51 protein-coding genes and 2 pseudogenes (1 of these 53 cut by a window edge) are annotated in these 57,291 nt (G+C 64.7%); 30 read left to right on the plus strand and 23 right to left on the minus strand.

All coding sequences use genetic code 11. The annotated features are described in order from the left end of the window. Positions 1-31 precede the first annotated feature (31 nt). Complete coding sequence (gene lepB / locus V5279_RS27605) at positions 32-796, plus strand: signal peptidase I (RefSeq protein WP_338689912.1); 765 nt, start codon at positions 32-34, stop codon at positions 794-796. Between the two features lie 109 nt (positions 797-905). Here the strand turns inward: lepB and V5279_RS27610 are convergent, their stop codons facing one another. Further along, positions 906-1,226 carry an ArsR/SmtB family transcription factor gene (locus V5279_RS27610; protein ID WP_029084008.1) on the minus strand — a complete coding sequence of 107 codons (321 nt, stop codon included), beginning with the start codon at positions 1,224-1,226 and terminating at the stop codon, positions 906-908. Between the two features lie 97 nt (positions 1,227-1,323). Here V5279_RS27610 and V5279_RS27615 point away from each other — a divergent pair, with 97 nt between their 5' ends. Next, positions 1,324-2,076, plus strand: a complete 753-nt coding sequence (locus V5279_RS27615; protein ID WP_165124228.1) for an SDR family NAD(P)-dependent oxidoreductase — start codon at positions 1,324-1,326, stop codon at positions 2,074-2,076. Positions 2,077-2,581: 505 nt separating this feature from the next. Further along, the gene (locus tag V5279_RS27620) at positions 2,582-3,544 is read left to right on the plus strand and encodes an IS110 family transposase (RefSeq protein WP_338689915.1); all 963 of its coding nucleotides are present in this window, start codon (positions 2,582-2,584) and stop codon (positions 3,542-3,544) included. A 244-nt stretch (positions 3,545-3,788) separates the two neighbouring features. Here V5279_RS27620 and V5279_RS27625 read toward each other — a convergent pair whose 3' ends face one another. From V5279_RS27625 to V5279_RS27640, 4 genes are all read right to left on the minus strand, one after another. Then, complete coding sequence (locus V5279_RS27625; RefSeq protein WP_166297401.1) at positions 3,789-4,373, minus strand: DUF2199 domain-containing protein; 585 nt, start codon at positions 4,371-4,373, stop codon at positions 3,789-3,791. 89 nt (positions 4,374-4,462) lie between these two features. After that, a complete protein-coding gene (locus tag V5279_RS27630; protein ID WP_414645625.1) occupies positions 4,463-5,377 on the minus strand; it encodes a DMT family transporter in 915 nt (304 codons plus the stop codon). 326 nt (positions 5,378-5,703) lie between these two features. Next, entirely contained in the window at positions 5,704-6,762 is a 1,059-nt protein-coding gene (locus tag V5279_RS27635; protein WP_338689919.1) for a phosphotransferase family protein, read from the minus strand. A 132-nt stretch (positions 6,763-6,894) separates the two neighbouring features. Further along, complete coding sequence (locus V5279_RS27640) at positions 6,895-8,127, minus strand: acyl-CoA dehydrogenase family protein (RefSeq protein WP_166206005.1); 1,233 nt, start codon at positions 8,125-8,127, stop codon at positions 6,895-6,897. A gap of 301 nt (positions 8,128-8,428) precedes the next feature. Here V5279_RS27640 and V5279_RS27645 point away from each other — a divergent pair, with 301 nt between their 5' ends. Continuing rightward, the gene (locus tag V5279_RS27645; protein ID WP_338689924.1) at positions 8,429-9,118 is read left to right on the plus strand and encodes a TetR/AcrR family transcriptional regulator; all 690 of its coding nucleotides are present in this window, start codon (positions 8,429-8,431) and stop codon (positions 9,116-9,118) included. 21 nt (positions 9,119-9,139) lie between these two features. Here the strand turns inward: V5279_RS27645 and V5279_RS27650 are convergent, their stop codons facing one another. The 3 genes and pseudogenes from V5279_RS27650 to V5279_RS27660 all read right to left on the minus strand — a co-directional run bounded on the left by V5279_RS27650 (position 9,140) and on the right by V5279_RS27660 (position 11,858). Next, entirely contained in the window at positions 9,140-9,535 is a 396-nt protein-coding gene (locus tag V5279_RS27650) for a RidA family protein (RefSeq protein ID WP_338689926.1), read from the minus strand. 99 nt (positions 9,536-9,634) lie between these two features. Next, a pseudogene (locus V5279_RS27655) lies at positions 9,635-10,352 on the minus strand (3-keto-5-aminohexanoate cleavage protein). A 279-nt stretch (positions 10,353-10,631) separates the two neighbouring features. Further along, positions 10,632-11,858 (minus strand): CaiB/BaiF CoA-transferase family protein, encoded by a 1,227-nt coding sequence (locus V5279_RS27660; RefSeq protein ID WP_338689928.1) that lies wholly within the window; start codon positions 11,856-11,858, stop codon positions 10,632-10,634. Positions 11,859-12,136: 278 nt separating this feature from the next. Here V5279_RS27660 and V5279_RS27665 point away from each other — a divergent pair, with 278 nt between their 5' ends. Further along, complete coding sequence (locus tag V5279_RS27665) at positions 12,137-12,391, plus strand: hypothetical protein (RefSeq protein ID WP_338689930.1); 255 nt, start codon at positions 12,137-12,139, stop codon at positions 12,389-12,391. A gap of 886 nt (positions 12,392-13,277) precedes the next feature. Here the strand turns inward: V5279_RS27665 and V5279_RS27670 are convergent. The 3 genes from V5279_RS27670 to nirB are packed head-to-tail and all read right to left on the minus strand — an operon-like array spanning position 13,278 to position 18,737. After that, positions 13,278-15,941: a molybdopterin-dependent oxidoreductase gene (locus V5279_RS27670; RefSeq protein ID WP_338689932.1), complete on the minus strand. Its 2,664-nt coding sequence runs from the start codon at positions 15,939-15,941 to the stop codon at positions 13,278-13,280. A gap of 10 nt (positions 15,942-15,951) precedes the next feature. Next, the gene (gene nirD / locus V5279_RS27675) at positions 15,952-16,281 is read right to left on the minus strand and encodes a nitrite reductase small subunit NirD (RefSeq protein ID WP_175619308.1); all 330 of its coding nucleotides are present in this window, start codon (positions 16,279-16,281) and stop codon (positions 15,952-15,954) included. Continuing rightward, entirely contained in the window at positions 16,278-18,737 is a 2,460-nt protein-coding gene (gene nirB, locus V5279_RS27680) for a nitrite reductase large subunit NirB (protein WP_338689936.1), read from the minus strand. The genes nirD and nirB overlap by 4 nt, the downstream gene beginning before the upstream one ends. A gap of 638 nt (positions 18,738-19,375) precedes the next feature. Between nirB and V5279_RS27685 the strand changes: the two genes are divergently transcribed. Then, positions 19,376-20,635: a nitrate/nitrite transporter gene (locus V5279_RS27685; protein WP_338689938.1), complete on the plus strand. Its 1,260-nt coding sequence runs from the start codon at positions 19,376-19,378 to the stop codon at positions 20,633-20,635. Between the two features lie 62 nt (positions 20,636-20,697). Beyond that, positions 20,698-22,371 carry a bifunctional protein-serine/threonine kinase/phosphatase gene (locus V5279_RS27690; protein WP_338689940.1) on the plus strand — a complete coding sequence of 558 codons (1,674 nt, stop codon included), beginning with the start codon at positions 20,698-20,700 and terminating at the stop codon, positions 22,369-22,371. A gap of 20 nt (positions 22,372-22,391) precedes the next feature. Here V5279_RS27690 and V5279_RS27695 read toward each other — a convergent pair whose 3' ends face one another. Next, complete coding sequence (locus tag V5279_RS27695) at positions 22,392-24,176, minus strand: acyl-CoA dehydrogenase family protein (protein ID WP_338689942.1); 1,785 nt, start codon at positions 24,174-24,176, stop codon at positions 22,392-22,394. Positions 24,177-24,477: 301 nt separating this feature from the next. On the opposite strand from V5279_RS27695, the gene V5279_RS27700 reads away from it, so the two are divergent. Continuing rightward, positions 24,478-25,416 carry an IclR family transcriptional regulator gene (locus tag V5279_RS27700; protein ID WP_338689944.1) on the plus strand — a complete coding sequence of 313 codons (939 nt, stop codon included), beginning with the start codon at positions 24,478-24,480 and terminating at the stop codon, positions 25,414-25,416. A gap of 46 nt (positions 25,417-25,462) precedes the next feature. On the opposite strand, the gene V5279_RS27705 is transcribed toward V5279_RS27700, so the two are convergent. The 4 genes from V5279_RS27705 to V5279_RS27720 all read right to left on the minus strand — a co-directional run bounded on the left by V5279_RS27705 (position 25,463) and on the right by V5279_RS27720 (position 28,883). Further along, positions 25,463-26,092: a hypothetical protein gene (locus V5279_RS27705; RefSeq protein ID WP_338689946.1), complete on the minus strand. Its 630-nt coding sequence runs from the start codon at positions 26,090-26,092 to the stop codon at positions 25,463-25,465. Then, complete coding sequence (locus V5279_RS27710; protein WP_414645958.1) at positions 26,089-26,583, minus strand: c-type cytochrome; 495 nt, start codon at positions 26,581-26,583, stop codon at positions 26,089-26,091. Before V5279_RS27710 ends, V5279_RS27705 begins: the two co-directional genes overlap by 4 nt. Before the next feature lie 116 nt (positions 26,584-26,699). Continuing rightward, positions 26,700-28,472: a PQQ-dependent dehydrogenase, methanol/ethanol family gene (locus tag V5279_RS27715; protein WP_338689950.1), complete on the minus strand. Its 1,773-nt coding sequence runs from the start codon at positions 28,470-28,472 to the stop codon at positions 26,700-26,702. A 120-nt stretch (positions 28,473-28,592) separates the two neighbouring features. Then, positions 28,593-28,883: a copper chaperone PCu(A)C gene (locus V5279_RS27720; RefSeq protein ID WP_338701407.1), complete on the minus strand. Its 291-nt coding sequence runs from the start codon at positions 28,881-28,883 to the stop codon at positions 28,593-28,595. A gap of 322 nt (positions 28,884-29,205) precedes the next feature. Between V5279_RS27720 and V5279_RS27725 the strand changes: the two genes are divergently transcribed. Next, positions 29,206-30,201 carry a phosphotransferase gene (locus V5279_RS27725; RefSeq protein ID WP_338689952.1) on the plus strand — a complete coding sequence of 332 codons (996 nt, stop codon included), beginning with the start codon at positions 29,206-29,208 and terminating at the stop codon, positions 30,199-30,201. 16 nt (positions 30,202-30,217) lie between these two features. Here the strand turns inward: V5279_RS27725 and V5279_RS27730 are convergent, their stop codons facing one another. Next, a complete protein-coding gene (locus tag V5279_RS27730) occupies positions 30,218-30,925 on the minus strand; it encodes an NUDIX hydrolase (protein WP_338689954.1) in 708 nt (235 codons plus the stop codon). Positions 30,926-31,108: 183 nt separating this feature from the next. Between V5279_RS27730 and V5279_RS27735 the strand changes: the two are divergent. Together V5279_RS27735 and V5279_RS27740 are read left to right on the plus strand one after the other, a co-directional pair. Further along, positions 31,109-32,154, plus strand: a pseudogene (locus V5279_RS27735) (SPFH domain-containing protein). Continuing rightward, the gene (locus V5279_RS27740) at positions 32,138-33,073 is read left to right on the plus strand and encodes a sugar kinase (protein WP_338689956.1); all 936 of its coding nucleotides are present in this window, start codon (positions 32,138-32,140) and stop codon (positions 33,071-33,073) included. The pseudogene V5279_RS27735 and the gene V5279_RS27740 overlap by 17 nt, the downstream one beginning before the upstream one ends. Before the next feature lie 25 nt (positions 33,074-33,098). Here the strand turns inward: V5279_RS27740 and V5279_RS27745 are convergent, their stop codons facing one another. From V5279_RS27745 to V5279_RS27755, 3 genes are all read right to left on the minus strand, one after another. Continuing rightward, on the minus strand, positions 33,099-33,281 hold the full coding sequence (locus V5279_RS27745; RefSeq protein WP_035976650.1) for a hypothetical protein: 183 nt from the start codon (positions 33,279-33,281) through the stop codon (positions 33,099-33,101). A gap of 84 nt (positions 33,282-33,365) precedes the next feature. After that, a complete protein-coding gene (locus tag V5279_RS27750) occupies positions 33,366-33,821 on the minus strand; it encodes a cupin domain-containing protein (protein ID WP_338689961.1) in 456 nt (151 codons plus the stop codon). A 103-nt stretch (positions 33,822-33,924) separates the two neighbouring features. Continuing rightward, positions 33,925-34,440 carry a GNAT family N-acetyltransferase gene (locus tag V5279_RS27755; protein WP_338689963.1) on the minus strand — a complete coding sequence of 172 codons (516 nt, stop codon included), beginning with the start codon at positions 34,438-34,440 and terminating at the stop codon, positions 33,925-33,927. A gap of 129 nt (positions 34,441-34,569) precedes the next feature. On the opposite strand from V5279_RS27755, the gene V5279_RS27760 reads away from it, so the two are divergent. Further along, positions 34,570-34,896: a hypothetical protein gene (locus tag V5279_RS27760; RefSeq protein WP_338689965.1), complete on the plus strand. Its 327-nt coding sequence runs from the start codon at positions 34,570-34,572 to the stop codon at positions 34,894-34,896. 78 nt (positions 34,897-34,974) lie between these two features. Here V5279_RS27760 and V5279_RS27765 read toward each other — a convergent pair whose 3' ends face one another. From V5279_RS27765 to V5279_RS27775, 3 genes are all read right to left on the minus strand, one after another. Beyond that, a complete protein-coding gene (locus V5279_RS27765; RefSeq protein ID WP_166297442.1) occupies positions 34,975-35,229 on the minus strand; it encodes a PilZ domain-containing protein in 255 nt (84 codons plus the stop codon). Between the two features lie 119 nt (positions 35,230-35,348). After that, positions 35,349-35,765 (minus strand): hypothetical protein, encoded by a 417-nt coding sequence (locus tag V5279_RS27770; protein WP_338689970.1) that lies wholly within the window; start codon positions 35,763-35,765, stop codon positions 35,349-35,351. A gap of 677 nt (positions 35,766-36,442) precedes the next feature. Further along, complete coding sequence (locus tag V5279_RS27775) at positions 36,443-37,363, minus strand: LysR substrate-binding domain-containing protein (protein WP_338689972.1); 921 nt, start codon at positions 37,361-37,363, stop codon at positions 36,443-36,445. Between the two features lie 97 nt (positions 37,364-37,460). Between V5279_RS27775 and V5279_RS27780 the strand changes: the two genes are divergently transcribed. The 18 genes from V5279_RS27780 to V5279_RS27865 all read left to right on the plus strand — a co-directional run. Further along, positions 37,461-38,234, plus strand: a complete 774-nt coding sequence (locus tag V5279_RS27780; protein ID WP_338689974.1) for an ABC transporter ATP-binding protein — start codon at positions 37,461-37,463, stop codon at positions 38,232-38,234. Continuing rightward, positions 38,231-38,953 (plus strand): ABC transporter ATP-binding protein, encoded by a 723-nt coding sequence (locus V5279_RS27785; protein ID WP_166297449.1) that lies wholly within the window; start codon positions 38,231-38,233, stop codon positions 38,951-38,953. The genes V5279_RS27780 and V5279_RS27785 overlap by 4 nt, the downstream gene beginning before the upstream one ends. Before the next feature lie 3 nt (positions 38,954-38,956). Beyond that, positions 38,957-39,871 (plus strand): branched-chain amino acid ABC transporter permease, encoded by a 915-nt coding sequence (locus V5279_RS27790; RefSeq protein ID WP_338689977.1) that lies wholly within the window; start codon positions 38,957-38,959, stop codon positions 39,869-39,871. A gap of 3 nt (positions 39,872-39,874) precedes the next feature. Then, positions 39,875-40,948 (plus strand): branched-chain amino acid ABC transporter permease, encoded by a 1,074-nt coding sequence (locus V5279_RS27795; protein ID WP_338689979.1) that lies wholly within the window; start codon positions 39,875-39,877, stop codon positions 40,946-40,948. Positions 40,949-40,977: 29 nt separating this feature from the next. Beyond that, positions 40,978-42,165, plus strand: a complete 1,188-nt coding sequence (locus V5279_RS27800; protein ID WP_338689981.1) for an ABC transporter substrate-binding protein — start codon at positions 40,978-40,980, stop codon at positions 42,163-42,165. 117 nt (positions 42,166-42,282) lie between these two features. After that, entirely contained in the window at positions 42,283-43,011 is a 729-nt protein-coding gene (locus V5279_RS27805) for a LamB/YcsF family protein (RefSeq protein ID WP_029080253.1), read from the plus strand. 44 nt (positions 43,012-43,055) lie between these two features. Then, a complete protein-coding gene (locus tag V5279_RS27810) occupies positions 43,056-43,298 on the plus strand; it encodes an acetyl-CoA carboxylase (protein ID WP_338689989.1) in 243 nt (80 codons plus the stop codon). A gap of 14 nt (positions 43,299-43,312) precedes the next feature. After that, complete coding sequence (locus tag V5279_RS27815) at positions 43,313-44,725, plus strand: acetyl-CoA carboxylase biotin carboxylase subunit (protein ID WP_338689991.1); 1,413 nt, start codon at positions 43,313-43,315, stop codon at positions 44,723-44,725. 33 nt (positions 44,726-44,758) lie between these two features. After that, positions 44,759-45,634: an allophanate hydrolase subunit 1 gene (locus tag V5279_RS27820; RefSeq protein ID WP_338689993.1), complete on the plus strand. Its 876-nt coding sequence runs from the start codon at positions 44,759-44,761 to the stop codon at positions 45,632-45,634. After that, positions 45,624-46,601, plus strand: a complete 978-nt coding sequence (locus tag V5279_RS27825; RefSeq protein WP_338689995.1) for a biotin-dependent carboxyltransferase family protein — start codon at positions 45,624-45,626, stop codon at positions 46,599-46,601. Before V5279_RS27820 ends, V5279_RS27825 begins: the two co-directional genes overlap by 11 nt. A 286-nt stretch (positions 46,602-46,887) precedes the next feature. Continuing rightward, on the plus strand, positions 46,888-47,847 hold the full coding sequence (locus V5279_RS27830) for a helix-turn-helix domain-containing protein (RefSeq protein ID WP_338689997.1): 960 nt from the start codon (positions 46,888-46,890) through the stop codon (positions 47,845-47,847). A gap of 252 nt (positions 47,848-48,099) precedes the next feature. Then, the gene (locus V5279_RS27835) at positions 48,100-50,124 is read left to right on the plus strand and encodes a hydantoinase/oxoprolinase family protein (RefSeq protein ID WP_338689999.1); all 2,025 of its coding nucleotides are present in this window, start codon (positions 48,100-48,102) and stop codon (positions 50,122-50,124) included. A gap of 4 nt (positions 50,125-50,128) precedes the next feature. Further along, the gene (locus V5279_RS27840) at positions 50,129-52,090 is read left to right on the plus strand and encodes a hydantoinase B/oxoprolinase family protein (protein WP_338690001.1); all 1,962 of its coding nucleotides are present in this window, start codon (positions 50,129-50,131) and stop codon (positions 52,088-52,090) included. Between the two features lie 79 nt (positions 52,091-52,169). Beyond that, complete coding sequence (gene torT / locus V5279_RS27845) at positions 52,170-53,276, plus strand: TMAO reductase system periplasmic protein TorT (protein ID WP_338690003.1); 1,107 nt, start codon at positions 52,170-52,172, stop codon at positions 53,274-53,276. Between the two features lie 92 nt (positions 53,277-53,368). Next, a complete protein-coding gene (locus V5279_RS27850) occupies positions 53,369-54,907 on the plus strand; it encodes a sugar ABC transporter ATP-binding protein (RefSeq protein WP_338690006.1) in 1,539 nt (512 codons plus the stop codon). Further along, positions 54,904-55,920: an ABC transporter permease gene (locus V5279_RS27855; RefSeq protein WP_338690008.1), complete on the plus strand. Its 1,017-nt coding sequence runs from the start codon at positions 54,904-54,906 to the stop codon at positions 55,918-55,920. The genes V5279_RS27850 and V5279_RS27855 overlap by 4 nt, the downstream gene beginning before the upstream one ends. Beyond that, positions 55,913-56,926, plus strand: coding sequence for an ABC transporter permease (locus V5279_RS27860; protein ID WP_338690010.1), 1,014 nt, complete (start codon positions 55,913-55,915; stop codon positions 56,924-56,926). The genes V5279_RS27855 and V5279_RS27860 overlap by 8 nt, the downstream gene beginning before the upstream one ends. Beyond that, on the plus strand, positions 56,923-57,291 hold the start of the coding sequence (locus V5279_RS27865) for an FAD binding domain-containing protein (protein WP_338690012.1). Its footprint extends 507 nt past the window's final position; 369 of the gene's 876 nt are visible here — the first part of the coding sequence; the start codon lies at positions 56,923-56,925; its stop codon lies beyond the right edge, outside the window. The genes V5279_RS27860 and V5279_RS27865 overlap by 4 nt, the downstream gene beginning before the upstream one ends.

Genomic DNA, 57,291 nt, shown 5'->3' on the forward strand with positions numbered 1-57,291 from the left:
TGTCGACACCAAATCTATCGAACCGAGGTCCATGAGCGTGTCGACCGAGAACGAACGTCAGCAGGGCGGATTGGCGGAAACCTTGCGCGTGGTCGTGCATGCGCTGATCATCGCGCTGGTCATCCGCACCTTCCTGTTCCAGTCCTTCAACATTCCCTCAGGGTCGATGGAATCGACGTTGCTGGTCGGCGACTATCTTTTCCTCTCGAAATACAGCTACGGATATACGCACTACTCCCTGCCCTTCTCGCCGCCGCTGTTCTCCGGCCGCATCTTCGGCTCGGAGCCCAAGCCCGGCGACGTCGTGGTGTTCCGCCTGCCGAGCGACGACTCGATCGATTTCATCAAACGCGTGATCGGCCTGCCGGGCGACCGGATCCAGATGATCGACGGGCTGTTGTACATCAACGGTACCGCGGTCAAGCGCGAGCGCGCCGATGACTATTTCGATCGCGACGAGGGGCCGCGCCCGGTCCGCGTCAAGCGCTGGCGCGAGACCCTGCCGAACGGGGTCAGCTACTTCACCCTCGATCGCATCGAACGTTCCGAATACGACAACACGCAGGTCTATGTCGTGCCGCCCGGGCATTTTTTCGCGATGGGCGATAACCGCGACAACTCGGCCGACAGCCGCGTGCCGCCCGCCCGCGGCGGGGTCGGCTACGTGCCGTTCGAGAACCTGATCGGCCAAGCCAGGATGATCTTCTTCTCGATCGGCGACGAGGCGCCTGCATGGCAAGTGTGGCGTTGGCCCGCTTCGCTGCGCTGGAACCGGCTGTTCATGATCATCCGATGATGTTCCGTGTGTAGTCGTGTAGCCCGCATGAGCGGAGCGACATGCGGGAACAGTTTCCCCGGCTATCGCTTCCGCCTTCGCTCTACGGCGGACAAGCCGCTCATCCGAGCTACGCGCTCTGTTCCGGATACCCCAAGATCGTCTTGAGCAATTTGGGAAAGCGCGCATTGATATCGGCTTCGCGCACCACATTGCGATGCTCGACGCCTTTTTTCGAGGTTTGAATCAAACCGGCTTCGCGCAGGACGCGGAAATGGTTCGACAGAGTCGATTTGGCCATCTCAGGACACGGCGCCGCCGCCGTACACGACATGCAACCGTCCTGCTCGAGCAGGCTTTTGACAATCCTCAGCCGCATCGGGTCCGCGAGTGCTGCCAGCACTCCGGCCAATGTGATGTCCTCACGCGACGGGTGAACGAATTGCACCATCGCGAAATATATAGCGCTGCCCTTGAACAACTTCAATAGTTCACTATTACTGAACTATTGAACCACTCGCGCATCCGCGCGGGCAATGGAGAACAAGATGAGCAAAAGACTCGAGGGCAAAGTGGCGCTGGTAACCGGCGCGTCAAAGGGCATCGGCGCCGAGATCGCGATCCGCCTCGCCGCGGAGGGTGCCGCGGTTGCCGTCAACTACAGCGCCAGCAAACCGGCGGCCGAGCGCGTGGTGGCTGCGATCACCGGCAAAGGCGGCAAAGCCGTCGCTGTGCATGGCAATCTCACCGACGCCGGCCACGTCAAGTCGGTGGTGGCCGAGACCGTCAAGGCGTTCGGTCCGATCGATATCCTGGTCAACAATGCCGGCATCTACGAGTTCGCGCCGCTGGATGGCATCACTGCCGAGCACTTCCACAAACATTTCGATCTCAATGTGCTTGGCCTGCTGCTGGTGTCTCAGGAAGCCGCGCGGCACTTCAATACGGTCGGCGGCAGCATCATCAATATCAGCTCCGGCGTATCGACGATCGCGCCGCCGAACTCCGCTGTCTATACCGCGACCAAGGCCTCGGTGGACGCGATCTCCTCGGTGCTGTCAAAGGAATTGGCGCCGCGCAAGATCCGCGTCAATACCGTCAACCCCGGCATGATCGCGACCGAGGGTGTCGTGTCCGCCGGCCTTTCCGAGGGCGACATGCGCAAATGGATCGAGTCCATCACGCCGCTGGCGCGGATCGGCAAGGTCGAGGAGATCGCAGCGGCAGTGGCTTTCTTCGCCTCGAACGATGCCTCCTACGTCACCGGCGAAACGTTGCACGTGACGGGCGGTCTTCACTGAGGCGGTTGTTTTCGCCATGCCCGGACATCGGGCGGTGAATTTGTGACAGGCCACAGGGCGGATCACGCTACGCGAATCCGCCCTGCACGCCTTTCCAATTGCGGTAACCCGCATGAGCGAAGCGACATGCGGGAGCAGGTTCCCCGGGTATCGCTATCGCTCACCCGGGCTACGGACTGGAAGGAAGCTTTGCAGAGCGGTCTCGGGTTAGATTCGTGGGATGGGTAGAGCGAAGCGAAACCCATCACCTCGTTTCCGCGGCGCCATGATGGGTATCGCTTCGCTCCACCCATCCTTGTATTAGCGCGCTGGGTTAGACTGGCCTCGTTCCGTGAGGAATGGCCCAGCTCGGGTGGCCGCCCGGGCTGGGCCGCTGATCGATCGGATCGTTACCCATCGAAGCCTTGAGGGCTGTTATTCGTAGCAAGATCGCGATCGGCACTTCATCGGGACCCGCATGGTTGAACGAACTTTAGGTTCGCATCACAAGGGAGGGTCGAGGAAGATGGCCAAGCGTACCACAATCTGTGCCGGGATCGATACCGGCAAACGGAAGCTCGACGTGGCGCTCGATGACGGCTCGGAGCAGCTGCAGGTGGAGAACACGGCGGAAGGTTACAAGACGCTGTTGGAGTGGCTTGGGCGCCATAAGGTCAGGCGAATTGGGATCGAGGCGAGCGGTGGCTATGAGCAAGCCGTCGTCGCCGAGTTACGGCGCAAGCGGTTTGTCGTCGTGGTGTTCCAGCCGGCGCAGGTGCGTGCCTATGCCAAATACCGCGGGCAACGTGCCAAGAACGATCGGATCGATGCCGCGCTGATCGCCGCCTGCGCCGCTGCGGTCAACAAGATCCACCCGGCCCCTGACGCAAGGTTATCGCCCTTGGCCGGGCAGCTGACACTGATCGATCAGATCGGAGAGGATATCACGCGGTTCAAGAACCGGCTCGAGAGCTGTCGCGATGCGCGTATCCAAAAGCTCTGGAAGGAAGATATCGTCCGCCTGGCCAAGCGCGAACGCGTCGAGTTCAAGGCTTTGGTGGCAGCGATCCGCGAACAGCACGATCTCGCTGCCCGGCTCGATCTGATCTACAGCGTCGGCGGGGCCGGGCTGCCGACTGCGGTCGCCATTCTGGTGCGCATGCCGGAGATCGGCCAAATCAGCCGCGAGCAGGCCGCAGCTCTTGCGGGCCTTGCGCCTTATGATGACGACAGCGGAGAGCATATTGGCGCTCGTCACATCATCGGTGGACGCAAGCGCCTGCGAGAGGCGCTCTATGCTGCAGCGCTGGCGGCGTCGTTCCGCTGGAATCCGCAGCTCATCGCCCTTTACAAGCGACTGATCGCCGCCGGTAAGGGTCACAAGCGCGCGCTGATCGCCTGCGCCAGGAAGCTGCTTGTCTTCATCAACGCCGTGGTGGCCCGAGGCACCCCTTGGCAAGCTGACATGTCAGCTGTTCCAGCAGCCTGAAGCGTTTCTTTGTTCGACCGGGGCGCCGTTTCTTCGTCCCGACCTGCCGTCACCAGGACGTCGCGCACAGCGGCCGTCAAGGATGGCCGTCGCTCAAATGCCACCACATCCTCATCCTCAACAGGCCACGCCTTGATGGCCGCGAGCACGGCGTCAGTCTCAACGGCGATCGGACAATTCAATCGCACACAACCGAAAGAGCTCATGGTTGCTACGGACGACTACGTCGTAACAAACGAAACGGTCAATCCGTCAAGGACCGACGGATGTCATGTCCGTTGATTGCGTAAATCTCGAGTACCCGGTCAAAGGTGACTCCGAGCCTTTGCTCGACCGCCAATGGGTGTTCAGTCGGTTCCAACTCGATCTTTGGCCGTTGACGACCGCTCTTGAGATGTACCCTGCATTTGAGATTCAGCGTCTCGGGATAGCCTTGCAGGCAGTTCGAGAACCACCCGAACCACGGCCCCATGCCGTCCTGCCCGCCACTGTCGAAGCTCGCGACATACCGTTCGAAATTCTCGCGCGACAGCGTCGTCCACACGCCGAAGCCGAACCGCTTGTTGTCACTGCCGATGATCGGCAGTTCCAGCACGGAGCGCACGAAGAAGTGCTCACCCTCGAGCACGCAGAAGTCCTCCGAGAGAAAATCACCGTCGAGATCGAGGGCGCTATTGGGGGCCAATTCCTCCGGTCCGGGAAATTGCGCCGGCTTTCCGCATGCGAGATCAAAGATCCCATGGTGCTCATCCCCGCATGAATTGCAGCGCCAGGGCCGTTCCCACAGGCGTCGCCAACGAGGGTCATTGGACAAATCAAGGTCTGGCATGGTGAAGTCCTACCTCTGGTAGAACGAGCACGCAAGTTGCCCATGATGGGTTGAGCTCTTGCGAAACCCACCCTACGTCTACGGATGGATCATAGCCCATCCGGCGGCAGGCCCGGTCCGGTCGCGGCCGGGCGAAGCTTGTCGCGCTTGCGCTCGCGGTAGAAGGCATAGAGGCCGGAGGCGACGATGATCGCGGCGCCGGCGAGCATTTGGACGTCGGGCTTGTGGCCGAAGGCGAGATAGCCAAGCAGCATCGCCCACAACAGCGCGGAGTAACGGAACGGCGCCACCGCCGAGATATCGCCGGTGCGCAGCGACACGATGATGCATTGATAGCCGATCAGGATCAGCACCGCGGCGAACACCAGCAGGCCGAGCGCGTGGCCGGACGGCGGCCGCCAGCCGCCGAGCGGCACCAGCACGACGGCGCCCGCCGTCGTCACCGTCACGGTCGTGAGCAGCGTGATGAACACCGTCGGCAGCTGTTTCGGGATGCGGCGCGTGGCGAGATCGCGCACTGCGCAGAAGCCGACCGACGCCAATGCCAGCAGCGAGGCCTGGCTAAAGCCCTCCGCGCCGGGCCGGACGATCACCAGCACGCCGATGAAGCCGGCTGCGATCGCAAGCCAGCGCCGCCAGCCGACCGGCTCGCCGAACACCAGCGCCGCGCCGAGCGTGATGACCAGCGGCAGCGCCTGAAAGATCGCCGACGCGTTGGCGAGCGGGATCTGCGCGATCGCCGAAAGATAGGTCAGCGTGCCGCCGATCTCGCCCATGACGCGCAATCCGACCGGCCAGATCAGCAGCGCGGCAAAACTGCGCAACGCGTCGCGGTACCAGGCGAGCGCTGCGACCAGCACCATCGCGACCAGGCCGCGAACCAGCAGGATCTCCCCGATGTTGAGCTCTGCCGCCACCGCCTTGGTGATGGTGTCATTGGCCGTGAAGCTGGCCATGGCCGCAGCCATGAACAGGCTGCCGCGAAGATTCGGGGAAAGGGGCAAGATGAAAGCGTCCGATCAGGACAAAAGGCGGGAGCGTTGACCGGACTGACTTGCCAAAGCGGCGCGGTGAACTCAAGTCACAGATGGCTACAATGCGGAAACATGCCGCAGCTCGCAGAAGCGGCGCGATCTTGCTCCCTCGCCCCGCTCTCGCGGGGAGAGGGTTGGGGTGAGGGGCTGCCTCGGCAAACTCCGTGAAAGACGAACTCGCGGAGAGTCCCCCTCACCCGGATCGCATCTTGCGATGCGATCCGACCTCTCCCCGCAAGCGGGGCGAGGTTAAGAGAAGAGCGGCGCGAGCCCTTAAGGATCGCGCCGCGTTCCTATCAGGTTGCGCCGGCCTTCTGCGCGTATTCCCATGACGCCTGCGACAGCGGCACCGTGCGCTTGGCCGACTCGAGGGCCTTGGCATTCGCGGCGGTGCCGTCGCGGACCCGACCCGCGATGCCCTGCGTGATGCCGGCGAGGCGGAACAGATTGTAGGAGAAGTACCAGTTCAGATCCGGCACAGCCATGCCGGTGACATCGCAGTAGATCCGCGCGGCCTCGTCCTGGCTCGGAATGTTCAACGCCTTGAGGTCGGCATTGGCGAGGCCCGGCATGGTCCACTGCATCAACAGATAGGTGAAGTCGGCCATGGGATCGCCGAGCGTCGACAATTCCCAGTCGAGCACCGCTTGCACCCGCGGCTCGATGGCATGGAAGATCATGTTGTCGAGGCGATAGTCGCCGTGCACGACCGAGACGCGCTTCTGCTCCGGCACCGTCTTCGGCAGCCACTCCGCGAGCTTCTCGAACTCGGGAATGTGCTGCGTCTCGGAGGCGCGGTACTGCTTGGTCCAGCGATCGACCTGGCGCGCAAAATAATTGCCGGGCTTGCCGAAATCGCCAAGGCCGATCTTTTCGGGATCGAGCATGTGCAGCTTCGCCAGCGTCTCGATCTTGCTGGTGAAGATCTTGCGGCGCGCGTCGCTCTCCTGGCTCGGCAGCGTCGGATCCCAGAACACCCGCCCCTCCTCCATCGACATGATGTAGAAGGCCGAGCCGATCACCGCGTCGTCAGTGCACAGCGCGTAAGCTTTCGCGACCGGAAAATTCTGCTTTCCGAGCGCCGCGATGACGCGGAACTCGCGATCCACCGCATGCGCCGACGGCAACAATTTACCGAATGGACGGCGGCGCATCACGTAGTTGCGGCCGGGGGTTTCGAGCTTGTAGGTCGGGTTGGACTGGCCACCCTTGAACTGCAGGACCGTCAAAGGCCCCTGAAAGCCCTCGACATGCTCCTGCATCCAGGCCGCGAGGTTCGCCTCGTTGATGCGATGGCGTTCCTCGACTTCCCTTGTGCCGGAAAATTCTTCGTCTTTCCTGACGCCGTCCGCCACGATGACGCTCCCTCAACTTCGTTCTCGGCAGCGCCATCGGGCGCTGCCGCGATCAGGCCGGTCGGCCAGCCTGATCTCTTTTTTCATTCTGAGCACGATGTCCGCGTGAACGCGATGCGTTCCGCATCATGCTCAGTGCGACGTGTTTGCATACTTCCGAAGTTCAAGTCTGGCAATGGCGCGATTGTGCACCTCGTCCGGACCATCCGCCAGGCGGAGCGTGCGGATGTGGGCATAGTCCTTGGCGAGCCCGGCTTCGTCGGAGACGCCGCCGCCGCCATAGGCCTGGATCGCGTTGTCGATGATCCTCAGTGCCATATTCGGTGCGGTGACCTTGATCATCGCGATCTCGGCCTGCGCGGTCTTGTTGCCGACCTTGTCCATCATGTCGGCGGCCTTGAGGCACAGCAGGCGATTCATCTCGATGTCGGCGCGGGCCTCGCCGATGCGCTGCTCCCAGACCGAATGCTCGATGATCTTCTTGCCGAACGCGGTGCGCGAGGCGAGCCGCTTCACCATCTTCTCCAGCGCCTCCTCGGCCTTGCCGATGGTGCGCATGCAGTGATGGATGCGGCCCGGGCCGAGACGGCCCTGCGCGATCTCGAAGCCGCGGCCCTCGCCGAGCAGGATGTTTTCCTTCGGCACCCGGACGTTTTCGAGCAGCACCTGGGCGTGGCCGTGCGGTGCATCGTCGAAGCCGAACACCGGCAGCATCTTCTCGACCTTGATGCCGGGGGTGTCGAGCGGCACCAGGATCTGCGACTGCTGCTGATGCTTGGCGGCGTTGAAGTCGGTCTTGCCCATCAGGATCGCGACCTTGCAGCGGGGATCGCCGACGCCCGACGACCACCATTTGCGGCCGTTGATGACGTAGTGATCGCCGTCCTTCTCGATCCGGGTCTCAATGTTGGTGGCATCGGACGACGCGACCGCGGGCTCGGTCATCAGGAAGGCGGAGCGGATCTCGCCGTCCATCAGCGGGCGCAGCCATTTGCGCTTCTGCTCCTTGGTGCCGTAGCGGATGAACACTTCCATGTTACCGGTATCGGGGGCGGAGCAGTTGAACACTTCCGACGCCCAGGAAATGCGGCCCATCTCTTCCGACAGCAGCGCGTATTCGAGGTTGCTCAATCCCGCGCCGTGGAATTCGTCGTCCTCGTGCGAGGACGGCGGCATGAACATGTTCCAGAGGCCTTCGGCCTTCGCCTTCTTCTTCAGGTCCTCGAGGATCGGGATCACCTTCCAGCGCGGGCCTTCGGCGTCCTGCTTGTCATAGATCGGCACTGCGGGGCGGACATGCGTCTTCATGAACGCCTGAACGCGCTCGAGCCATTCCTTCTGCCTGGCCGACATCGTGAAATCCATGGGACGCTCCTCGTTTTTTCCTAGACTTTGGGCCGCACTGTCCACCCGGCATCCGCAGGCCGCAAGGGCATTCGCTGATACGGCGGTGGTGGTGTGCCAGAATGCCGCCCGCATTGTTGCGGATTGACATTTCCGGCCGTTCAAACGATAGTTTCATACAAATGTTTGAAATGCAACTCCCGTCCACTTCGTCATTCCGGGGCGGCGCGTTAGCGGCGAACCCGGAATCCAGAGGTTACGGCGCGAGAGATTCCGGGTTCGATGCTGCGCATCGCTCCGGAATGACCGGAGACTCAAGGCCATGGCCAGCGATCAGACCCGATCCGCCATTCTCGCCGCCGCCGAGCGGCTCTATGCCGACCGCGGCTTCGGCGACGTCACGCTGCGCGACATCGTCGCGGAGGCGAACGTCAACCTCGCGGCGGTGAACTATCATTTCGGTTCCAAGGACGAGTTGATCGCGGAGCTGTTCGTCACCCGCAGCATCCAGACCAACCGCGAACGCCTCAATGAATTGAAGGCCGCGGAGGAGCGCGGCGGCGGCCGCGCCTCGATCGAGGACATCATGCGCGCTCTGGTCGGCCCGCCCCTGCGCGGCTGCCTCGGGCCCGATCGCGAGGGCTCGACCGCGGCGCGCTTCATGATCCGCGCCTCGATCGAATCCGTGCCGCCGATCCGCCGCATCAAGAATCGCGAGGTCGATCATTTGCGCAAATTCGCCGCCGCGATGCGCCGCGCGATGCCCGGTCGCGACGACACCGAGCTCTATTGGGGCCTGCACTTCGCGCTCGCGATGGCGCATCACACCATCCGCGAGAAGGAACGCCTGCTGCGGCTGTCGGAAGGCAAATGCGACCTCGACGACGTCCGCGCCATCATCGATCGCGTCGTCACGGTCTCGGTGATGGCACTGACAATGGGCGACATGCCGGCAAAGCCGGCGGCGCGGCCGGTCGTGGTGCACGGCCGGCTGACGCGACAGGATCTGTGAGGGCCCTGCCCTTCAGGCGCTCTACACCATCGCGATGCAGTCGACCTCGATGTCGAACGGACCGGTCCATTCCGGGATGCAGACGAAGATCCGCGCCGGCGGTTCGTGCGGGAAATACTTTGCGTAGACCGCGTTGAACGTGGTGAAGTGCTTGGCCGACGTACAGAACACGTTGCACTTCATCACATTGTCGAGCGTGGCGCCGGCAGCCTCGAGGCACTGCTTGAGCTGTGCCATGACCAGTTCGCTCTGCCGCTCGATCGAGGCGCCGGCGGCGAACTCGCCGGTTGCGGGATCGAACGGCGGCAGGCCGGACACGAAGATCATGTTGCCGGCCCGGGTGACCGGCGAGGCCGGCGCCTTCCAGCGCTCGAGCCAGCTCGAGATCGGTTCGACGCGAACGACTTCCCGTTTCATGATTGGCACCTTCGTGACAGGATCGATGGCGCCAAACTAGCAGGTCCATGTCAACAATGATTCGATGTCGATCGAAGTGTCGAAGTTGATCGCGGCGCCTCACCCCGCGCGATAGATCGCGACGGCGGCCGCGACCAGCGCCGCGTTACCGGGGGCCAAAGTGCCGTCGGTCAATGCCTTGCCGTCTTCGAGGCCTATCCTGGTGGACCAGCAGCGACGGTGCGCCTCCTCGACGAGCGGCCAGGCCGTGGCATTGAAACCGTGCAGCAGGATCTGCCGGCCGCAGGCCGGCGCGGGTCAATACCGATGTAATGTCGTCCACGATCCGCAACGCGTTGCCAGTGTCCTGCACGTCGATTTCGATCAGGACCCGAAATACCGACGCGTGCCCGTCAAGACGGACAAAGCGCTCGGCGTCCGCGATCGATGCGAGGCCGGCCTCGATGCCGACATGGCGGCTGCGCAGCAGGTCCATCACAGCAGGCGCATCGGGCTCGGACAGATTGACCGAGGCATAATCCGGCAGCTCACGCCAGCCCGCGATCGCGGCCCGCGTCCGCGCGACGTCGTTCTCGATCCACGCGCCGGTGGAGACGCCGATCAGGGTGCCGGGACATGTCCGCCGAACCGCGGCCATCGTTTCATCGATGCTGTTGAGGCTCTCGCGGCGGTTCGGGTCGCGCGGATGGATATGCAGCTCGGCGGCGCCTGCCGCGATGCAGGCCGCGCCGTCCTGCGCCATCGCGTCCGGGGACAGCGGGAGATGCGGGTGAAAATCGACGGGGCGCGCGCCGTTGAGACAGGCCTGGACAATCATCTGCGGACGCGCCTTGGCATTGCTACGTGGCGATCGATCGCACCAAATTAGTTCAGCGGCGGGGGATTGTCACCGCCGCCGCACAAGCACTTGCCACTCTCCGACCGTCATCCTGAGGAGCGCGGAACGCGCGTCTCGAAGGATGAACGGCCCGGCTGGTGGCCGATTCATCCTTCGAGGCTCGCCCAGCGGCGCAATTGCGCCGCAAGGCTCGCACCTCAGGATGACGGAACGGAGCAGAGCGGCGGAGTTGGCCGACAGCTGTTGGCGCACCAGCGCCTACAAAATCCCCTGCGCCTTCAACCCTTCGACCTTGGCGTCGTCATAGCCGATGGTCGCCAGCACGTCGTTGGTGTCGGCGCCGAGCAGCGGCGGGGCGCGGTATTCGGTGATCGGGGTGCCCGAGAAGGTCAGCGCATTGCGGATCAGCGACAGGTTCGGCTCGTAGGGATGATCGACCTTGACCCGCATGCCGCGCGACTGCACGTGCGGATCGCTGAACACCTGCTCGAAATTGTTGATCGGGCCCGACGGCACGCCGGCCTCCTCGAGCTTCTCGAGCCAGTACGCGACCGGCTTCTTCAGGAACAGGCCGGCGAAGATCGCCATGATCTCCTTGCCGTGCACGACGCGGTCGTTGTTCTTGACGAAGCGCTTGTCGTTGGCGAGCTCGGGCTCGCCGAGCACAGCGCAGGTGCGCTGGAACTGGCCGTCATTGCCGACCACGAGCATCAGCTCGCCGTCAGTGCAGCGGAACACGCCGGCCGGCATGCCGCCATTGCCCCAGGTGCCGCGGCGCGGCGGCATCTTGCCGTTGACGAGGTAGATCTGCAGCCAGTGCGACAGCGATGCGATCACGGTGTCGAACAGGCAAACGTCGATGTGCTGCCCTTCCCCATTATTGGCGTCGCGATGGTAGAGCGCCGAGAGAATCCCGATCGAGGTATTCATGCCGGTCATGTAGTCGACGATCGAGGGGCCGACCTTCATCGGGCCCTCGCCGGGCTCGCCGTCGATATGGCCGGTGACGCTCATCAGCCCGCCCATCGCCTGCAGGATCGCGTCATAGCCGGCGCGCGGCGCGTAAGGTCCGGTCTGGCCGAAGCCGGTGACCGAGCAATAGATGATGCCGGGGTTGAGCTGCTTGATGGTCTCGTAGTCGAGGCCGTAGCGCTTTAGATCGCCGACCTTGTAGTTCTCCATCATCACGTCGGCCGTTTTGGCGAGCTCGCGGATGATCGCCTGGCCTTCAGGCTTGGCGATGTTGACCGTGACCGACTTCTTGTTGCGGTTGGCGCAGAGGTAGAACGAGTTGTTGTTGTTCTGCTTGCCTTCGGGATCGGCGAGATAGGGCGGGCCAAAGGCGCGGGCGTCGTCGCCGCCGCCGGGCCGCTCGATCTTGATCACTTCGGCGCCGAGATCCGCCAGCATCTGGGCCGACAGCGGGCCCGCGAGCACCCGCGTCAAATCGAGAATCTTGATGCCCGAGAGTGGCAAAGCCGACATGAAGCATTCCTCCGATATCTTGATTATCTGGCGCCGGACGGTGTCCTGAGCGCGCCAAGGCTTGGGCGGCCAAGGCTTGCCGATACACCATTTTGGTGCGGCGAGCACTGCATTGTCGGCATGAAGCCATCCGTCCGCGGCCTATGTGCGGCGCACCGGCGGTATTTGGCCGGAACCGGCCGGCCCCTACCCCGATTGCCGCCACGCGAAATTGTGAAAGCGGCCGACACCGATTTGCCGCAGCGCCAGCGGCATTTTTTCGCGACGACGAGGATGACATGCGGACGATCACGACGACGGGGCTCGTTCTGACCGTGATTGCGGTCGCCATGCCGGCGGCGGACGCGCGCGGCCACGGGTCCGGCCATGGCGGCAGGTTCGCGATGCACGGCATGCACATGAGCGGTACCAGTGGCGCCGGCGGTTTTGCCGACGACAAGCGCCGCGGCAACGACACCTACACCAAGGCGGCGTCCGACGAGGAGGACCACCTGCTCAACAACAAGCTGAAGAGCATCTGCCGCGGCTGCTAAAGCGCGTAGACATAAATCCGCGATGTCCGCTTCTCCTCCGGCAGCGCCGCAGGAGCGGACAACGCATAAGGCCGAAATGGGCCAGCAGGAGACACGCCGGCCATCGGTCTTTGTCTGCCGCCGACGTCAATGCTCACGGTCGTCTCGCCGCTCGCTATGAACACTCAAGCACCCGCGGGCACGATACAGGCTGCGGCCGCCCCGCGACCGTTCGTTGCCCAGACTTCGACGCCGCCGCTGGCGATCACCAGCGATAATAGCCATACCCGCGATAGTACCTAGGGCCGTAAGCGTATGCGGGGCGAATAACGCGCCGGTACGCGGGACGAGCATAGTAAGACCGGTATCCGCCGTAGTATGCGGGGGCGTAGCCGTAGTTGTAGTATGCCGGGGCATAGCCGCCGTAATACGCGGGGGCGTAACCCCCGTAATAGCCATAACCCGGTCCGCCGTAGTAGCCGTAACCTGGGCCATAGGCGTAGGCGCTGGAGGCTATGCCACCAACCACCGCCGCTCCGATTAGTCCGGCCGCGAGCCCAGCACCCCAGCCACCACCACGCCACGCTTGGGCTGGTGATGGAGCCACCAAGGCAGAGACACCGATGGTGGCAGCGGTCACTAACGCCAATGCTGCTTTGTTCATTTCCGAAGCCTCCGTTGCTCCCGGAACTTCAACCGACAATCCAGCGATAGTTTCCTCCGACCGCCGTTGGCGGAACGGTTTCCGTGAAATTTAATACTGATGAACGGTTTGGGAAAGCAAAACCACGGTGCCCAACGTCCGTGTCGGTTCAAGACCGGAAGCACTCAAGGTGAGCATGACGAGCCCGCTTCTGGTCGATAGCGCCCCAATTTCAGTGTTTGCGTTTCGCCCTGGCGCGGAAACTCAGGACGCGATCGCCTGCCGCGGCTGCGCGGTTGCGCCGATCAGCTTGCCGATCTCGGGCTTGCAGCCGCCGCAATTGGTACCGGCCTTCAGGCAGCGGCCGATCGCCTCGACGCTGTTGGCGCCCTTCTTGATCTCGGCGGTGATCTGGTGCCGACCGACGCTGAAGCAGGAGCAGACGATCGGGCCGACATCCTCCCCGGCGCCGAACGGCCGTCCCGCGAGCAGCGCCATCCGCGCGTTCGCCGAGAGCTGCTGTTCCGCAAACAACCCGGTCAGCCACGCCCGCGACGGCAGCGTGTGGTCGGGCGCGATGAACACGCAGCCATCGAGCCGGCCGTCGCGCACCGCCGCGTAGCGGAACCGCCCCACGGCAGGATCGCGATAGGCGACCCATTCGATCTCGACACCGTCGAGGCCAAGTTGCACGCGCGCCCAGTCGCGCCAGCTCTCCGGGCGGGCGTCGAGCGCGAGTTCCAACCGCCAGCAGTCGCCCGCCTTGCCATGAACCCAGTAGCCGGCTTGCGGACGCTTGATCGGATTGCGGCTCAGGATGAAGGCATGCCATTTCGGTGCGTAGGGATCGGCCTTCACCGGCGTGTGCTTGGATTCCGGCTGACCGGACACCGGATCGACGGCGGGATTGACCAGTGCGTTGACGCGCCCCTCGCCGGCGAACTCCTCGTTCCAGTGCATCGGCACGAACACGCAGCCACGGCGCTGGTCGGCGCTGACCACGACGCGCGCGATCATCTCGCCCCAACTGCTGGTCAGCCGCGTCAGCCCTTCGTTTTCCAAGCCAGCCAGCCGCGCATCCTCGGGATGGAATTCGGCATAGGGCTCGAAGATATGCGATAGCAGCCGCCCGGTTTTCCCGGTCCGGGTCATGGTGTGCCACTGGTCGCGGATACGGCCGGTGTTGAGCACCAGCGGATAGTCGCGGCTCGTCGCATGGCGCGCCGCGCGGGGCGCAATCGGAATGAAGCGCGCCTTGCGGTCGGGCGTGAAGAAATTCGGCGTCTCGAACATCCGCGCCGTGCCGGCCGGATGCTCTGCCGTCACCGGCCACTGCACCGGCGCCAGCGCGTCATAGGCGTGGTCGTCGAGCGTCGACAGCGCCGAGATGTCGAAATCACGCCGGCCGTCGTTCTCATAGCCGGACAGTTCGGCGTGCTCGCGGAACACGGCGGCAACGTCAGGATAATCGAAGCCGGAATATCCCATGCGTTGTGCAACGTCGCAGACGATGCGCCAGTCCGCACGCGCCTCGCCCGGCGCGGGTAAGAACGGCCGTTGCCGTGAAATCCGGCGCTCGGAATTGGTGACGGTGCCGTCCTTCTCGCCCCACGCCAGCGCCGGCAGCAGCACGTCGGCATGGCGCGTAGTGTCGGTATCGCGCATGCAGTCAGACACCACGACAAGCTCGCAGGCGTCGAGCGCGGCGCGCGCGCGGTCGGCATCCGGCAGGCTCACCACCGGATTGGTCGACATGATCCACACCGCCTTGATGCGGCCGTCGGCAATGGCGTCGAACATGTCGACCGCCTTCAGCCCGCCCTTCTCCGCCATCACCGGCGCGCGCCAGAACCGCTGCACGAGATCGCGATGCGCAGGGTTCTCGAGCTCCATATGCGCGGCGAGCTGGTTGGCGAGCCCGCCGACCTCGCGGCCGCCCATCGCGTTGGGCTGACCGGTGAGCGAGAACGGCCCCATGCCGGGACGGCCGATGCGCCCCGTCAGCAGATGGCAATTGATGATGGCATTGACCTTGTCGACGCCGCTCGACGACTGGTTGACGCCTTGTGAATAGAGCGTGACGACACGCTCGGTCTTCGTGAACCAGTCGAAGAACAGCCCGACCGCGCCTTCGCTCAGTCCGCAGGTTGCCGCGGTCTGCGCCACGGTCTGGCCGGCGACCTGCTTGAGGGCATCGACCACGCCCGTGGTCGAACTGCCGACAAAGCCGCGATCGACCGCACTGCTGCCGGCAAGGAACGCAAACAGCCCGTTGAACAGCACGGAATCGCTGCCCGAGCGCAGCGGCAGATGCAGATCGGCGCCCTCGCAGGTCGCGGTGCGGCGCGGATCGATCACGACGATCTTGCAGGCCGGGTTCTTCTCCTTCGCCGCCAGCATCCGCTGGTGCAGGATCGGATGGCACCAGGCGGCATTGGAGCCGACCAGCACCAAAAGGTCCGCCTGCTCGAGATCCTCGTAGCAGCCGGGCACGGTGTCGCTGCCGAAGGCGCGCTTGTGCCCGGCCACGCTGGAGGCCATGCACAGCCGCGAATTGGTGTCGATATTGGCGGTGCCGACAAAGCCCTTGGCGAGCTTGTTGACGACGTAATAGTCCTCGGTCAGGAGCTGGCCGGAGACATAGAACGCCACCGCGTCGGGTCCGTACTCCCTGATGATCCGGCCAAAACCATCGGCGACGCGATCGAGCGCGTCGTCCCACGCAACGGGCGCGCCGTCGACGACAGGCGCGAGCAGACGCCCGTCGAGATCGATGGTCTCGGCGAGTGCCGAGCCCTTGCTGCAAAGCCGGCCGAAATTGGCTGGATGCTGCTTGTCTCCTTCGACCTGGATGGTGCCCGCCGCGTCCTTGGACGCGACGACGCCACAGCCGACGCCACAATAGGGACACGTGGTCTTGACGGGCATGCCTGGCCCCTCAGCCCACCGCTGCCGCCTGCCGCACCGACAGCCAGACAACGCCGTTCTCGACCTTGGCCGGATGTGTATGCGTGCAACCCTCGTCGGGCGCGACCGCCTGCCCGCTCGCCAGCTCGATGACGAAGTTGTGCAGCGGACAGGTCACCCGTTTGTTGTGCACGATGCCCTGCGACAGCGGCCCACCCTTGTGCGGGCAGCGGTCGTCGAGCGCGAACACCTCGTCGCTCTCGGTGCGGAACACCGCGATGTTGCCATGGGGCGTGCGGACCACCCGCGAACCGAGACGCGGAATGTCGGTAAGCGCGCCGATTTCAATCCAGCTGATCATGCGAGCTCCAGTTCGGCAATCGGGGCGAACTCATTGCGGTCGACGCCCTGGCTGGCGCGTTCCGCCCAAGGATCGCTCTGCGAGAACTGCTGCGAATAGGCAAAGCGGGCAAACAGCGCCTTGCGGTTGGTGACGTCGTCGACCACCCGCTTCCTGATCTGCTCGAGACCGACGCGGTCGCACCATTTGTACATCCGCTCGAGATACCAGCCCTCCTCGCGGTACAGCTGGGTCAGCGCCACGATCACTTCGAGCGCCTCGTCCTCGGTCTCGACCTTGGTCAGGAACTCGGTGCCCTTGATGTGCAGTCCGGCGGCACCGGCGAAATGGATCTCGTAGCCGGAATCGACGCAGACCACGCCGACGTCCTTGCAGGTCGCCTCCGCGCAATTGCGCGGACAGCCGGAGACGCCGAGCTTGACCTTGGCCGGCGTCCAGGAGCCCCACATGAACTTCTCGAGCTTGACGCCGAGACCGGTGGAATCCTGGGTGCCGAAGCGGCACCATTCGGAGCCGACGCAGGTCTTCACCGTGCGCAGCCCCTTGGCGTAGGCGTGGCCCGACACCATGCCGGCGTCGTTGAGATCGGCCCACACCGCCGGGAGGTCTTCCTTCTTGACGCCGAGCAGGTCGATGCGCTGGCCGCCGGTGACCTTCACCGTCGGGATGTTGAACTTCTCGGCGACGTCGGCGATGGCGCGCAGCTCGCTCGGCGTGGTGACGCCGCCCCACATCCGCGGCACCACCGAATAGGTGCCGTCCTTCTGGATGTTGGCGTGGACGCGCTCGTTGATGAAGCGCGACTGCTGGTCGTCGCGATACTCGCCGGGCCAGGTCGCGAGCAGATAATAGTTCAGCGCCGGGCGGCAGGAATGGCAGCCGTTCTGCGTCTTCCACTCCATGAAGCGCATGACCGCCGGAATGGTCTTGAGCTGCTGCTCGACGATGACGCGGCGAACGTCGTCATGGCTGTGATCGGTGCATTTGCACAGCGGCTTGACCTTCGGCGCCGCCGAATAGTCGCCGCCAAGCGTGAAGGCGAGCACCTGCTCGACCAGACCGGTGCAGGAGCCGCAGGACGACGACGCCTTGGTATGGGCGCGGACGTCGTCGAGCGTGAACAGCTTCTTCTCGCTGATTGCCTTGACGATCGCGCCCTTGCAGACGCCGTTGCAGCCGCAAATCTCGGTCTCGTCGCTCATCGCGGCGACCGAGCTCTGGCCGCTGACGCCGCCGTCGCCCAGATTGGCGGCGCCGAACACCAGGCGCTCGCGCATATGCGAGACGTCGGTGCCATCGCGCAGATGCTGGAAGTACCAGGGACCGTCGATGGTGTCGCCATAGAGCACGGCGCCGACGATCTTCTTGTCCTTCAGGATGATGCGCTTGTAGACGCCGCGATTGGCGTCCTGCAGCACGATCTCCTCCTTGTCCGGCCCCGGCGCGAAGTCGCCGGCGGAGAACAGGTCGATGCCGGTGACCTTCAGCTTGGTCGAGGTGACCGAGCCGTCATAGGTGGCAAAGCCCTTCATCGCGAGGTGGTTGGCGCAGACCTTGGCCTGGTCGAACAGCGGCGCGACCAGACCGTAGGTCTGGCGGCGGTGCTGCACGCATTCGCCGACCGCGTAGATGCGGCCGTCATAGGTCTGCATGGTGTCGGAGACCACAATGCCGCGTTCGCAATAGAGCCCGGCCTTCTTCGCGAGCTCGAAGCTCGGACGGATGCCGACCGCCATCACGACGAGATCGGCCGGCAGCTCGGTGCCGTCGCCGAAGCGCACGCCGGTGACGCGGTCCTCGCCCAGGATCGCCTGGGTCTGCGCCGGCATCTTGAACACCATGCCGCGCTCTTCCAGCGACTTGCGCAACAGACCGCCGGCCACCGGATCAAGCTGGCGCTCCATCAGGGTGTCGAGCAGATGCACGACCGTGACGTTCATGCCGCGCTTCATCAGGCCGTTGGCGGCTTCGAGGCCCAGCAGGCCGCCGCCGATCACGACCGCGTTGCGATAGTCGGTCGAGGCCTTGATCATGCGATCGACGTCGTAGATGTCGCGGAAGCCGATCACGCCCGGGAGCTCCTTGCCGGGCAGCGGCAACATGATCGGATTCGATCCGGTCGCGATCAGCAGGCGGTCGTAAGGCACGCGCGCGCCGGCCTCGGTGACGACCTCGCAGGTGCGGCGGTCGATCATGGTGACCGTCTCGCCCTTGCGCAGCGTGATGTTGTTGTCCTCGTACCAATCGACGGTGTTGAGCATGATGTCGTCAACGGTCTTCTCGCCGGCGAGCACCGGCGAGAGCAGGATGCGGTTGTAATTGCCGTACGGCTCGGAGCCGAACACGGTGATGTCGTAGAGATCGGGCGCGCGTTCGAGCAGCGCCTCCACCGTGCGGATGCCGGCCATGCCGTTGCCGATCACCACGAGCTTTTGCTTGGTCACTTTGTCGAGCATGGTCTGCCTTTCAATTCCGACGATGCTGCTCAGCGACGCGGCGCGCGTCGTTGATGGACACCGATAAAGGTTTGGAGTTGTAGGAAGCCCAGCCGCGGGCGCAGACCGTCTTCGATGACGACCGATGTTCCGTTATCGACTGATATTCAAGACGCGTGCCAACTTCCCGTCGGGGAATTTTGAAGCAAAATCAAGGATTTCCAGACCAACCCCGAATCACCAGCCGGCGCTTGAGGTGGATTTTTCGGCCACATTTTTAGCCACGCCGATGATCTCTTGTGCAGCACAGCATCGCGCGCACCGCGCGTTATCATGCGCGCGGCATTGACACGCCCTTGCAAGCAAGCACGCGCGCCGCTCAAAAAAGCACCAGCCTGCGCGTTTGCGCGGCGGCATGTGCTGTCAGCGGCAGCACGCGGAGCCTTCACACGCGATCGCCGACACAGCGGCAACGCCTTGCGATCGCTGACGAAGCGTCCGCATGCGATTCGATGGCACGGTTATTGCTGAACATTCGTCAATCAGGTGCGCCTCAACGACGAGCGCGCTCACCTTTTCATCCATATCATGACTGTTTGCGCCGGAACTGACCGCGAGAATGCGGCTGCTCCGGCCGCATCATTGCGAGGTCGTTGCCAATGAAGTTCGCTGAATTCAAGAAGGCAGGTCACTGGCCGACGCTGCTCGCCGCATTCCTGTACTTCGACATCAGTTTCATGGCGTGGGTCGCGCTCGGCCCGCTGATCGTCTACATCGCGCGCGACATGAATCTGGCGGTGAACGAGAAGTTCACCCTGGTCGCCATTCCCGTGCTCGCCGGCGCGCTGTTGCGCGTGCCGATGGGCATTCTCGCCGACGTCATCGGCGCCAAGCGCACCGGCATCATCGCCCAGCTCGTCGTGATCGCCGCGACCGTGTCGGTTTGGCAGTTCGGACTGCACAGCAAGTTCGCGATCGAGCTGTTTGGCCTGGCGCTCGGCGTCGGCGGCGCCTCGTTCGCCGTGGCGCTGCCGCAGGCCAGCCGCTGGTATCCGCCGCAATATCAGGGCGTCGTGATGGGGATTGCCGGCGCCGGCAATATGGGCGTCGTGCTCGACACGCTGCTCGCGCCCACGATCGCCGAGCATTGGGGCTGGCAGGCCGTGTTCGGCTGCCTGCTGCTTCCGATGCTGATGGTGCTGGCCTATTACATCATGGCGGCCAAGGACGCGCCGGGTGAACGCAAGCCGATCTCGCTGAAGGCCTATGGCGCGCTGCTGAAGGATTCCGACAGCCGCTGGTTCATGTTCTTCTACTTCATCACCTTCGGCGGCTTCGTCGGCCTCGCCAACGCGCTGCCGCTTTATTTCACCGTACAGTATCATGTCTCCGGCGTTGCCGCGGGCATGCTGGTGGCGCTGATCGTCGCGTTCGGCTCGGGATTTCGTCCGGTCGGCGGCATGATCGCTGACCGCATCGGCGGCATCCGTTCGCTGTCGATCCTGTTCGGGGTCGTGGTCGCGGCCTATCTCGTGATCGCGTTCATGCCGGAGGGGCCGACCGCGCCGACGCAAGCCGGCTGGTCGCTGACCGAGCTGCCGCGCATCGCCTGGACCTCGGTCCTGCTGTTCTCGATCGGCGTGCTGGCGCTCGGCATGGGCAACGGCGCGGTGTTCCAGCTGATCCCGCTGCGCTTCCGGCACGAGATCGGCCTGATGACTGGGCTCGTCGGCTGCGCCGGCGGCGTCGGCGGCTTCTTCCTGGCGCAAACGCTCGGCACCGCCAAGGGCATGACGGGCAGCTTCGGCGCAGGCTTCCTGTTCTTCGGCGTGCTGGCGTTGCTTGGCTTCATCGGACTTGCCATGGTCAAGGTCCGCTGGCGCACCACCTGGGGCGCGGCGTCGGGAGCGCGCGTCTGACCGCCCGCCCCGCAAGGTGACGGGGCACGGACGTGGCGAACGGCTCGCAACGGGAATTGGGAGTGCGGCTCGGCTTCGCCAGCGAGATCGGCAAGCGCGCCGCCAATGAGGATTATGTCGCGGCGTGCTTCGGCACGCCGGGCACGCTGCACCGCGACGTCGTCGCGGCCGTCGCCGACGGCGTCGGTGGCCACAAGGGCGGACGCGAGGCCGCGGAGGTTGCCGTCCGCAGCTTCATCGACGCCTATTATTGCCTGCCCGAGACGCTCGGCGTCCGCCGCCGCGCCGCGCGGGCGCTCGAAGCCACCAATAGCTGGATCTACGGTCAGGGGCGGGTCGATGCCGCGCGCAGCGGCATGGCGTGTGCGTTCTCCTCCGTCATCCTGTCGCGGCGGCAGTGCCATGTGATCCATATCGGCGACACCCGCGTCTACCGCCTGAGCGATGGACGCCTGGAGCGGCTGACGCAGGATCATATCGCCGGCCGCGGCGATCTCGCGCACCTGCTCAACCGCGCCATCGGGTTCGAGGAGTTCGCCCGCTTCGACTACACCTCCGTCGGGCTGCGGCAACATGACCGCCTTCTGATCTGCAGCGACGGGGTGCACGGCGCGCTCGGCGATTCCCGCCTGCTGCATTTGCTGGAGGAGCGCACGCCGCCGGAGGAATCGGCAGGCGCCATTGTCGAGGCCGCACTCGCGGCCGGCAGCAGCGACAACACCACTGCGCTGGTGCTCGACGTCGTCGACCTGCCGCCGGCGGATCGTGACGAGCTCACCCACTCGATCGCAACGCTGCCGATCGGCGATCTGCCGGAAAGCGGCGACATCGTCGACGATTTCGCGCTCGGCGACGTGCTGTCCGACGGACGCTACAGCCGCCTGTTCAGGGCGGTCGACAAGCGCGTCGGCCGCGAGGTCGTGCTGAAATTTCCGCATCCGCGGGTCGCCAGCGAGGGCTCCTATCGCCTCGCCTTCGTCCGCGAGGCGTGGGTCGCCGCGCGGGTGCGTAGCCTGTGGATCGGCGAGATCATCGAGGTGCCCGTGGAACGGCGGACCAGGCTTTATTCGGCGATGCCGCTCTATGACGGCGAGACGCTGGAGCAGCGGCTCAATCGCGCGCCGCGGCTCTCGCTGACCGAAGGGATCGGGATTGCCACCAAGCTGGTGCGCGCGGTGACGGCGCTGCATCGCGCCGGCATCATCCATCGCGACATCAAGCCGGACAATGTGATCCTGCTGAAGGACGGCGGGCTGCGGCTGGTCGACCTCGGGGTCGCACGGGTGCCGCTGCTGGAGGATTTTCCGGCCGAGGACATTCCAGGCACCGCGAGCTACATGGCGCCCGAGCTGTTCGGCGGCAGGGCGGGCGATGAGGCGTCCGACCTGTTCGCGCTCGGCGTCACCGTCTACCGGATGTTCACCGCGAATTATCCGTTCGGCGAGATCGAGCCGTTCTCGCGGCCGCGCTTCGGCAAGCCGGCGCCTCTGTCGCGCTACCGGCCCGATTTGCCGGCCTGGCTCGATGCCGTGATCGGCAAGGCGCTCAGCGTCGAGCCGGCACAGCGCTTCGGCGACGCCATCGAGTTCGCGCACGAGCTGGAGAACGGCGCGACCTGGGCCGGCCCCGCCGTCACGACCCGGAAATCGCTGCACGACCGCGATCCCGTGACATTCTGGAAAGTGCTGTGCGCGATCCTGGCCGTGATCGTCGTGGTGCTGCTGGCGCGGCACTAATCCGCGCCAGGACCGGGCGATCAAGCAACCAGCAACGCCGCCGCCTGCGCGAGCGTAACCGCTTCGTCACCAAGCACCAGCGCGATGGCGTCGCGTTCCCATGCGTCGTCCGCCGGCGCCAGCGGGTTTTTCGCGGTCAGGCGATGCTCGAGCACGAAGCGCGAAAGTAACAGCCGCCTTGCATCGACCTGCGCCTGGCAGCCTTCCCACGCCAGAACGATCGCCGACGCGGCATGGTAGAGCGCGCTGGCCGCAAGCCGCGCCGCATGCTCCGCCGTGCGATCGGCCGCCACCTGCTCGGCAAAGCCGATCGCGCGGTCGAGCGCTGTGCGGAGGCGGTTGCGGAACGGCTCCGGCAAGGCCTTCGCCTCGTCAAGCCGCGCATGCAGGGCCGCGGCCAGCGCCCGCTGCGCGCCGCTCTTGCCGACGGCGCGCGAGATGATGTCGAGCGCGTTGATGTTGCTGGTGCCTTCCCAGAGCACGCCGACATGGGCGTCGCGCACCAGCCGCGGCTGCACCCATTCCTCGATGTAGCCGTTGCCGCCGCGCACCTCCATCGCGCCGGTTGAGACCGGAATGTTGTCGCGGCAGGCGCGGTACTTCAAGAGCGGCGTCAGGATGCGCAGCAGGTCCCTCGCCTGCGCCGAACCGGCATTGGCATCGTCCATCGCGCGCGCGGCCACCAGCATCATCGACAGCGCCTGCTCGGTCGGCACGATCAGCTTCATCAGTTGCCGTCGCAGCAGCGGGAAATCAATCGCGCGCCGGCCGAACGCCACCCGCGAGGAGGCGCTGACTTTGGCCTCGTTGACGCAACGCCGCATCATGGCCGCAGCGCGCACGCCGTGCGACAGGCGCGAGAGGTTGACCTGCTCCATCATCTGCTTGAGGCCCTGCGTCGGATCGCCGACGAGATAAGCGACCGCGTTGTCGAGCCGGATCTCGCCTGACGCCATCGATTTGGTGCCGAGCTTGTCCTTGAGGCGCACGATCCGGTAGCTGTTGCGCCGTCCGTCCTTCAGGCGGCGCGGCAGCGCGAACAGCGCCAGACCCCTGGTGCCACCGGGCGCGCCTTCCGGCCGCGCCAGCATCAGCGCGACGTCGGCATCGGCGTGGGAGCAGAACCATTTGTCGCCGGTCAGACGCCAGACATCGCCATCGCGGCGCGCAACGGTCTCGACCGCACCGACGTCGGAGCCGCCGGCGCGCTCGGTCATGAACTGCGTGCCCTTCCACAAGGTTGCCATGTCGTCGGACAGCATCTTCGGCAGCAGATAGGCCTTGAGCTCGTCGGAACCGAATTTGCGGATCAGGTGCGTCGAGGTGTCGGTGACGCTGATAGGGCACATCAGCCCGAACTCGGACTGCACGAACAGATACTGAAACACGTACTTGGCAACTGCCGGCAGCGGCCGGTCCATGCCGAGCACACCGGCGCGATGGCTCATGGCGTGAAATTGGAAATCGCCGAAGGCGATCGCCTCCATCTCGCGATACGCTGGGTGATAGTCGATCCAGTCCTCGTCGCGGCCGTAAGCGTCCCGCGGATTGAGCGCCGGGCCGTGCTTGTCGGCGATCCGCGCCAGCTGGTCGAGCCTGCCTCCCGCCAGCTCGCCAAGGCGGTGGAAATGCGGCTCCAGTTTCTCGCGCTCCTCGCGCGACAGATACAAATTGAGCAGGCCGCGCAGTCCGCGATCGAGATCGTAGAAGTTGAGGCCTGCGCAATCATGCGAGATGTGGCGGGCCGGATCGGCTGGATCGGCGGCACCGTCGGGGCTGCGAAGGTCGCGCGCGCTCATCTGCATCGGGGCTCTCCTTGGCTAGGGATGGCGTCACACCAGCCTTGCCGGTGTGTGGGATGTCATCCCCGGTCTGTCTGCAACATCGAGAACCGTGGTTGCGATGTCCACCTCCGGACCCCCATGCGAGAATAATTTCAGATACGTGGAGGAAATGCCGTCCGCTCGTGGATCGCATGCCAGGTCGATGCTGCACCGCGCACTATTGACCTCAGCCGGTTTCGCTGCACATTCGACAGCAGAAGGCGACGCCAAGGATGTTGCGGCGCACCAAGTTGGCGCTGCGCAAGGACACGAGCGGCAGCAGATGATGGGAGCGCGCTCCGACACCCAGCCCCCGTCGCGGCGGGGCCGCAGGCGCATCGTCGCCGAGCGGGTGCGCGCGCAACTCGACGATCCGGCGGCGACGGTGATCGAGGCCAACCGGCATGACGAATTGTTTCGCGCCGCCGACGGCAGCGCGGATCCGTCCGTCGTCAAGTCGGCGCACCGCGTGCTCCGCATCTTCGAATATTTTGCCGAGATCGAGCGGCCGGCGGCGATGACCGAGATCGCGCGGCGGCTGAACTACCCGCCGTCGAGCACGTCGGCGCTGCTGAAGAGCCTCGTCGAGCTCGGCTATCTCGACCATGACCGGCAGGCACGCACCTACCGGCCGACGGTCCGCATCGCCCTGCTCGGCGGCTGGCTGAAGAGCGAGAAGCTGCCGGGCGTCACGCTCGATGCCATCACGCGCGAACTGCACGAGGCGACGCGGCTGACGACCTTCGTGGCGGCGCGCAACCAGCTCTACAGCCAGTACATCCGCGTGCTGCAGGGTACGACGCCGGTGCGCTATTATCTCGAGCCCGGTGCACGGCGGCTGTTGACCCATTCGACCCCGGGCCGGGTGTTTCTCAGCCTGATGAACGACGAGGATGCGCGGCGGATCGTGCAGCGGATCAACGCCGAGGAAGCGCCGTCATCTCCGGTCCGCTTTCCGGATATCCAGCATGCGCTGGCGACAATCCGCCGCCAGGGCTTTGCTTATACCCGCGACATGGGCACGCCCGGCCTCAGCGCAATCGCGATGCGGTTGACCGATACCGACCGGACGCCCCCGCTTGTCATCACGGTCGCCGGCCCGAGCGCGATCGTCTCCGCGGACGCCAGGGCGATCATCGGCAAGATGCGCGAGCTGGTCGAGCGGCAGTCGCCCGGCCTGCTGCCGCAGATCGACGTCGACGCGCTACCGATCGAGACCTGATCTTCGTCATGCCCGGCACAAGGCCGGCCATGACAACGAGAACCTTCTACGACCCGGCGCGGCGGATCGTGATCCGGGTCTCGTCGGTCATGTCCTTCAACTCCTTGTTCGGCTCGCGATAGAGGTGACGCTCGATCACGACCGTCCGGCCATCGGTGGTCTTGCTGCAGGTCTCGTCGACGAAGACGCCACCGACCTCCTGCTTTCCACCGGCCGGCTGCGCGTTCGAGCAGGTCCAGCCGTCTTCGCCATAGCGCGACCTCGCCTGCAGGCCGAGGAGGAAGGCCTTCTTGCGCAGATAGAGCCGCGCCTTCGGATCGGTCTCGATCGTCAGCGCCGCGATCTTGGCGTCCTGATCGATCATGACGGTCAGGATCGCCGGATGGCCGGCGACCATGGTGCCTTCCCGCGCGGTCTCGCGATCATACTCGAAGCGGATGCCGCGCAGCTGGTCCGGCCCGGCCGGGCAATTCGGCCACTGCGCCCATTCAGCCAATCTGTGCGTGGTCTTCTCCCCGGCGCACGTCAGGTTGATGTATCCGGCGTCGGGAACGCTGCTGATCGCCATTCCGACATTGATGTCGCGCAGGTCGCCCGCGGTCGCCATCGCCGGCACGGCTGCGGTGACGGTGGCGGCGAAGACGAGGCCACGGATTGCCGATCGTTGCTTGCTCATGGCTTTGCCTTCTCGCTCTGGTCGGACGGCGCGGCGGCGTGGCCGGCGTCCTTGTAGACGTTGCAGACGCGCGAGCCATCGCCGAAGAAGGTGATGCATTCGTCATAGCTCGGCTCGCCCTTGCCCTTGACGTGCGCGAGCACGTAGTCGGCGACGGCCTCGATCTCGTTCGGCCGCAGGAACACATTCGCCTCGGGCGGTATGCGGTCCGCGACGTCCTGCCGGGTCATCTCGTAGCATTTTGTGGTGTCGTAGGAGCCGCGCACGAAGAACGGCATGCCCGTGCCTGGCCGCCCGCACGTCACGGTCTCGATGATCTGCTCGCGCGTCAGCTCGGTCTTGCGCAGCGACAGCGCGTCGCCGCCATAGCCGCCGCCGCCATTGCCGTGCCATTTGTGGCAGCCGATGCAATTGCCGCGCTTGAACACCGCCTTGCCGGCATCGGTCGGATCGCTCGCCGACTGCGCATGCGCCGTACCGATAAATCCCATCACCAGCGCGCAGCCGAGCCACGCGCCAACCAACCATCCTTGCTTCATTTGTTTTGTTTCTCTGGATCAAAAGTGACGCGGGAGGCCTCTCACCGAAGCCTCCCGCGCGTGCGACGTCAAAGGGCGAACACGTAGAGCATCGAGCCCGGCTGCATCCGCTTCAGCTCGGGCGTGGCATCGATGAACCACTTGTCCCAGGCACCGCCGAGGCCGACCAGGATCGCGACATACTGCTTGCCGTCCACCGAGAACGTCATCGGGGGCGCGTTGACGCCACCGCCGGTGTTGAACTCCCAGAGCTTCTGCAGCGACTTCGCATCATAGGCGATCACCTCGCCGGACGGCTGTCCGGAGAACACCAGGTCGGGCGTCGCCAGGATGCCGCCGAGGTTCGGGAATTCCGTCTCCGCCTTCCCCGCCATCTTGCCAGTGGTGACGTCGATCGCGGTCACGCTGCCCGTGATCTTGAACGGCTGGCTCGGCCCGCCGCCGGTGAAGAACTCGCGCGCCTTCACCTTGTCCGGCGTCATCTCCTCGACCTTGATCCGGTTGCAGCTCTCGATCACCGGGATGTACCAGAGCTTCAGGTTCGGATTATACGCGGTCGGCGGCCAGTTCTTGCCGCCCATGTTGCCGGGGCAGATGTCCGTTTCCTTGTTGGTGCGGCTCGGCGTGACCGACGCGTTATACTTCTGCACGCCCTGCTTCGGATCATACTCCACCGGCTTGCCGGACTCCGGATCGAGACCCTTGGTCCAGGTCACCTTCTTGACGAAGGGCAGACCCCAGACGAACTTGCCGCTGTTGCGGTCGATCGCATAGGCAAAGCCGTTGCGGTCGGCCTCGAGCGCGAGCTTCAGCGTCGTGTTGTTCGGACCGGGTACGTCGACCAGCACGTTCTCCGCCACGCTGTCATAGTCGTAGGGATCGTTCGGCGTGTGCTGGTAGTGCCACTTGATCTTGCCGGTGTCGGCATCGAGACCAAGCGAAGAGTCGGTGTAGAGGTTGTCGCCGGGCCGGTATTCATTATCCCAGTCCGGTCCGGGATTGCCGACGCCCCAGACGATGGTGTTGGTCGAGGGGTCGAAGCTGCCGGTGACCCAGGTCGATCCGCCGCCGCTCGCCTTGGCGTTCTTGTCGTCCTTCCAGGTCTCGTGACCCGGCTCGTCCTTGCCCGGGATAGTGTGGGTGCGCCAGACTTCCTTCTGGCTCTTCAGGTCGGTCGCAGCGAGCCAACCGCGAATGCCGTATTCGGCGCCGGCCACGCCCGTGATCGCCATTCCCTTGACGATCAGAGGCGCACCGGTGATGACCTCACCCTTGTCGGGATCGGCGACCTGACGCTGCCAGGCAACCTGCCCGGTCTCCTTGTTGGTCGCGATCAGGCGGCCATCGAGCGTGTGCGAGACGACGAGGTTATCCCACAGCGCGACGCCGCGATTGTCGACGCCGCAGCAGGCGACCGCGCCGGCCCAGTCGTGGTCGGTCTTGGGATCCATCTTCCAGACCAGCACGCCTTTGCCGCCGTGGGCATCGATCTTGTAGACCGAACCCCAGCCGTCGGTGACGTACATGAATCCGTTCTCGACGATCGGAGTTCCCTCCAGGCCGCCATGCGACCAGATTCCGCCGCCCTCGACGCCGCCGAGATGCATGGTCCAGGCGACCTTCAGGTTCTTGACGTTGTCCTTGTTGATATCCGCCAGCGACGAGAAGCGGGTCGCCGAGTAGTTCTTGTGGTGGTGCAGCCAGTTGCCGGCTTCCTTGTCGGCATTGAGCAGACGCTCCTGGTTGACATCGTCGGCGAGCGCGAAAGAGCCCGCGAGGGTCGCAGCGGATGCTACTGCCGCCGCGAGCATGTGCGATTTAACCCAATTCAACCTTGTCATAGATTCATTTCCTCCGGATCTAGCATTCTTCATTGATCGAACCGCCCGTCACATACGGGCGATCGCGCGAGAAGCCTTGAGTCCCGACAGGTGACAGTCTCACCCGCCGCCTTCCCGTGGTCACTTCTGGACCAGCACCTCCGTCTCGATTGTGCCTGCCTTCTGAAAGACGATCGCGCATTTGAACGTCTCGCCGGGCGTGAGCACCTGGCGCAGCTGCAGCAGCATGACGTGATAGCCGTCGCGCTTCAGCTCGAGCGTCCCCTTGGCCGGGACTGGTATATTGGATATCGAGCGCATCGCCGGCGCGCCTTCGCCGCGATCGACGATGTGACGCTCGGAAAAATTCGCGACCGGGCAGCGGACACGGAGCAGCGCATCGGCGCTGTCGGCCTCGTTCTTGATCGTCATCGTCAAGGGAAGGTCCCCACCTTCTTTGTCGGCCGCCGGTACGCGCGCGTCCACAATCTGCAAGGATTCGCTAGCGGCGGCGCGATGCATCACTCCGAACGTGCTGATCAGGCAGAATAATGGCAACGCGATCCATGATCTGCACTTAACGGTCCTGCACGCAACGGCGCAATGCAACCCCCGCTCGAACGACATCGAGTTTTCTCCCAACATGATTTTTACGGTACTGTTTCATGCTTCGTCGCGCGCTGCCAGCAATAGATCGAGAACGCTGCATCAATGCGATTTCGGCACGCATAGCCGTCATGCTAGTTCTTTGTGCATGAGTGATCTCGATACACTTCCGCCTGTGCAGCGCGAAGCGGCGCATGCCGCACTGCGTGAAGTGATCGGCACGGCAACGATCGACGCCGTTACATCTGTCTCGGGCGGCGCCACATCCGCGCAATTGTTCCGGATCGATGCGGGCGGCTGGAATTATTTGCTACGGATCGAAGGGGTACCGAGCCCGCTGCGCAATCCGTATCAATATGTTTCGCTCAGGATTGCCGCCGAGGCCGGCATCGCGCCGCGACTCTATTATGCCAACGAGACGTCGCGAGTCGCGGTGATGGATTTCGTGCAGCGGCAGCCGCTCGGCCGCTATCCCGGCGGCCTGCCGGTGCTGGCGAAGGCGCTCGGCGAATTGCTGGCGCGGCTACAGGCGACGCCGACCTTTCCGTCCTTCGTGCGCTATCCCGACATCGTGGCCCGGCTCTGGGCCCATGTTGGCCGCACCGGCCTGTTCGCACCCGGCGTGCTCGACCTGTGTAACGAACATCTCGAACGCATCCGCGTGGCCTATGTGTGGGATGACACGAACTCGGTCTCGAGCCACAACGACCCGCTTCCCGCCAACATCCTGTTCGATGGCGTCAGGCTCTGGATGATCGACTGGGAGTCCGCCTACCGCACCGATCCACTGGTCGATCTCGCTGTTGTCGGCGACAGCCTCGCGCGAACGCCGGAACTGCAAGACATTCTGCATCGTGCCTGGCGCGGCCATCCGCTGAACGACGCGCTGCGCGCCCGGCTCGCGCACGTCCGCGCCCTCACCCGTCTCTATTACGCCGGCGTGCTGCTCAGCGCATCCGCCACCGCCCCGCGCACCGCACCCGACACGAGCCTTGCGGCGCCGACGCTGGCCGAGCTCGCAGAGGCCACAAGTGCCGGCCGGATCAAGGTCGGCACCCCCGCGGCCAAACATGTGCTTGGCAAGATGTTCCTCACCTCGTTCCTGACTGACGTCGCGACGCCCGGCTTCGATCTTTCGGTTTGACGCCCGGTCACGTATCTCAATCCGGCGGATTGAAGGTCCGCGCGAAGAACACCGGGGCCTTGGACCTCTTCAACCGGTAGAGCTGCGCCGGCCGGTTCGGCCCCTTGCGCATCTTCGCAACCGGCTCGATCAGGTCGGCGGCGAGCATGCGGGTGCGGAACGCGCTCTTCTCCAGCGGGCGATCAAGCACGATCTCAAAGGTCCGCTGCAATTCCGGCAGCGTGAATTCCGGCGGCATCAGATAGACCGGCAGCGAGGTGTACTCGACCTTGCTGCGCAGCCGCTGGATCGCGGCCTGCAGGATCTCAGCATGGTCGAAGGCAAGCTTCGGCCTCACCTTCTCGCCCTCGACCGCGAACCACTGCGCATCCGCGGCCAGCGCGCCGCCCGCGGCGTGCTCGCCCAGCAATGCGAAATAGGCGTGCGTCGCAGACCAGCCGCGCGGATCCCGCGTGGCACTGCCCCAGCTGCCGAGCTGCTCCAGATACGGACTGACGACGCCGGTCTTGTCCTTCAGCTTGCGCGCCGCGCAGGCTTCGAGGTCGCGATCGCCGGCGATATCGACGAAGCCGCCCGGCAACGCCCAAGACCCTGGGAACGGCTCGGTTTCCGCTCTTGGGCGTTGAACCAAGAGGACCTGAAGCGCGTCTGACCGGATGGCGAAGATGACGACGTCGACCGTCGTCAGCGGCCTCGGAAAGTCGAGATCCGGCTTCTCGGGCATGCTCTCCCGCTCCTCTAGAGCTTCTTGTCTTGACGCGTTTTCTTCACGCGAACCGGTATCCACTTCGCTCGAAAACGCTCTGGTGGCGTGAACCCTTTCGCGCCCCGGCTTGACAATAACATACTTAGTTGTACAGTCCAACTAATTTAGTTGTTCAGACCAACTTATATGGGAGTGCACGCCATGTTCGGTCTCCGCTTCATCAAGGCCCAGCCGACCACCTACCTCATGAAATTCCGCCGCGGCGCGGTGACCCAGCAAGGCGCCGGCCTGTCCGGCTTCTATTATGGGCCGGTCACCTCGCTGGTCGCGGTCCCGATCGGCAGCCGCGACGCGGCCTTCATCTTCCAGCAGATCGCCCGCGACTTTCAGGCGTTGACCATTCAGGGCCATGTCACCTACCGGATCAGCGAGCCGCAGAAGGCAGCTGCGATGCTCAACTTCACCCTCAGGCCGACGGCAAGACCTACGAGTCCGACGACCCGGAGAAGCTGCCGCAGCGGATCCTCGCCACCGTCGAGGTGCTGGCGCAGCAGGCGGTCAAAGAGCTGACCTTGAAGGAGGCCCTGCAGGCCGCCGACCGCATCGCCGGCCTGATCGAGACAGGATTGCGCGGCCGCGCCGATATCGCTTCGCTTGGCCTGGAAATCCTCGGCGTCTCGATCCGCGGCGTGAAGCCGACGCCGGATACCGCCAAGGCGCTGGAGGCCGAGGCGCGCGAAGCGATCCTCAAGAGCGCGGACGAGGCGATCTTCGCGCGGCGCAATTTTGCCGTGGAACAGGAACGCGCCATCCGCGAGAGCGAGCTCGACACCGAGATCGCGGTCGAGCAGAAGAAGCGCTCGATCCGGGAGACCCAGATGGACGCCGAGGCGAGCGTCGCCGCCAAGCAGGCCGAGCTGCGCGAGGCCGGCATGGTCGCCGACATCACGCTGGAGAGCAAGCGCAAGGATTTTGTCGGCCTCAACGCCGAGAACACCCGCACGCTGGCGGATGCCGAGGCCTACCGCGTGGGGGCGCTGATGAAGATCTTCGAGGGCGTCGACACCCGCGTGATCCAGGCGCTGGCCTCAGCCGGCATGCAGCCGGGACAGCTGATCGCGCAGGCCTTCAGCGGCATCGCCGAAAAGGCCGAGAAGATTGGCCAGCTCAACGTCTCGCCCGATCTGCTCAACTCGCTGCTGGAGAAGCCCGCCGCTGTGGAGGTTGCCCGTGCCCGCCGACAATGACCGCAAGATCGTCCTCGTCACCCGCAAGACGCGGCTCGAGGAACTGATCGCAAAATACCTGACCGCTGCGCAGGCCCGCTTTTATGTCGAGCATCTCGGTGCCGACTTCTCCGACTACCAGCGCGAGCACGATATCTACCAGGCCGAGCGCCACGTCACCGTGCAGGCGCTGGAGCAATGGGGACGCTACCAGATCATCGACCGGAGCTTTCTGCCGAACTTCATCTTCGGCCCCGCCGACATCGTGGTGGCGCTCGGCCAGGACGGCGTGGTCGCCAACACGATGAAATATCTCGACGGCCATCCCCTGATCGGGCTCAACCCCGATGCGAAACGCTATGACGGCATCCTGCTGCCCTTCGTGCCACGCGATCTCCCTGCCCTGCTGCGCGAGGTCGCAGCCGACAGACGCGGCCACAAGGCGGTGACCATGGCCAGGGCCGAGCTCACCAACGGCCAGGTGCTCTACGCCGTCAACGACCTCTTCATCGGCGCGCGCACTCATACGTCAGCCGTCTACGAGATCGCGCTCGCCGGGCAGAAGGAACGGCAGTCGTCGAGCGGCCTGATCGTCGCGACCGGCCTCGGCTCGACCGCCTGGTTCAAGAGCATCGTCACCGGCTCGCTTGCGATCGCGGGCGCCTTCGGCAATGGCGGCAGCGCCCCGCCCTATCTGCCGCAAGCGTGGGACGCCGGCGCGCTGCGCTTTGCGGTGCGCGAGCCGTTTCCGAGCCGCACCTCGCAGGTCACGCTGGTCTGCGGCAGCCTCGAGCGCGCCGAACGCCTCAGCCTGCGCTCGCTGATGCCCGAGAACGGCGTCATCTTCAGCGACGGCATCGAGACCGACCGGCTCGAGTTCAATTCGGGGACGGAAGCGCAGATCATGGTCGCCGAGCGCGAAGGTCGGCTGGTGGTGTGAGGCCGCCGGCGCTCGCGCGGCTGGTTCACTGCGGCACCGGGTGCAATTTCGCGAGCTGATCAATCGACAGTGTGGCCTCGCGCTCCGTCAGCGGAAAGCGCACAATGATGTCCTGGCGGCCAAGCTGCCCCCACAGCCCGTCCGACGACCATTTCTGCGGCTCAGGCCCGCGCGGGCCATCGAGCCAAACGAAATACCATTCCGTCATCGCAATGCATCCAGACGCTATCCCTGGAAACTTGGGCCTTTGGCGATCAATCCGCAATGCCCAACCGCTGCCGCGTCCGTTCGGCTATTCGTAGGGCGTGCCGTCCTTGTGCAGGAAGCGGCCGTCGGAGCTCGGGCTCATCATGTCGATGTCGGAGCAGGTGATGACGTCGGCGCGCGAGCGCGAGCCGACCTCGAGATAGGTCGCCGTCATCTGCGAACGGTTGATCAGATGGTGTCCGTTGCCGGAGTTTTTCGGAAACGCCGTGCAATCGCCGGCGCGCAGCACGGTCTCGCCGCCGTCTTCCACCAGCACCACCTCGCCCGCTAGCACATAGACGAATTCGTCCTCGTCCGAGTGCCAATGGCGCTGGCTCGACCAGTTGCCCGGCGGCAACCGCATCAGATTGACGCCGAAGTCGGCGAGCCCGCCGGCGTCGCCAAGACGCTGCCGCACGCGCTCGGCGCATGGCGCGGCAAACTCGGCCGGGTAACCCGTCCCCTTGCGTTCCGGCACTTTTGTCAGGTCGATCTTCGGCATGGCTGTTTCCCGGGCGATAGCGGCACGCGAATGCGCGACCTTATGCGCGGATGCGCGCCGATCGCAACGCCCCGCCGAAACCGGGGCGCTTCAGCGCGCGCAGTTAGCCGCGGGCGACGAGATCCTTCGCCATCAGGATGTCGTCATAATAGCGACCGTCGATCTTCAGCGCGCGCTGCTCCAGCCCGTACTCGACAAAGCCCGCGCTGCGGTAGAGCCGATGGGCCTGCTCGTTGTCCTTCACCACCGCGATCAGCACCAGCTCGACCGTTTCAGCGGCAAGATCGAGCGCGGCATCGATCAGAACGCGGCCGACGCCGGCGCGCCGTGCCGCCGGCCGCACATACATGCCGACCAGTTCGCCCTTGTGCCGCTGCTTCGGCCCTACGCCAGCGACGAAGCCGACGCTGCCTGCGAGTTCGCCGCCGCGAAACGCCCCGAGTATCACCGCGCCGCGTTCCAGGCGCTCGGCGAACCAGCCGACGGGATGGACGCTCTCCGTCTCATACGCGCTGCCGAACGCCTCAGGGCTCAAGCGCAGCGCCTCGAGGCGGATGTCGCGGTAGAGGGCAGCGTCCTCAGGCAAGAGCCGACGAATCTCGATGGGCGGCACGTTCATTTCGAGTCCCTGCGATCGGGTGGATGTCTCACACCAGCGAATAGCAGGTTCCCGTCATTGCCGCGATATCGGCGCGAGCGATCCTGCCGCCGGGCAGAGGCCGCGGCGGATCAACTCACGATGTTGAGGTTGGCCGCCGTGACCGTGTCTACCGTCGCACCGTTCTACGCCAAGGATAGGGCGAGCGGCGTTCTCGGCTTCCTACTGTTCGCTAAGCCCTTCCGGAATTCACGTTGGCCAGATCGATGGCCAGAGCGCGGGCAGGTCAGCTCGATCTCGATCAGCCTTCTCTGGCTGAGCGACGCGTCGTTCGTAGTGAGCGGCCAGCTGCAACAGGCGCTTCCTGATGAACGGGTCAGCTTGCTCAGCAAGCGCCCGCACGGTCCGCGCCCTCTCTCTGCAAAAATCGTCGTCCATGGTGTCCCGCTGAAATCACAGCGGGATAGTGTCAGCTAAGCGTGTGACGGCATGTGAAATAGCTCACATTGCCTTGGCATTTTCCCTCAATTCGAGGTTATCAAACACCCGCCCCTGTCATCCAGCAACGAATGCGACGCCGAGCCATGCGCCTTTTCGCCAAACGACGTTGCACGAGTAAGTCTTGCTTGGCGGAACAATAAGCGTGAATTGGTCAGGAAGGGGTGACGGCGGATCATCCGCCTTCAGCGCCGCGCCGTTCTCTGTGATGTCGCCGACGACACAGCACAATGACATGTCGCCAAACCTGATTAACGCATTATCCAGCGATGGATTACGCACAGACTTTCGCCTGTCGGGAAAAGCAATCATTTCCGAGCCCATCAATAACTAATGCAAATTAGATCGATGCTGCGCGTGAAAGATTGCGTTTCTACTAACGATCGGGGTACCGCGCGCGCCGCGACCGGCGCGAAGCCGGCGCCGCTGCGTCACGCTGTGCGCCGGTTGGATTCGCTTTTGGCGCGGCGCCGCCGCGGCTTCTGACGACGGTTTCTGGGTAGATCAAGTGATCTTGCCGCATCCGTTGCCGGCGGCGCAGCGGGCTCGCCGGGCGGCAGATCGGCGGTCGATCGAGGCGGCTCTCTCCGAACGGCGACAGCCGTTTCGAGCGTGGAGAGGAATTGCCGACCTTCTTCTGTGATCGACCAGCCTTCAACATCACGGAGCACGAACCTGGCCGAGAAGATATTCAGGTCCGGCGCATGCGCGAGCAGCCGCTTCATGCGATCGGTCCAGTCCTTGCCGCTGTTCATCAGGATTTCGACGGCATGCCGTACTTCGGCAACGGAGGCCCGCCCGGTGGGCTGGCCGGCCAGCACTTTCAAGACGGTCAGCTGGAAGGACACTTCCCCGTCTCCAATCACTGGGGGTGCAGTTTCCGGCAAAAGGGATCAGCCACAAGTGCGCGACGTCAATAACATGGTGCGGTTAACCTCAACTAAATGGGGCTAACCCGAGCGCGGAGGTTCCAGATTTAACCTCGCCGCGCGACATCAAGCTTAACGCGCGAGTTCGTTTGCCTTGATGCTCAGAAGCCCTCAGACATCAGCGTACCGGATATTGCCCTCCATCCGGGTCCACCATGGCGAAGCCGTCGCGCCAGGATATTCGGCGTGGCGGCTTCGTACATACGAACCGATCGAATTGACTGAAGAAGCCGTATGACGAAGCCTGACTGGATGTCGCTTTGGCACGTGTGGACTGTGATTGTCCCACGGCGAACAATTACGAGCGAGTTGGCTTGGGGGCGCGTCTGGCGACGGTTTGACGGACGATCGTGGATATACAAGCGGTTCGCCGAACTTGAAATCGAAGTGGACCGCTGATCCAAAGCGCCCGCAGGGCTGCCGCGCCCGCGGCTGCTAGGCGGTTCGTAGTGAGCGGGCAGCCCGTTGGAACGGAGGCGCCGCGGGAGGCACGGTGCCAACCGCGCTCAGAAGTTAGCACGAACGCCATTGCAGCCCTTGTTAGTTGGGTCACAGTCGCAGCGGCGGGCCTTCATGTGCCCCCTTGACCGCCATCCTCAGTCGAACTGGATCGGCTCCGATCCCGGATAGGCGTGCGCGACAAACTCGCAGAAGGCGCGGGCCGCCGGAGAAAGGCGCGACTTGCTCTTCCAGGCCAGACCGACGTCCATGGTGTGCACGTCATCGTCCAGCACCTTGACGTCGATACGATGTCCCTCGAGGGACCAGGGCCGATAGACCATGTCGGACAGGATCGTGATACCCATTCCGGTCGCCACCATGCTGCGGACCGCCTCCACAGACAGCGTACGGAAAGTCACGTTGGGGACATGCGGGGTGCGCTGCCAGTAACGCATCGCGGAACGTTCGGCCTCGTCGACCGTCAGCATCAGATACGGCTCGCCGGCAAGATCGGCCAGCGTGACCTTGTCCTTGCGCAACAGCGGGTGATTGGCGCAGGTCCAGAGCCGGCGCGGAGACCGCAGCAAGAGGCGTGAATGGATGCTGCGCCGATCATGCAAATTCGAGACAAGCATGATCGCCGCATCGACGCTGCCTTTGACGAGGCTCTGCTCGATGGCATCACGCTGAAACTCATGAAGCCGCACGGTAATGCCGGGAAAGGATCGCCAGAAGCGCGACAGCAGCGGCGGCAGGAAATACCCGGCCACCGTGTAGCTGACCGCGACGTCGACGGTGCCGTCGACCTGGGTGCCCCAGCGGTGCGGCCCCCGCATCGCATCCGACACGCTGGCTTCGATGGCGCGGGCGCGCTGCAGGAATTGCTGACCGTCGACGGTGAGCGTGACGCCGTTGGAATGCCGGTCAAACAGCTTGTGGCCGAGATCGGCTTCAAGCGCCTTGATCGATGCCGTGACGGCCGATTGCGTCACGTTGAGCGCAGCCGCAGCCGCCGAAACCCTGCCGGATTCCGCGGTGGCAATGAAGTGGCGGACCTGACGGAAAGTCAGGGTCATCAATTTTTCCGATATCAGTGACTACTTTTTCGAATTTTACAATCGCCCCGCGCGTCGAAAAAATCAATCGTTGCTTCGCGTAGGGGACCGCAGCTCGATGACTTCCCAAGGCTTGGAGTTGGTCGCTCGCGACGTCAGCGTCCAATTCGATGGCCTGAAAGCGCTGTCGAACGTGACCCTGGCTGTCCCCCGCGGCCGCATCACCGGATTGATCGGGCCCAATGGCGCGGGAAAAACCACGCTGATCAACGTCCTGACCGGATTCCAGACCGTCGGCACGGGAACCGTCGAGCTGGAGGGCGCCGCGATCGGCGGCATTGCCGCGCACAAACTGCGGCGGATGGGCGTCGCGCGCACGTTTCAATCGGGACGATTGTTCCGCGATCTCCCTGTTCTCGACAACCTCGAAGTGACGGGCGTCGGCCTCGGCCAGAGCCGGCGCGACGCGATTGCGGAAGCCAGGCGCGTCTTGACCTGGCTCGGCATTTCGCCGCTCGCAGCCACGATTGCCGGCGCCCTGCCCTATACCGACGAACGCCGCGTCGCGATCGGCCGCGCCATCATGTGCACGCCGCGCTATCTGCTGCTCGACGAGCCCGCGGCCGGCATGTCCGAGCATGAGAGCCACGATCTGGCCGCAGTTATCAAGCGGATCGCCGGCGAGCTCGGCATCGGCGTTCTCCTGATCGAGCACAATATCGGGCTCGTGCTCGAACTGTGCGAACGCATCTTCGTGCTGGATTCCGGCGAGATCATCGAGGTCGGCGCGCCCGACCAGATCCGCCGCAGCGACGCGGTTCGGCATGCCTATATGGGCACCCAGCAGGACGAGGTCGTTCCGGCGCTCGCGGAAGAGGCCGCGGCGTCATGACCTTGCTGGCGGTCAACGACATCACCGTGAGCTATGGGCGCCTCACCGCCTTGCGCGGCGTCACGCTGACCATCGCCGAGGGCGAAATCCTGTTCGTGACCGGCCCCAACGGCGCCGGAAAGTCGACCCTGCTGAATGCGATCGCCGGCGTCGTGCCGACAGGCTCGGGCAGCATCACGCTGGACGGCGCGCGCGTGACCGGCGCAGCACCGGAAGAGATCGCGCGGCGCGGATTTTCGCTGGTGCCCGAAGGACGCAACGTGTTCGGCGGCCTGACCGTCGAAGAGAACCTGAAAGTCGGCACCGGCATGCGCGCCGACCGGACCAGGATTGCCGGCGATCTTGAGTCCGTCTACCGGGATTTCCCGATGCTGGCGGAGCGTCGCCACACGACGGCCGGCATGCTGTCGGGTGGTCAGCAACAGATGCTGGTGATCGGCCGCGCCTTGATGGCGGCTCCCCGCATCATGGCAATCGACGAACCGTCGCTCGGCCTTGCGCCCAAGATCATCGACCAAGTCTACGAGATCCTGATGCGGCTGCGCGCGCAGCGCAAGCTCACCCTGCTGATCGTCGAGCAAAGCTCGACCCGCGCCAAGATGACGGGCGGGCGAATGGTCCTGATCCGGGGCGGACGCATCGTGCTGGAGGGTGAGGCCGCCGACATGGTCAAGGACGCACGGCTGAAACAGGCCTATTTCGGCTTCGGGGACCATTAGACCATGACTGCCGCCCTGCAAATCGTGTTCGACGCGTTGAGCCTGGGCAGCCTTTATGCGCTCGGTGCCCTCGGAATCGCGGCGGTGTTCGGGGTCATGCGCCTGGTGAACTTTGCGCATGGCGACTTCATCGCCTTTTGTGTCTTCGCCATGTTGTTGCCGTCGGTCGATGCTGCCGCGATCGTATTTGCCGGCCGGCTGCCATTTTACCTGCTGATCCCCCTGCTGCTGCTGGTCGGCGCCGGGCTGTCGATGCTGTCGGAAGTCGTCGTCTTCCGCCGCTTCCGCAACGCCAATCCGGCGACCATGATGATCGCGTCCTTTGCGCTCGGCTTCGTGATCCGGCACCTGCTGTTGTTGCTCTATTCGAGCCGCCCGAAGTCGATCACGCTGTGGCCGGGCCTCGGCCTGCCGGTAGAGTTTCTCGGCGCCCATATTCCGATGCTGCAGGTCGTCACCATCATCATCACGCTGGTGGTGCTCGCCGTGCTGGTGCTGTTCCTGAAGCGCACGCGCTACGGCCTCGAGATGCGCGCCGCCGCCGAGAATTTCACCATGGCCCGCATGCTCGGCGTGCGCGCCAACGGCGTCATCCTGCTGGCCTTTGCCATCAGCGGCATGCTGGCGGCGGCGATCGGCCTGGTCCTCGCCACCAATTCCGGCACCGCCGATATCGGCATGGGTGCCAATGTCATGCTGATCGCCTTCATCGCGACCGTGATCGGCGGGCTCGGCAGCGTGCCCGGCGCGGTCGCCGCCGGCTTCCTGATCGGGGCTGCAAGCGTCGTGTTCCAGGCCACCCTGCCGCACGATGCCCGCGTGTTCCGCGACGCCTTCGTCTATGGCGCGGTGATCGTGGTCCTACTGGTTCGCCCGCAGGGCCTGTTCGCCCCAAAATCCGCCAAGCAGCGAGTCTGATCCATGTCGCGGCCGCCATCCGTCATCCGGCAAACGATCATCACCCCGATCATCCTGATCGTGGTGCTGCTGGCCATGACGGCCCTGACCTATCAGTTCGGCAGCCGGGCCTTTAATCGCACGGCGATCGAAATGTTCATCAACATCATGGTGGTGGTCGGGCTTTACGCTTTTGTCGGCAATTCCGGCCTGCTGTCATTCGGGCATATCAGCTTCATGTGCCTCGGCGCCTACATGACGGCATGGCTGACTATCCCGCCGGTCATGAAGTCGATCACGCTCAAGGGATTGCCGGCCTGGCTGCTGCACACGCAATTGCCGATGTGGATCGCGACGCCGATCTCCGGCGCGTTCGCGGCGCTCTTTGCATTGATCGTCGGACGCATCATCATGCGGCTCTCGGGGATTGCCGCCTCGATCGCCACCTTCGGCCTGCTCGGCGTCGTCAACAACGTCTATTCGAACTGGGACTCGGTCACCGGCGGACAGGGTTCGATCGTCGGAATTCCGCCGACCATGAACGTCTGGGTCGGATGGCTGGGCGCCGCGGTCGCCATCGCGATCGCCTATCTCTACTCGGTGTCGCGCTCGGGACTGGCGCTGCGCGCGGCGCGTGACGAGGCTATCGCCGCCAGCGCCTCCGGGGTGGATATCGTGCGGGAGCGGCTGGTCGCCTTCGTCGTCAGCGCCTTCATCATCGGCCTGGCCGGTGCGCTCTATGCGCACTTCCTGAGCATCGTCAATCCCGGCTCGTTCTACCTGCGCACCACCTTCATCGCGCTGTCGATGCTGGTGGTCGGCGGTATGTACAGCCTCAGCGGCGCGGTGTCCGGCGTGGTCGCGATGTCAGTGCTGATCGAGCTGTTTCGCAACCTCGAAAGGGGTTTCAGCGTCGGCGGCCTGACCGTGGCGCTGCCGAACGGCGCCCAGGAGATCGCGATCGGCATCATCACCATCGTCATCCTGATCTACCTGCCGAGCGGCCTGACCCGCAACCGGGAATTCACATGGCGCGGCTGGCCGCTGCAGCGGCGCCTCGCACCGCCGGTACAGACTGCGCTGAAGGAAACCAACTGAAGTTCGTTGCATCATTGGAGGAGTGGATCATGCGTTTTACCAAGATACTGGGGATATTGGCCGGCGTGTCCACATTGTGGCTCACACCGTCCCATGCCGCGAACGAGATCGTGGTCGGATTCGCGACCGCCGCATCAGGCTTCATGCAAGCCTATGACAAGCCGGCACAGGATGCCGCCCTGATCCGCATCGACGAGATCAACAAGGCGGGCGGCTTGCTCGGCAAGAAGATCAAGCCGGTGTTCGCCGACACCAAGACCGACCAGGCCGAAGGCGCCAAGGCCGGACTTGCGGTGCTCGACCAGGGTGCCGACCTCGTCATCGTCTCCTGCGACTACGATTTCGGCGCACCGGCCGCGCTGCAGGCGCAGGCGGCCGGCAAGGTCTCCTTCTTCCTGTGCGCCGAATCGATCAAGGCCGGCATCCCCGGCGTCGGACCGTTCTCGTTCTCGGCCTCGGTGCTGGCGCCGGTGCAAGGCGCGACCATGTCGGAATGGGCCTATACCAAGAAGAATGTCCGCAGCTTCTATCGGCTGCTCGACAGCTGGACCGTCTACAACAAGGGCATCTGCGACGGCTTCGACTGGATGCTGCCCCGTCTGAAGGACGCCACCCTCGCCGGCAGCGACACGTTCAAGAACGACGACGCCTCGATCGCATCCCAGATCACGCGGATCAAGAGCCTGCCCAAGGAACCTGACGCCATCATGCTCTGCACCATGATGCCGGGCGCCGTCTCTGCCATCAAGCAGATCCGCGCCGCCGGCATCAAATCGATGATCCTCAACGGCTCGGGCGTCGACGGCAGCTACTGGCTGAACGCCGTGCCTGACCTGTCAAACTTCTACGTTCCGGTGCAAGGCTCGGTCTATGGCGACGATCCGAACCCGAAGGTCAACGAGTTCAACAAGAAGTACAAGGAAGTCACCGGCGGCGATCCGTCCAGCCAATACGTCTATCCAGGCTACGTCCTGATCGACGTCTGGGCCAAGGCGGTCGAACGCGCCAAGACGACCGACGCTGCGGGCGTGGTGGCCGAGCTCGAGAAGATGACCAACGAGCCCACGCTGTTCGGGCCGCGCACCTTCAACAAGGACATCCACCACCAGAACCAGGGACGTTATCTGATCGTCGACACCGAGGCCGGCAAACCGAAGGTGATCGATCAGTGGACGATCTCGGAAAAAATCCCGGTCGATTATTTGATCTCCAAGTAACTCTGCGAGCAAGCTCGCCGCGCATCGCTTGCGGATGCCTCGTCGCATCCGCAGGCGGGCCGGCCGATCGGATCACACGCAACAGCCCGGAACAGGACAACGGGAGGAAAGTGAAATATGGTCGTCATCAATTGCGACATGGGCGAAGCCTACGGCCTCTACAGGATGGGCGATGACAAGGCCCTGATGCCTCATATCGACGTCGCGAACGTCGCCTGCGGCTTTCATGCCTCCGACTTCAATCACATGCGCAAGACCGTGCAACTGGCCAGGCAGCATGGCGTCAAGGTCGGCGCCCACCCGTCGCTGCCTGATCTGCAGGGCTTCGGGCGCAGGGAGATGAAGATCGATCGCGACGAGCTCGCGAACTGCCTGCTCTATCAGATCGGTGCGCTCAAGGCGTTCCTCGATGCCGAGGGCATGCCGCTCAATCACATCAAACCGCACGGCGCGCTGTACGGCATGGCATCCCGCAACGAGGACATCGCGGAGGCGGTCGCCGACGCCGCCGATGTCTACAAGGTGCCGCTGCTGGGCATGAAGGGCACGCTGCATCAGAAGGTCTACGAGCGCCGCGGCCACACCTTCGTCGCCGAATACTATGCCGATCTCGACTACAACGCCGACGGCAGCCTCATCATCACCCGCGAACACGACGCCAAGGATCCCGTCGATGCGGCTTCACGCTGCACGCGCGCGGTGAACGAGGGCAAGACCCGCACGGTGGCCGGAAACGACATCATTGTCGGGGCCGATTCCATCTGTATCCATTCCGACACGCCCAATGCGGTTGCCATCGCGGAGGCGGTACGCGAAGCAGTGCGTCCCTATCTGACCGCACCCTGACGCATCGCGCCACGACGATCGAAGCGAACACACGAGGACATTCCATGGCCACTCAGCAGATACTCTCGCCGCTACCGGGGATCTTCTATCGCAAGCCCGCCCCCGACAAGCCGGACTACAAGTCCGATGGCGACAGCATCACGGAAGACGACACGATCGGCCTCATCGAGGTGATGAAATCATTCAACGAGGTCAAGGCGGGCGCGGCGGGCAAGATCGTGCGCTTCCTGGCGGAGAACGAGGAAGCCGTGATGGCCGGCCAGCCCATCGCCGAGATCGACGTTTGAGCCGACCAGCATCCATGACGATCAAGAAGCTCCTCATTGCCAACCGCGGCGAGATCGCCGTGCGGATCAACCGCGCGGCACGCCAACTCGGTATTGCGACCATGCAGGTCTACAGCAAGGCCGACAAGGACTCGCTTGCCGTCCGCCTCGCCGACGAGGCGGTCGACATCGGTCCGCCGCAGGCCTCGAAATCCTATCTCAACCAGGAGGCAATCCTCGCCGCGGCCAAGGCCAGCGGTGCCGACGCCATCCATCCCGGCTATGGCTTCCTTGCGGAGAACGCCACCTTCGCCGCGGCCGTCGAAGCCGCCGGCCTGACCTTCGTCGGCCCCACCGCACAATCGATCCGCCTGATGGGCGACAAGGTTGCCGCCCGCGAAGTGGCCGCCGCTGCCGGCGTTCCGACCGTCCCGGGCAGCCGCGGACGCCTGGAGTCCGCCGAGGCCGCCTTCGCGCTGGTCGAAACGACCGGCTTCCCGGTGATGATCAAGGCCGCGGCCGGTGGCGGCGGGCGCGGCATCCGCATTGCGCGAACCGCGGAGGAATTTCATCACCTGATGCCGCAGGCCCAGGCCGAGGCGCTGGCGGCGTTCGGCGATGGCGGCCTCTATGTCGAAAAACTGGTCGAAGGCGCCCGGCATATCGAGGTGCAGGTGCTCGGCGACGGCAACGACGTCATTCACTGCTTCGAACGCGAATGCTCGTTGCAGCGCCGCCGCCAGAAGGTGTGGGAAGAAGCGCCCTCGCCGTCCCTGACGCCGGCGGTGCGTGGACTGCTCTGCGCGTCAGCGGTCGCGCTCGCCAAGGCGGTGAACTATCGCGGCGCCGGGACGATCGAGTATCTCTATGACGACCGCAGCCATGAATTCTACTTCCTTGAGATGAACACCCGCATCCAGGTCGAGCATCCGGTGACGGAGATGGTGACCGGGATCGACCTGGTGGTCGAGATGATCCGGATCGCGGGCGGTGAGCGGCTCCGCATCCGTCAGGATCAGGTGCAGGTCGAAGGCCATTCGATCGAGGTCCGCATCAACGCCGAGGATCCCGCGAAAGGCTTCATGCCGAACCCCGGCACGGTGAGCGCGCTCAGCATCCCCGGCGGAGACGGGGTGCGTTTCGACAGCATGCTCTATGCCGGCTACACGGTGCCGCCCTTCTACGACAGCCTGCTCGGAAAACTGATCGTTCACGATCGCGACCGTCCCAGCGCCATTGCGCGGCTCATCCGCGCGCTGGCCGAGCTCGAGGTCGAAGGCCTGGCGACGACCAAGCCGTTGCACCAGGCTCTGGCAGGCGATCCCGACGTGCAGGCCTCGCGTTTCCACACCGCCTGGCTCGAGCCGTGGCTCGCCGCGCATGCCGAGACCCTTGCGGCGGCAACGACGCCGCCGTTCGCTACACTCACTCCGACAACCGCACGATAACCCGCCCCGTCAGCAACAGGAGGCCGCAGTCCCATGCAAACCAGATTTTCCTTCGGCGGCGACGAGCACATCTTTGCCGAAGTCGACGAAGCGATGTCGCTGGAGGCCTTTTTCAAGAGCCTCTTCGTCACCAACGCCGTGCGCGACGCCAGGATCAAGGGCGTGACCGAAATCTGCCCGGCCAATGCCTCCTACCAGGTCAAGTTCGATCCGGATCAGATCAAGCCCGACGACCTCCTCGCCGAACTGAAGCGGCTGGACTCGTCGACCGAGAAATCCGAGCCGGTCATCAAGACGCGGATCATCGAGATCCCGGTGCTCTACAATGATCCCTGGACGCACGAGACGCTGATGCGATTCCGCGAGCGCCACCAGAATCCCGACGGCACCGACCTCGAATACGCGGCGCGCATCAACAACCTCCACAGCGTCGATTCGTTCATCAAGGCGCATTCCAGCGCGCCGTGGTTCGTCTCGATGGTCGGATTCGTTGCCGGCCTGCCCTTCCTCTATCAGATGGTCGAGCGCCAGCGGCAGCTTCAGGCTCCGAAATATTTGCGTCCGCGCACCGACACGCCGAAGCTGACGGTCGGACACGGCGGCTGCTTCAGCTGCATCTACTCGGTGCGCGGCGCCGGCGGCTACCAGATGTTCGGCATCACGCCGATGCCGATCTACGATCCGAACCAGAAGATCAGCTATCTCCGGGATTTCATGTGCCTGTTCAGGCCGGGCGACATCGTGAAATGGAAGCCGATCGACCGGCCGGCCTATGACGCTGCGGTTGCCGATGTCGACGCCGGCCGCTTCGCGCCGGTGATCCGCGACGTCTCGTTCTCGCTGACCGAATTCAACCGCGACATCGATGCCTATAATCGCAAGCTCGAGGGGGTGCTCCATGCCCATTAAGGTCTTGAAACCGGGTCTTGCGACCACCGTCCAGGACCTCGGTCGTCCCGGCTATTATCACATCGGCATCCCGCTCTCCGGCGGCATGGATCGTCACGCGCTTGCGGCGGCGAACCTGCTCGTCGGCAACGAAGAAGGTGCCGCCGTGCTCGAAGCCGTCTTCATGGGGCCCGAGCTCGAGTTCACCGAGGACGCGATGGTCGCGGTCACCGGAGCCGAGTTGCCGCCGAAGCTCGATGGCGCGCCGCGCGAGACCTGGACCAGCTTCAAGGTAAAACGCGGCCAGAAGCTCTCGTTCGATTTCCTCAAACAGGGTGCGCGCGCCTACATCGCGATCGCCGGCGGCATCGACGTGCCGCTGGTGCTCGGCTCGCGCTCGACCTACGCGCTCGGCGCGCTCGGCGGTTTCAAGGGACGCAAGATCGAGGCCGGCGATGAATTGCCGGTCGGCGCATCGGCGGCGCCGGTCAAGGAAGGCCGCACCATCGCCAAGGAGTTGCGCGGGCTGCCGGCGGGGATGCCGACCGAACTGCGCGCCATGCCGGGGCTCTATTGGCACCGCCTCACCGAGGCCGCCGGCAGCGGCTTCTTCTCCGATACCTGGAAGGTCGCGCCGGAAGCGGACCGGATCGGCTACCGCTTCAAGGGCGGCAAGCCGCTCGCATTCGTTCCGCGCGAGCCTCCGTTCGGGGCCGGCTCCGATCCCTCCAACATCACCGACGCCTGCTATCCCTATGGTTCGATCCAGGTGCCCGGCGGCACCGAGCCGATCGTGTTGCATCGCGATGCGGTTTCCGGCGGCGGCTATTTCATGGTCGGGACCGTCATTGCAGCTGACATGGACCTGATCGGCCAGTTGCAGCCCAACACGCCGGTGCGGTTCGTCAAGGTCGGGATGGATCAGGCGCTTGCCGCGCGCCATGATCGCGCCGGACTGCTGACGCGGCTGCGCAGTTCCCTGGCGTAACTGCGCCGGGGCTGCTTCGACAACACGCAGCGTATCGGACCGGGTCCGTTCGACACGCTTGTCTGTGCGGCGGATGTCGTCATTCTGTGCGTCCGCCGCGTGATCCGATCGCGCAATGCGCGGAACATGACAAGAACCGATCTCCCGCGTTCGGGCACGGGAGTTGCAAGGGAATAGCAAGAAGGAAAGTCGCAGGAGCGGCGACGGGCCGACGGCCAACGCCCGAACGGTCCGCGTCAGCAGAGAAGAGACAAGATAGCAGTCGACGGCAGTGACGGAGCGCAAGATGCAGACCACTTACGCGACCAACGACATTCCCGCGCAACAACGCCGGCAGTACTGGCAGCAAGTCGTTTCCGACATCTACTTCTCGCTCGACCTTCGCTTCCTCGGAGGGCACGATTTCAACGGCAGTCTGGGCGCCTGGTCGCTCGGCCCGCTTTCGGTCTCGCGCAACGTGTCGGACGGCCTGCTCTACAAGCGCCACGAGCGCCATCTGCTCAATGAACGGGAAGAGTGTTTTCTGATTACGGTGCCGGAGCTCGCGGAAATCCGCTTCGCGCAGGACGGCAAAGAGGTGCTGTGCCGGCCGGGCGCGTTCCTGATCGAACGCAGCCATTTGCCATACGAGTTCAGCCATCGCGATCCGTCGGCGCTCTGGGTGCTGAAGGTGCCGAGCGCCGTGCTGAAGGCGCGGATCTCCTGCCCCGAACGGCTGGCGACCCTGCAATTCGACTGCAGCCGCAGCGTTGGCGGACTGTTCGTCGATACGCTGCGCCTCGCCGGGGAACGCATCGAGGAGATGGACGAGCCGGCCCGCGCCATGATGGGCCGGCACCTCATCGATCTCCTGGCGATGGCGGTCGAGTCCGACGAGCGCGTGCTGGCCGGGCATTCGTCCACGATCCGCAACGCGCATCTGCATCGCTGCGAGCACTTTATCCGCAGCCGCCTCGACGACATGCGGCTGACGCCGCAGATGGTGGCGGACGCCTGCGGTATCTCGCTCAGATATCTGCACCAGATATTTGAAGGCGAAGGCATCACCGTCAGCACCTATGTTCGCACTCAGCGCCTGGCGATGTGCGATGCCATGCTGCGCGATCCGCAGTGCCGCAAAAGCATCTCGGAGATCGCCTATCATTGGGGTTTCGGCGACCAGGCGCAGTTCAGCCGCAACTACCGCAGCCGCTTCGGCTGCACGCCGAGCGAGGCGCGGGCTGCGTCGCGCATGGCGCGTCCCTGACACGCCGCCCCCCTGCTCCGGTCTCTGCTTGATCGCGCGTTAGGCAGACAGCAATCCCGCGCCTCGTGCTCTCTTGCGCAAATCTTCCTGCGCTGAGCGTCAAGAGCTGCGCCGAAGGCCTGCCTACAATCCTTGCGACATCTGCGGAAATCCGCCGGTCGAACCGATCGCCTGTGCCAACCGGATCATCGATCCGGCGCGCGCAGCCGCGTCATTACCTCGTCCGGCCCGGGCTCGAAAGGAAGTCGTATCGTGCAGAACCTTCGCGTTGCCGTCGACGTCGGCGGCACCTTCACCGACATCTGCATCATGGACGAGGCAAGCGGCCTCATCCGCATCGAGAAGACGGCAACGACGCGCGATCCCATCGAGGGCATCATGGGCGGCGTCTCCAAGGCCGGCATCGACCTCTCCAAAGTGGCGCTGTTCTCGCACGGCACCACGGTCGCGACCAATGCGCTGATCACGCGGCGGCTGCCGCGCACCGCCGTCGTGACCACGCAGGGATTCCGTGACGTCATCGAGATCCGGCGCGCCAACAAGGAAGATCTCTGGGACACCTACAAGGACGTGGTCAAGCCCTATGTACCGCGGCGCGACCGCCTCACCGTGCCCGAACGCGTCGATGCGGCCGGCAAGGTGATCGAGCCGCTCGACGTCGACGCCGCGCGGGAGGTCGCGCGCATCCTAAGGCGCCGCGGCGTCGCCGCGATCGCGGTGTGTTTCATGAACGCCTATCTCAACGGCGCGAATGAGCGCGCGATGCGCGACATTCTGCTCAAGGAGATGCCCGATATTCCGGTGTCGATCTCCTCGCAGGTGCTGCCCGAAATCTTCGAGCACGAACGCTTCTCGACCACGGTCGCCAATGCCGTCGTGAGCCCGGTGGTCGTCAGCTACACCACCAGGCTCGGCGACCGGCTCGCCGATGAAGGCTATACCCGCGATCTCCTGCTGCTGCACACCGGCGGCGGCGTCATGACGCCGGCGAGCGTCAAGGATTTCGCCGCACGCCTGGCCGGCTCCGGAATTGCCGCGGGCGCCATCGCCAGCCGCTACATCGCCGGTCTGTGCGGCTTTCCCAATTCCATCGGCCTCGACATGGGCGGCACCTCGACCGACGTGTCGCTGGCCTATGAAGGCCAGTCGCGCATCACCAAGGACTGGTACATCGAGTTCGGCTATCCGATCCGCTTTGCCTCGATCGAGGTGCTGACCATCGGCGCCGGCGGCGGATCGCTGGCCTGGACCGATCCGGCGGGCTCCCTGCGCAACGGACCGCAATCGGCCGGAGCCCATCCGGGGCCGGCCTGCTACGGCAATGGCAATACCCAGCCGACCAACACCGACGCCAACGTCACGATGGGCCGGCTCGGCACCAGCCTTGCCGGCGGCAAGGTGACGCTTGATCCCGAGCTCGCGCACCAGGCGGTCGAGGATGGCGTTGCAAAACCGTTCGGCCTCGGCCTGCACGAGGCGGCGGACGCCATTCTCAAGGTCGCCAACGCCAACATGTCGGATGCGGTGCGCCTGATCTCGATCAGCCGTGGCTACGACCCGCGCGATTTCGCGCTGGTGGCGTTCGGCGGCGCCGGTGCCCTGCACGGCGTCGACGTCGCGCGCGAACTCGCGATCCCCGTCGTGATCGTGCCGCCGAACCCCGGCGTCACCTCAGCGCTCGGCTGTCTCCTGGTCGACATGCAGCACGACTTCTCGCAAAGCTGCATGGTCGGCGCCGATGAAGCCGATGCCGCCGACATCGAGGCGCAGTTCGCCGTGCTGGAAAAGGAAGCGCTGGCGCGGCTGACCCACGAGGGCGTCGCCGCGCAGGACATCGTGCTGCAGCGGTCGATCGACATGATGTATCGCGGCCAGTGGCGCTCGCTCGCGGTCAGCGCACCGCGGCCGATCGGCCCGATCAGCGATCTTGTCCAGAGCTTCCACGCCGAGCACAAGCGTGAATACAATTTCCGCCGGGACGACTCGCCGGTCAGCTTCTTCCGCCTCAACCTGAAGGCCATCGGCGTCGTCCCCAAGGCCGAATTCGCCGTGCACAAGGCCACCGGGGCGATCCCGGAGCCGGTCGATCGGCGCCGGGTCTGGTTCGACGGCAACGGCCTCGACACGCCGGTCTATCAGCGCGACGACCTGCCCTGCGGTTTCAGCTTCCAGGGCCCCGCGATCATCGAACAGGTCGACGCCACCACAGTGGTGCCGCCCGGCGCGAGCGCCGAGGTCGACAAATACCTCAACATCATCATCCGCGTGAAGGAGTGATCCGATGGCCGGCGATCTTGCGCTCGACCCCGTCACATTCGAAGTGCTGAAGAATTCCTTCATCACCAGCGTCGACCAGATGGGCGAGCAGGTCTTAAGGACCTGCTACTCGTTCGTGATCTACAACCGCGACTTCTCGAGCGCCCTGCACGACGCCAAAGGTGAATGCGCAGCCCAGGGCAATCAGGACATCGCGGTTCATGTCGGCACGCTGCACTTCACCTGCAAGGACGTCATGCGCCACTTCGAGGGTGACATGCATGAAGGCGACGTGTTTGCGATCAACGACCCCTATGCCGGCGGCACGCATTTCTCCGACGTGCGCCTGATCCGGCCGATCTTCGCCGACGGCAAGATCATCGCCTTCAGCCAGTCCAACGGGCATTGGTCCGACGTCGGCGGCAGCGTGCCGGGCTCGTTCGACGTCGCCGCCCGCGAGATGTTCCGCGAGGGGCTGCGCATCACACCGATCCGCCTGTTCGACAAGGGACGCTTCTGCAAGGACGTTGCGCACCTGATCGCCTCCAACACCCGCGATCCGGCGTCGATCATCGGCGACATCCAGGCGCAGGCCGAGGCGACCGCGGTCTGTGAGCGCGAGATCCTGCGCCTGGTCAACAAATATGGCCGCGACACCGTCGAGACCGGGCTCGCCGCCGTTCAGGACTATGTCGAGCGCTCGGCACGCCAGCGGATCGCAGCGCTCCCCGACGGCGAATGGGAGACCGTCGACTTCATCGACCGCGACCCCGCCGGCGGCGAAGGCATGATCCCGATCAGGATCAAAATGACGATCAAGGGCGACCGCGCGATCTACGATTTCACCGGAAGCCATCCAACCATCGGCTCGATCTACAATTCGGCGTTCGGCGCCACCTTCTCGGCGGTGGCGGCCGGCATGAAGACCTTCTTCCCTGATTTGCCGCTCAACTCCGGGTTCTATCGCTGCTTCGACATCATCGCGCCGGAGGGCTCGATCGTCGACGCCAAATGGCCGATCGCGGTCACCGGCTTCCTGATGCCGTTCGAGAAGATCATGAATTCGATCTACGAGATGTGGTCGAAGCTGATGCCGGAGCGCGCGCTCGCCTGCGCCTTCAACCTCGAATATCTGCTCACCGGCGGCCTCGACGCCCGTAGCTCCGACAAGCCGATCTTCATGTTCTACGACTGGCTGCCCGGCGGCTGGGGCGGGCGCAACGGCAAGGACGGCAGCAACGTCACCACCGCCTGCTTCGGAACCGGGCTGATGTCGCAGCCCGTCGAGGGCCAGGAGCGCGCCAACCCGATCCTGACCACGAAGTGCGAGATCCTCACCGACTCGTCCGGGCCCGGCAAATGGCGCGGCGGCGCCGGCGTCGAGAAGGTGTCGCGGATGTTGCAGGCAGAGAAGACCGTGATCTCCTACATCTGCGACCGCGAACGCGCCGTCGTCTGGGGGATCGAGGGCGGCCTGCCATCGATGCCGCACGGCCTGACCTTGCATCGTGCCGGCAGCAAGGCCAAGGAACGGCTCGGCTCGATCTTCTCCGACGTTCCGATCGGTGAAGGCGACGTGTTCGCGCGGCCGACCGCCGGCGGCGGCGGCTTCGGCGACCCGCTCGAGCGCGATCCGCGCCTCGTGATCGAAGACATCAAGGACGATTACGTCTCGGTCGCGCGCGCCGCCAAGGACTATGGCGTGGTGGTGCAGATCCTCGACGCCGAGCTTTGCGAATACGAGGTCGACAAGGCCGCGACCGATGCGCTGCGCACCCGGATCAGGCGCGAACGCGTCGCCAATGTGCGGCTCGATCCGGAAATCGTGGCCCAGCGCTACCGCAGCGGCGCGCTCGACGTACTCGACGTGATCCGCCAGCACGCCGTGATCCTCGACTGGGGCAGCGGCGCGCTGCTTCCCGAATCCACGCGTCAGTTCCGCGAAGTCTTCGAGCGGCGCTCGGTCGCCAACTGGGCCGCGGACTGATCCGACCCGATACCGCGCCGCCCGCCGGCGGCACGGCGCGTGCATGCCTCACCTTCAATTCGAACAACGAGGACAGACCATGACCAACCATCCCGCCAATCGGTTTCGACCGATCCGCTCCACCCTCGGCATCCTCACTAGCCTTGCCGTCACGAGCCTTGCCCTTGCCGGCGCGATCGCGCCGGCGTCGGCCGAGACGCCGTGGTTTCCGATGAAGGTCTATGACGCTTCGTCCGGCACACCGAAGCCGGCGGAGTACACGCCGCTGCCGAAGGCCGAGAAGCCCTACAAGCTCTGCGTGCTGTTCCCGCACATGAAGGACAGCTTCTGGGTCGCGGTCGCCTACGGCATCGTGAAACAGGCCGAGGCCATGAACGTCAACATGACGCTGTATGAGGCCGGCGGCTACGAGAACCTCCCCAAGCAGCTGTCGCAATTCGACGACTGCATGGCGAGCGGGCCGGACGCGATCATCGTCGGCGCCATCTCCGGCGCGGGCCTCAGCAAGAAATTCGAGGAAGCCAAGGCCAAGGGCGTGCCGGTCGTGGGGGTCACCAACCCGCTGCCGCCCAACGCCCTGCCCGCAGCCAACTATGTCGACTTTGTCGCCATGGGAGAGGTCACCGGCGAAGGCCTGCTCGCGCAGACCAAGCCCGGCGACAAGCTCAACATCGTCACGTTCCCCGGTCCTGCCGGCTCGGGCTGGGCGGAATCGTTCAACGAGGGCTTCAAGAAGGCGGTCGCCAAGAACGCGAACGCCAAGATCCTGGCCGAGAAGTTCGGCGACTCCGGCGTCGCAGTGCAACTTCAGCTCATCCAGGACGCGCTGCAGGCCTACCCCAGCATGAACGTGATCTGGGGCACCGCTCCCACCGCTGAAGCTGCCATCGGCGCAGTCGCCGAAGCCGGACGAAATGACCTGAAGATCGTGTCGTCCTATGAAAACCAGGCGATGCTCGACGCGCTCACCCGCGGCGACGTCCTCGCCTTCGCAACCCAGTATCCGGTTGGCGAAGGCGCGATCGCAATCGACCAGGCTGTGCGTCTGATCGAGAAGAAGCCGGTGATGGCGCTTGTGCAGCCGATCGCCGCCGTGATCGACAAGACCACCGTCCCGAAATTGCAGATGGATCTCGTGCTGGCGCCGGCAAGCTGGACGCCGGTCTATTCGGTCAAGGCCAAGTAAGCAGCAAGTAAGCGCCAGGTAAGCCCCGGCAACGCATCGCGGGCGGGAGCCAGATGCTCTCGCCTGCTTGCCGGACCGGCACGGAGAAGCTGATGGATGCCGACACCGACTTGAATCGAACCGAGCCGCTGCTCGCACTCCGGGGCATCTCGAAGCGATTCGCCGGCGTCCGGGCGCTTGATCGGGTCGATCTCGATGTCCGCGCGGGCGAACTGCACGTCTTGTTCGGCGAGAACGGCGCCGGCAAATCGACTTTGATCAATGTGGTGTCCGGCACCTTTCCCGCCGACGAAGGCACGTTCCATTTCGGCGGCCAGGAGATCCGCCATTTCACGCCGCAGCGGGCGCGCGCCATCGGCATCAGCCCGGTGTTCCAGGAATTTTCACTGGTTCCCAGCCTCACGGTGGAAGAGAATCTGTTCCTCGGTCGCGAGGTTTCGAACGGTGGTGTTTTGCGTGCACGAGAGATGCGCAAGCGCGCGACGGCGCTGATCGACGAGCTCGGCTTCGACCTCGATCCCTCGCAGCGGGTCGATGATCTCTCGCGCGCGCACCAGCAGATGACCGAGATTGCCAAGGCCCTGCTCGGCCGGGTGCGGCTGTTGATCCTTGATGAGCCGACCGCCTCGCTGACCGAGCGGGAGACCGGACGGCTGTTCGAATTGATTGCCCGGCTGAAGCGCCAGAATGTCGGGCTGATCTACGTCTCGCACCGCATGCGCGAGATCCGCGCGCTCGCCGATCGTGTGACCGTGCTGCGCGACGGCCGCCATATCCGCACCCTCGAGGCTGCCTCCTCGACGGATGGCGAGCTGGTCGAGCTGATGACCGGCCGCAAGATCGACCTGTTGTTTCCGGCGATCACGCACCAACCCGACAAGGTGATGGTCGATGTCGAAAACCTGACGCTCGCCGACGACAGCGTTCGCGACGTGAACTTCTACGCCCAGGCCGGCGAGATCACGGGCATTGCGGGCCTCGTCGGCTGCGGCAAATCGGAGCTGATCCGGGCGATCTACGGACTTGCGCCGATTGCCTCGGGCGTGGTCCGGCTCGACGGCCTGCCCTACGAATTCCCGGCGCCACGGCGCAGCCTGAAGAACGGCGTCGCCTATTTCCCCGCCAACCGGATCGCCGAAGGGCTGGCGCTGTCGCGCCCGATCCGCGAGAACGCATCGATGACCGCGCTCGACCTGCCCGCCTTCGCCCGCTTCGGCATGCTGCGACAGACCGCCGAGCGCGTCACGATCGCCGGCATCATGGAGCGGTTGCAGCTCAGGCCGCCCAATATCGAGCGCATCGCCGGTGCGCTGTCCGGCGGCAACCGTCAGAAAGTGATGCTCGGCCGCGCCCTGACCCGCGAGCTGACCGTATTCCTGTTCGACGAGCCGAGCGTCGGCATCGACGTCGGCGCCAAGCTTGAAGTCTACGAGTTCATGAAACGCCTGGTCGAGGCTGGTGCCGCGGTGGTTGTGGTGTCGTCCGAACTGCCGGAAGTGTTGGCACTGTCGAACCGGCTCTACGTCATGCACAACGGCCGGATCGCTGCCGAGTTGAAGGGCGCCGAGAAGACCGAGCAGAACGTGCTTGCGAGCTTCTTCAGGGATCACCTCACGGCGGAGGTCGCATGAACACGGCCCTCGCCGCCTCCCGACCGCAGACATCGATCGGCCTTCGATCGATCGCCGGGCGGATCGGCTTCCTGCCGGCGCTTCTGGTGGCACTCGTTGCCGGCATGTCGGCGATTGATCCGCAGTTCTACGGCATCATCAATATCCTCAACATCCTGCGCAACGCGTCGTTTCTGGCCATCGTCGCCTGCGGCCAGGCGCTGGTGATCATCGCAGGCGGCTTCGACCTCTCGGTCGGCGCCGTCGTTGCACTGGCGAGCGTGGTGACCGCCAAGACCATGGCGCTCACGGCGGCGGCGTTTCCCGGCAACAACGCCCTCATCATCGCAAGCGGCGTCGCCGCCGGGCTCGGCTGCGGGCTGGTGGTCGGGCTGGTCAACGGCTTCTGCGTCGCGAAGCTCAAGGTCTCCGGCTTCGTGGTCACCCTGGGCACGATGTCAGCGACCGCAGGCGTCGGCCTCATGATCACGAGCGGCATCCCGGTCTACGGCATGCCGGAAGTCTTCGTGAAGGGCTTTGGGCGCGCCCAGGTGTTCGGCCTGCCGACCGCGGTCTATATCGCGCTCGCCGTCATCGCCGTGATGGTGTTCGTGCAACGGCGCACGCTGTTCGGCCGCTACGTCTATGCGATCGGCGGCAATGTCGACGCCGCCGTGGTGTCGGGCGTCTCGGTCCAGCGCCACATCGTCGGCACCTATGTCGTGTCCAGCGTACTCGCCGCACTCGCCGGAATCCTGCTCACCGCGCAGGTCGGCTCCGGCCAGGCGAGCTTTGGCGGCGACCGCATGATGTTGCAGTCGATCGCCGCAGCCGTGATCGGCGGCGTCAGCCTGCGCGGCGGTGTCGGCCGGATCGAGATCGTCGCCATCAGCGCGCTGTTCCTGACCATCCTCGGCAACGCGCTCAATTTGCTGCACATCGACTCCCGCCTGCAGCCGGTGTTCCTCGGCGTTATCATGGTCGCTGCCGTGGCGCTGGACGAACTCAGCCGACGGAGCAAATCCCGTGTCTGACGTCGAACTGTCCGTCGCCGCCAAGGATACGAGCCTTGCAAAGAGGCTGCCGGCCCAGTGGCTCTGGCGCGCGATGCTGCCGATTGCGCTGGTCGTTCTGCTGCTCGGCTTTGCCGCGGTCGACGGCCGCGTGCTCTCGCCTGCCAATTTGCTCAACATCGCGCAGCAGACCAGCTATCTCGCGCTGTTCGCGATGGCACAGACTGTGGTGATCCTGACCCGCGGCTTCGACCTCGCGCTGGGCCCGACGGTGTCGATGGTCAGCGTCGGCACCGCGCTGGCGATGGCGGGCGCCACGGCATCGGGCCATGACACGACCGCGGTGCTGCTCGCCGGGCTCGCGGCCGGTTTCGGCCTTGGCATCGCCTGCGGCCTGTTCAACGGCGTGGTGATCGCGCTGCTCGGCGTGAACCCCTTCGTGGCGACGCTTGGCAGCTACAATATCGCGATCGGTGTCGCGACGACGCTGTCGGCGGGACGGCCGGTACAAGGCGTGCCGAGCACGTTCTCGCAGATCTTTTACGGCGGCAACGTTCTCGGCGTCCCCGCCGCAATCGCAATCACAATTGCAGTCGGGCTCGTGCTACATTTGACGCTGGTGCGCACCGTCTTTGGCCGCTCGCTCTACATCATCGGCACCAACCCGCGCGCCGCGGCGGTGGCGGGCTTGCCGGTGAAGCGAATCCTGACCTTGACCTATGTGCTGTGCTCGGTGCTCGCCGCGCTTGGCGCCATCATGATGACGGCGCGCACCGGCTCCGGCGAGCCGAATCTCGGTGGCTCACTGTCGCTGCAGGCGATCGCCGGCGCCGTGGTCGGCGGAACCAGCCTCGCAGGTGGCCGCGGCGGGGTCGGCACTGCGGTGCTCGGCGCCCTGTTCGTCACCATCCTGTCCAACGGCATGAACCTCACCCGCATCGATGGCTACGTCCAGATGGTCGTGCTCGGCGCGATCGTCATCATCGGCGTGCTGCTCGATCGCCTGCGACAGGAGCGAAGCCAATGACGGCCGGGTCTCAAGTGCAAGACGATCGGACAGTATCGATCTACGTTGCGCCCTCATTGCCGGCGGCACTCGATGCGCTGGCCGACTACGGCCCTGCCGGTGCCCCCTTTGCCGGCGGCACCTGGATCATGCGGTCACCGATCCGGCACGAACCGCTCAGGCCGCATTATGTCGCGATCGGCAAGATCGGCGAACTCAGTGCGATCCGGATCGGCAAGAATGCCATCGAGATTGGCGCGGCGGTGACGCACGCAGCGCTGGCGGCGGCGTTGGCCGGCCTTCCGGAATTCGGCGTGCTCGCGGCAGCTGCCGGCAGCTCGGCCAACCCGGCCGTTCGCGCGCTGGCAACGGTCGGCGGCAATCTG

The sequence above is a fragment of the Bradyrhizobium sp. 26S5 genome, from assembly GCF_036923295.1.
Classification (GTDB): Bacteria; Pseudomonadota; Alphaproteobacteria; order Rhizobiales; family Xanthobacteraceae; genus Bradyrhizobium; species Bradyrhizobium septentrionale.

What these genes read in the sequence shown, in the direction of transcription:
- V5279_RS27800 (WP_338689981.1), top strand. Translation starts at nt 40,978, where the DNA reads ATGCGTTTTACCAAGATACTGGGGATATTGGCCGGCGTGTCCACATTG.
- V5279_RS27795 (WP_338689979.1), top strand. Translation starts at nt 39,875, where the DNA reads ATGTCGCGGCCGCCATCCGTCATCCGGCAAACGATCATCACCCCGATC.
- V5279_RS27745 (WP_035976650.1), bottom strand. Translation starts at nt 33,281, where the DNA reads ATGACGGAATGGTATTTCGTTTGGCTCGATGGCCCGCGCGGGCCTGAG.
- V5279_RS27700 (WP_338689944.1), top strand. Translation starts at nt 24,478, where the DNA reads ATGATGGGAGCGCGCTCCGACACCCAGCCCCCGTCGCGGCGGGGCCGC.
- V5279_RS27775 (WP_338689972.1), bottom strand. Translation starts at nt 37,363, where the DNA reads ATGACCCTGACTTTCCGTCAGGTCCGCCACTTCATTGCCACCGCGGAA.
- V5279_RS27695 (WP_338689942.1), bottom strand. Translation starts at nt 24,176, where the DNA reads ATGCAGATGAGCGCGCGCGACCTTCGCAGCCCCGACGGTGCCGCCGAT.
- V5279_RS27805 (WP_029080253.1), top strand. Translation starts at nt 42,283, where the DNA reads ATGGTCGTCATCAATTGCGACATGGGCGAAGCCTACGGCCTCTACAGG.
- V5279_RS27665 (WP_338689930.1), top strand. Translation starts at nt 12,137, where the DNA reads ATGCGGACGATCACGACGACGGGGCTCGTTCTGACCGTGATTGCGGTC.
- V5279_RS27855 (WP_338690008.1), top strand. Translation starts at nt 54,904, where the DNA reads ATGAACACGGCCCTCGCCGCCTCCCGACCGCAGACATCGATCGGCCTT.
- V5279_RS27710 (WP_414645958.1), bottom strand. Translation starts at nt 26,583, where the DNA reads ATGGGATTTATCGGTACGGCGCATGCGCAGTCGGCGAGCGATCCGACC.
- V5279_RS27815 (WP_338689991.1), top strand. Translation starts at nt 43,313, where the DNA reads ATGACGATCAAGAAGCTCCTCATTGCCAACCGCGGCGAGATCGCCGTG.
- lepB (WP_338689912.1), top strand. Translation starts at nt 32, where the DNA reads ATGAGCGTGTCGACCGAGAACGAACGTCAGCAGGGCGGATTGGCGGAA.
- V5279_RS27645 (WP_338689924.1), top strand. Translation starts at nt 8,429, where the DNA reads ATGGCCAGCGATCAGACCCGATCCGCCATTCTCGCCGCCGCCGAGCGG.
- nirB (WP_338689936.1), bottom strand. Translation starts at nt 18,737, where the DNA reads ATGCTCGACAAAGTGACCAAGCAAAAGCTCGTGGTGATCGGCAACGGC.
- V5279_RS27685 (WP_338689938.1), top strand. Translation starts at nt 19,376, where the DNA reads ATGAAGTTCGCTGAATTCAAGAAGGCAGGTCACTGGCCGACGCTGCTC.
- V5279_RS27715 (WP_338689950.1), bottom strand. Translation starts at nt 28,472, where the DNA reads ATGACAAGGTTGAATTGGGTTAAATCGCACATGCTCGCGGCGGCAGTA.
- V5279_RS27705 (WP_338689946.1), bottom strand. Translation starts at nt 26,092, where the DNA reads ATGAGCAAGCAACGATCGGCAATCCGTGGCCTCGTCTTCGCCGCCACC.
- V5279_RS27730 (WP_338689954.1), bottom strand. Translation starts at nt 30,925, where the DNA reads ATGCCCGAGAAGCCGGATCTCGACTTTCCGAGGCCGCTGACGACGGTC.
- V5279_RS27625 (WP_166297401.1), bottom strand. Translation starts at nt 4,373, where the DNA reads ATGCCAGACCTTGATTTGTCCAATGACCCTCGTTGGCGACGCCTGTGG.
- V5279_RS27725 (WP_338689952.1), top strand. Translation starts at nt 29,206, where the DNA reads ATGAGTGATCTCGATACACTTCCGCCTGTGCAGCGCGAAGCGGCGCAT.
- V5279_RS27785 (WP_166297449.1), top strand. Translation starts at nt 38,231, where the DNA reads ATGACCTTGCTGGCGGTCAACGACATCACCGTGAGCTATGGGCGCCTC.
- V5279_RS27610 (WP_029084008.1), bottom strand. Translation starts at nt 1,226, where the DNA reads ATGGTGCAATTCGTTCACCCGTCGCGTGAGGACATCACATTGGCCGGA.
- V5279_RS27780 (WP_338689974.1), top strand. Translation starts at nt 37,461, where the DNA reads ATGACTTCCCAAGGCTTGGAGTTGGTCGCTCGCGACGTCAGCGTCCAA.
- V5279_RS27810 (WP_338689989.1), top strand. Translation starts at nt 43,056, where the DNA reads ATGGCCACTCAGCAGATACTCTCGCCGCTACCGGGGATCTTCTATCGC.
- V5279_RS27765 (WP_166297442.1), bottom strand. Translation starts at nt 35,229, where the DNA reads ATGATTGCTTTTCCCGACAGGCGAAAGTCTGTGCGTAATCCATCGCTG.
- V5279_RS27615 (WP_165124228.1), top strand. Translation starts at nt 1,324, where the DNA reads ATGAGCAAAAGACTCGAGGGCAAAGTGGCGCTGGTAACCGGCGCGTCA.
- V5279_RS27840 (WP_338690001.1), top strand. Translation starts at nt 50,129, where the DNA reads ATGGCCGGCGATCTTGCGCTCGACCCCGTCACATTCGAAGTGCTGAAG.
- V5279_RS27755 (WP_338689963.1), bottom strand. Translation starts at nt 34,440, where the DNA reads ATGAACGTGCCGCCCATCGAGATTCGTCGGCTCTTGCCTGAGGACGCT.
- V5279_RS27820 (WP_338689993.1), top strand. Translation starts at nt 44,759, where the DNA reads ATGCAAACCAGATTTTCCTTCGGCGGCGACGAGCACATCTTTGCCGAA.
- torT (WP_338690003.1), top strand. Translation starts at nt 52,170, where the DNA reads ATGACCAACCATCCCGCCAATCGGTTTCGACCGATCCGCTCCACCCTC.
- V5279_RS27620 (WP_338689915.1), top strand. Translation starts at nt 2,582, where the DNA reads ATGGCCAAGCGTACCACAATCTGTGCCGGGATCGATACCGGCAAACGG.
- V5279_RS27660 (WP_338689928.1), bottom strand. Translation starts at nt 11,858, where the DNA reads ATGTCGGCTTTGCCACTCTCGGGCATCAAGATTCTCGATTTGACGCGG.
- nirD (WP_175619308.1), bottom strand. Translation starts at nt 16,281, where the DNA reads ATGATCAGCTGGATTGAAATCGGCGCGCTTACCGACATTCCGCGTCTC.
- V5279_RS27640 (WP_166206005.1), bottom strand. Translation starts at nt 8,127, where the DNA reads ATGGATTTCACGATGTCGGCCAGGCAGAAGGAATGGCTCGAGCGCGTT.
- V5279_RS27650 (WP_338689926.1), bottom strand. Translation starts at nt 9,535, where the DNA reads ATGAAACGGGAAGTCGTTCGCGTCGAACCGATCTCGAGCTGGCTCGAG.
- V5279_RS27720 (WP_338701407.1), bottom strand. Translation starts at nt 28,883, where the DNA reads ATGACGATCAAGAACGAGGCCGACAGCGCCGATGCGCTGCTCCGTGTC.
- V5279_RS27750 (WP_338689961.1), bottom strand. Translation starts at nt 33,821, where the DNA reads ATGCCGAAGATCGACCTGACAAAAGTGCCGGAACGCAAGGGGACGGGT.
- V5279_RS27670 (WP_338689932.1), bottom strand. Translation starts at nt 15,941, where the DNA reads ATGCCCGTCAAGACCACGTGTCCCTATTGTGGCGTCGGCTGTGGCGTC.
- V5279_RS27825 (WP_338689995.1), top strand. Translation starts at nt 45,624, where the DNA reads ATGCCCATTAAGGTCTTGAAACCGGGTCTTGCGACCACCGTCCAGGAC.
- V5279_RS27830 (WP_338689997.1), top strand. Translation starts at nt 46,888, where the DNA reads ATGCAGACCACTTACGCGACCAACGACATTCCCGCGCAACAACGCCGG.
- V5279_RS27850 (WP_338690006.1), top strand. Translation starts at nt 53,369, where the DNA reads ATGGATGCCGACACCGACTTGAATCGAACCGAGCCGCTGCTCGCACTC.
- V5279_RS27790 (WP_338689977.1), top strand. Translation starts at nt 38,957, where the DNA reads ATGACTGCCGCCCTGCAAATCGTGTTCGACGCGTTGAGCCTGGGCAGC.